The organism is Rhodoferax sp., assembly GCF_028714215.1.
Lineage (GTDB): Bacteria > Pseudomonadota > Gammaproteobacteria > Burkholderiales > Burkholderiaceae_C > Rhodoferax.
On sequence record NZ_JAQTMS010000028.1, the window covers coordinates 1 to 57,671 of the forward strand.

The following is a 57,671-nucleotide window of genomic DNA, read 5'->3' on the forward strand; positions in this document are numbered from 1 at the left end:
GTCATGCGACAGCTTTCTGACCAGCGCTGGTGGGCCTCTTTTTCGACCTTGGTGTAACGCTGCAGGCGCAGCATCAGGTCGTCAAAATCAACCAGATGGCCATCGAAGTCGGGTCCGTCGACGCAGGCGAACTTGACCTGATCACCGACCTTGACGCGGCAACCCCCGCACATCCCGGTGCCGTCGACCATGATCGGGTTGACGCTGACCATGGTCTTGATCTTGGCCGCACGGGTGGCATCGGCACAGGCTTTCATCATCACCGGCGGACCGATGGCAACGACCTCATCGATGTCGGCGTGTTTGTCCATGGCGACCTTGATGCCGTCGGTGATCATGCCTTTCATGCCGGCCGAGCCATCGTTGGTGCACAAGATGAGTTCGTCGCAACAGGCTCGGAACTTGTCTTCCCAGAACACCAGATCCTTGTTTCGAAAGCCGAGCACGCCAATCACGTAGGCACCACCCTCCTTGAGGCCGCGGGCCTGCGGAAAGATCGGTGCCACGCCCAGACCGCCGCCCACGCACACCACCTTCTTGGCGTGGCTGATCGGACTGGGTATGCCCATCGGGCCGACCATGCCGTAGAGCGAAGTGCCAACCTTGCACTCCTGCTGCATTTGTCTGGTTGTTTTGCCGACCGCCTGGATCACCAGCGTGATGGTGCCTTTCTTGGCGTCGAAGTCGGCAATGGTGAGGGGGATGCGCTCGCCTGTTTCATTGAGCATGACGATTACGAATTGCCCCGGTTTGGCGGCTTTCGCCATCATCGGGTGGCGTACTTCGAGCAAGTAGGTGACGTCAGAGAAATCTTCGCGTGTCACGATCTCAAAATTGGACATTGCATTCGCCTTCATATCGAGCCAGCATGCGCCGACTAAGCCATTGGGATATTCTGGTATCTATCTGCACTCGCCACGACCCACCGACTTTGTTGCCACCGACAGGACGGCGCCAGTATCTTCGCTATGGACAAGATATGTTTTGATCCACATCAAACGGGGTACAGTGAAGGAATAGCGTTAACCCGATGCCCGCTGGCTGGTGTGAGCATGGCCGCAAAACCAAGGATGATCATGACCGACGAACTTACTGTTGCTGCTGCGCAAGAAGCTGGCGCCTTGCGCAGGAGCCCGCGCATGCCGGTGCTATTTCTGGGGCACGGCAGCCCCATGAACGCGATAGAAGACAACGCCTACCGCCGTAGCTGGCAGGCGCTGGGCGGAGAATTTGGTGGCAAGTGGCCGACGCCGCAACTCATCCTGTGTGTTTCCGCCCACTGGCTTACCCAGGGCTGGTGGCTGACCGGCATGGCCCAGCCGAAAACGATTCATGATTTTGGCGGCTTCCCGAAAGCGCTGTTCGAGCAGCAATATCCGGCGCCGGGATTTCCCGCGGCGGCACGGGAGATAAGTGAGCTGGTGCGGCAACCCGGCAGCGCCCGGCCCTTGTCACTGGACTTGCAGGACTGGGGCCTTGACCATGGTGCCTGGGCGGTCTTGAAGCCGATGTTCCCGCAAGCGACGATTCCGGTGCTGCAACTCAGCATGGATTACAGCCGTCCGCCCAGCGAGCACTATGCCTTGGGCCAGCAACTCAAGGTCTTGCGCGAGCGTGGCGTGTTGATCGTGGGCAGTGGCAACGTGGTGCACAACCTGCGCACCCTGCAGATGGGCACACCGTCGCATCAGGCCTATGACTGGGCGCTTGAATTCGACCAGAGCATTGCCCGCTATTTGCAGCAGGGTGACTTTGCTGCGTTACAAGATTTTCAAAAGCTTGGGGCTGTGGCACAACAGGCGCATCCCAGCCATGAGCATCTTTTGCCCCTGCTGTACTGTGCCGGTGCCGTGGCTGCCGATGAAGTGCCGCAGTTTTTCAACGCCAGTTTTCAGGCCGCATCGATCTCCATGCGCTCAGTGCTGTGGCCCTGATTACTTTGCGCTGCCGGCCTTCAGAACGCCCCGCACCAGGTTGCGGCTGTGGGCGCCAAAATTGCCCATCAATTCGGCCGTGATGCTGTCCAGTTTGGCCCGCTTGGCGCCGTCCTGCTTGCCGAGTTCGGCCACCAGATTGATGCTTGATTCCTTCACGCCAAAATCGAAGGCCGGGTCTGACACATAGCCTGGCGGCAAGGTGTCCACCAGGATCTCGGTGAGCCGGGTGCCAAGGTCATGCGACTGGCGGCTCACCACGTCGCGGGCATACAAGTCCGACCAGGCCGGGTAGCTGCTGTCCTTGTCGCTGTTGCGCAGCGTCTTCTCGATGCCGGTCTCGGCTTTGGCCTGCGACGCGTTGTAGAGCATTTGGTTCTCGTACCTTTCAAGTGCCAGGTGGCGGTTCGACAGCAGCACAATCATCTGGTCTTTCATTTTGGGGAAGCCGGCCATTGCCAGCAGGTTGATGCCAATCAGCTTGAGCGATGCGTTGCCCGGCGACAGGCTGGCATGGTAAGGCTGCGTCAAGTCCTCAACGTAGTGCAGTGCCAGGCCGGTAAAGCGCCAGCCCCAATAGGCATGGCCGGTGCGGAAGGCCAGCGCCGCCAGGCTGCTGTACTGGTGTATGCGCAGCAGCGGAAAAGTCTTTTTGACGAAGGGCGCCGCCAGGTAAATGATGCGGTCCTCGTGGTAGAAGCCCATGTGAAAAGGCGCCTGGGTCGAGAAGTAGAGCGCCGGGTTGCCAAACGGCAGCGTCTCGAAGCCGTAGATCTTGCCCCACTCCGAGGGGCTGTCCGACCACAGGTTGATGTCCAGACCGTAGTCCGGTTCGTCCGTCGCCGAAGCCAGCACCGCCAGCGGCGCCGCGCTGTCGCCAGCCTTCAGGGCGACAAAGCGGTAGTTTGAATTGGCTTGCTCGGGCAGTGTGTCGACGGCTGTGTGCGCCAGCAGTTTGGCCGGGTCGGGCGCGGCGCTCCACGGATCGGGCTGAAAGTAGAGGGCGAACTTGCTATTGGGCGCGACCCGCAGCGCCATCAAAAATGCCAGCCGCCTAGCCTCGTCGGTCTGCCCCGGATCGGCCTTGAAGGCCAGCTTGGCGGGACGCGGCGGGTAAACCTCCAGATTGCTCTTGGCCCAGGTTTCCTGAATCGCCAGCAAGGCCTCGATTGAATTCTCCTGCGCCTTCAGAAAGGCTTCCAGGGGCTCCACCGGCACCGGTGCCGCATTGGCTACCGCGGGCATCTTCTCGAACGCGCGGTAGGCGGCATAGGTGTGGTTGCTCCATGCCAGAGCATGGCCCGCTGTCAGCCCGAGGGCGCCGACCAAGACCCAAGCGAATCGTTTCAACATCTGATGGTTTCCTGAAAACGTGTACTCATCATAGCGAAATGCCCACTTCGCCTGGACCGCAACACAATGCCCTCCGGGTCGTCCAATGACGCCAGGCAGGCAGGCAGTCGCCGCAACCGCTGCTTGCTGCTGCGGCTCAACCAGAGTAGAGTCGCGCCGACAAGAACCAGATGACGATCCCGCTGCGTCGGGCAAGCTCCGGGTAACGATTCGATACTGGCGAGGAAATCCCCCAAGTGTGAACCCAAGCTCACCGGTGCGCCGTGCCAGCGGGCCTATCGATGACACAATGGCAATCAGTGATGAAACGCTTTCTCCTGCCGGCGGCTGTGGTATTGGCGACCGTAACCGCGCTGCTTGTTCTCGCGCCGCGATGGAACGTGAATCCTGGCTGGTCGACGGATCGGCGCGTGGTCACGGTGGGACTTTACGAGAACGCTCCCAAGGTCTATAGCGCCGAAAATGGTAGGCCGGCCGGCCTGTTTGTCGAATTGCTGAATGAGATGGCGCACGTCGAAGGCTGGCAGTTGCGCTATGTGCGCTGTGCCTGGTCGAGTTGCCTTGAGCAGTTGGCGCAGGGGCAACTCGACCTGATGCCCGATGTGGCCTTCTCCACCGAGCGAGCCCAGCGCTACGACTTCCACACGGTCTCGGTCGCCAGCAGTTGGTCGCAGGTCTACAGCAACCCGCGAGTCAAGGTGATGTCCCTGTCCGATCTGGGCGAGAAGCGGGTTGCGGTCCTGCAAGGAGGCATCCAGCAAGCGTTCTTCGCCGACTTGATGGCCGGCAGCTTCTACCGTTATCAGCCCGTGCCGGTGCCGTCGCTGGAGCAGGGCTACGCCGCCGTGGTGGCCGGCGAGGCCGATGCGGTGGTGACCAACAGTTTCTTCGCCGCACGCAACGGTGGCAAATACAAGTTGCACGAGACGCCCATTGTTTTTCAGCCCAGCAATCTGTATTTCGCCACAGCCAAAGGCCGCAACGCCGACCTGTTGGAGCGGATCGACGCGCACCTGACAGCCTGGCGACGCGATGCAAATTCCGTTTATTTTGACGCCTTGCATCGCGCCATGGCGGCGCCCCCGGAACTGCTGGTGCCGCGCTGGGTGCAGTGGTCACTGGTGGTTTTGGCTGCCGGCCTGCTGCTGCTGATAGCGGCCAGCCTGTTGCTGCGCCGACAGGTTGAGCTGCGCACCCGAGCCTTGTCGGCAACCACGCGCGAACTGGAGGCGGAGCGCGCCAACCTGGAACAACAGGTCGCGGCGCGCACGGCGGAGCTGCGCTTGGCCAAGGATGAAGCGGAACGCCTGACGCAGGTCAAAAGCGAATTTCTGGCCAACATGAGCCACGAGATCCGTACACCGATGAATGCCGTGCTGGGCATGCTCTACCTGGCCTTGAAGGACGACATGCCGGCGGCCTTGCGCAACCGGCTCGGCAAGGCCCAGGCAGCGGCGCATTCGCTGCTGGGCATCATCAACGACATTCTTGATTTTTCAAAGATAGAGGCTGGCAAGCTGGCTCTGGAGCAGGTCGAATTTGGCCTCGATGCAGTGCTGGAGCAACTGGCTGACGCAGTGGGTTTCCAATCGGAGCACAAAGGCATCGAATTCCTTATTCGCTACGACCCGGCGATCCCGCCGCAGTTGATCGGTGACCCCTTGCGCCTGGGGCAAATCCTGCTCAACTTGTGCGGCAACGCGGTGAAGTTCACCGAGCATGGTCAGATCGAACTGGCGCTTCGATCTCTCCACGCCAGCGAAACGGAGGTCACCCTTCAGGTCAGCGTGCGCGATTCCGGCATCGGCATGACGCCGGAGGTGCAACAAAAGCTGTTTCAGAAATTCACCCAAGCCGACCAGACCACCACCCGGCGTTTTGGCGGTACCGGGCTGGGACTGGCGATCAGCAAGAATCTGGCCCAAATGATGGGCGGGCGCATCTGGGTCGAGGACTCGCAGCCCGGCCAAGGCACCACCATGTGCTTCACGCTGCGCCTGCAGATTGCCGGCAAGGCAAGGGCTCGCCAGCGCGAGTTGGTCGAACAGGCCGGCCCACTGCTCAAGGGTATCCGTGTGCTGGTGGTGGACGACAACCAGGTGTCGCTGGAAATTCTGGCTGAGATGCTGCGTTTCTTCCAGCTCGACGTCGGCACCGCAGCGAACGGACCGGCTGCGCTGGCGGCGCTGCAATCTGCAGTTGTCCACCCGTATGACCTGGTGCTGATGGACTGGCGCATGCCCGGCATGAACGGCGACGAGGTCACCCAGCGCATCCACGGCGATGCCGCCATCCCGCGCCAGCCCAAGGTGATCATGATCACCGCCTACGGTCGGGAAGACGTGATGCGGCTGGCCCAGCAGGCGGGGGTGGATGGGTTTCTCATCAAGCCGGTGTCGCCCTCGGCCCTGCTTGACAGCATTCTCTCGGTGCTGGGGCGCGGGCGTATTTTTGGCACGAAAGATCCACACAGCGCCGGCAAGCCCCAGCTGGCCACCAGCGGCCAACTGGCCGGCGCGCGTCTGCTGCTGGTCGAGGACAACGACATCAATCGTGAATTTGCCACCGAATTGCTGCGCAGCGAAGGGATTGAGATCGACGAGGCGAAGAATGGCCAGGAGGCGGTTGAGATGGTGCAGCAACAGGACTACGACGGCGTGCTGATGGACATCCAGATGCCGGTGATGGATGGTCTGGAGGCGGCGCGGCGGATTCGGGCACTGGCACAAACCCCTGGCGGCGAGCGTTTTGCCGCTTTGCCCATCATTGCCATGACCGCGCTGGCGATGGCGCAAGATGCCGAGAAAAGCCGCGCCGCCGGCATGAGCGATCATGTGACCAAGCCGATCGCGCCGGACCGGCTCATGAGCACGCTGACCAAGTGGCTGCAACTGCCTGCCGGACGTCTCAAGCGGCTTGCCGGCGCGGCCGCGTCGGGTACGCCGCAGACCGGCGATCTTCCACCCGACCTGCTGGCGCTGACCAGCCTGGACGCGCTGGAGGGCGTGCGCCGCATCGGTGGCAAGGCCGAAGCCTATCGCAAGCAACTGCGGCGTTTTCGCGAGCACTACCCGGATGCCATTGGCCAATTGCGGCGGCTGACGGCGCAGCAGGGAGTGGCGCGGGCCGAAGAATACTGCCATGCATTGAAAGGCGTGACCGGCAACATCGGCGCGCACGCTCTCTATGAAAAAGTCGCTGCCATCGACGACCAGCTCAAGCAGGGCCGGCTGCCCGACGCCGCCGAGCTGGACCAGGCACGGGCGCTGTTGCAGCAGGTGATGCAGGAAATCGATACGCTGGCCAGCGGCGCGGTGCCAGCTCCGGTGCCTGCGGCCGGTCTGCTCAGCGCGCAAGCCAGGGGTGAACTGCTGACGCGGCTGGGACAGGCGCTGGAGAACGATCTGGGGGCGGCCGAGTCGCTGCTGGGGCAACTGCGTGCCGGGGTGGCCGGCAGCCCGCTTGAAAAAGACATCAATGCCCTGGCCGAACTGGTTGACGTGTTCGACATCGATGCGGCGCAGGCGCAATTGAAGAGACTGCAAAGTCCGGAACCGGGAGCCAGGCCATGAACCAGCACGCCAGTGAGAAGACGGATGTCCGTCCACGCATTCTGATCGTCGACGATGTGCACGAAAACCTGCACGCGCTGATGAACATCCTGCGCGATCAGTATGCGATCTCCGCCGCCACCAGCGGCGAAAAAGCGCTGGAACTGGCGCGTCGCCCGCCTCAGCCCGACTTGATTTTGCTTGACATCAAAATGCCCGGCATGGATGGCTACTCGGTTCTCTCGGCTTTGAAGATCGATCCGGTCACCGCTGAAATTCCGGTGATTTTCGTTACCGCGCTGGCCGAGGCCGCCGACGAGGCGCGCGGCTTCGCGCTGGGCGTCGCCGACTACGTCACCAAGCCGGTGAATCCCGATCTGATCAAGGCGCGCGTGCGCAGCCAGCTCGAGTTGAAGCGCTACCGCCAGCATCCTGTGATGTTCGATATCGCCGGGCATGCCGATCCGACGCATCCACCGTCGCTGCTGGTGGTTGACGACGTTCCGGAAAATATCCATGAACTGCTGGACGCGCTGAAAGACCGGTACCGCATCATGGTCGCCAACAGTGGCGCCAAGGCGCTTGAGATCGTGCGGGGCGCCACGCCGCCCGATCTGATTCTGCTTGATATCGTGATGCCCGAGATGGACGGCTACGAGGTTTGCCGTCGCATCAAGGCGCTGCCAGCGGGCAATCGCATCCCCATCATCTTTGTCAGTGTGGTGGATGGGGCGCAGGAAAAAGTCAGGGGCTTTGACCTCGGTGCGGCCGACTACATCACCAAACCTTTTGATATCAACGAAGTGCATGCGCGCATCCGCACCCACCTGGAGCTTTCGCGACTGCATCGCTTTCTTGAAGACCTGGTGGCGCAGCGTACCGCCATGCTGCAGATCAGCGAGGAGAAATTCCGTATCCTGGCCCATAGAGACCCGCTTACCGGCCTGCCTAACCGCGTGTTTTTTGCCGAATTGCTGGCCCACACCATCCTGCACGCCGAACGCAGCAATACCCAGTTCGCCCTGCTGGATCTGGACATCGACAATTTCGCCACCATCAACGAAAGCCTCGGCCACGGCATAGGCGACCAGTTGCTGATCGAGGTCGGCCGGCGGCTGCAAAGCCTGTTGCCGGAAAGCGATGCCATCGCCCGCATCGCCGGCGACGAGTTCAACATCATCCTTGACCACAGCGAAGGCATGCCCTGGGTCGACCTGACGGTGCAACGCATGATGGATGCTTTGGCCGAGCCCTTCGTTCTGGCCGGCAAAAGCATCTACGTCGGCGCCAGCATCGGCATTGCGCTCTTTCCCGCGGACGGCAATACGGCCGAAGTGCTGCAAAGCAGCACCGATGCTGCCTTGCATCAGGCCAAGGCCGAGGGGCGGGGCATGCTGCGTTTCTTTTCGCCCGAGATGACGAGCCGGGCCAGAGCCAGGCTGGCGCTCGATGCCGAGCTGCGCCGCGCCCTGGAGCAGCAGGAGTTGCGGCTTTTTTACCAGCCCCAGGTAGACCTGGTCAGCGGTGAAATCGTCGGTCTGGAAGCGCTGGTGCGCTGGCAGCATCCGGAGCGTGGCCTGATTGCGCCCTGCGAGTTCATACCGCTGGCCGAGGAGAGCGGTTTGGTGGTCAAGCTGGGCGACTGGGTGCTGCGCGAAGGCTGTCGCCAGATCAAACTGTGGATTGACCTCGGGCGGGCTCCGCGCCAGACCGCGGTCAATGTCTCGGCGGTTCAGTTGAGCCGGGGGCATCTGGTCGAATCGGTCAAGGAGGCCTTGCGCGCCAGCGGCATCCCGCCCGAAAGTCTGGAACTTGAAATCACCGAGAGTTTTTTGATGTTGAACCGCGATCAGGCGATCCAGTCGCTGGCGGAACTCAGAGGCCTGGGGGTCCGCCTGTCGATCGATGACTTCGGCACCGGCTATTCCTCGCTGGCCTATTTGCAGCAACTCGAGGTGCACAAGCTGAAGGTCGACATCTCCTTTGTGCATGACATCACCCGCAATGCCGGCAACGCCTCCATCGTCAAGGCCATCATCGCGCTGGGGCACAGTCTGGGACTCGAAGTCATAGCCGAAGGCGTGGAAGATCCTGGTCAGGCCGACTACCTGCGTTCGCTGCAATGTGACGTGATGCAGGGCTACCTCGTCAGCCGGCCCCTGCCGGCCGAGGAAATGACCCGCTTCCTGTTGGCGTTTCGGCCGCAGCAGATGGCCGTCGAAGACAAAGCCAGGCCGGGCCGATGGACGCTGGAGCTGGCGCCCAGTGATTCGTCGATGGCGATGCAGATCAACCTTTTGTCGGATACCCCGTGATCTCCTGAATATCCCGGTACAAGGGTTGCAGCCGCTGGTACATGCGGCAGTAAACGCGGCGGTAGAGTTGCTCGTAGGTATGGGCGTGTTCCGGCTCGGGCACAAAGACCTGGCCGATGCGCGTCATCTGCGCCACAGCGGTGGCGAAGTCGGGTTGCAACTTCAGTGCCACGGCAGCCAGAATGGCGGCGCCCAGGCCGCTGGTCTCGTACAAATGGGGTCGCTCGCTGGGCAGGTTGAAAACGTTGGCGGTGATCTGCAGGGCGGCATCGCTTTGCGAACCACCACCCGACACACGCACCCGCGTGATGCGTTGACCGCCCCGTTTTTCGATCCGTTCCTTGCCCTCGCGCAAAGCGTAGGCCAGGCCTTCCAGAATGGCGCGGTACAGATGGGCACGGGTGTGCACGTCGCCAAAACCGATCACGGCGCCTTTGGCCTCGGGGCCCGGCACCTTGATGCCGGGGTTCCAGAACGGTTGCAGCAGCAAGCCTTGCGCGCCTGGTGGCACGGTGTTGACCAGGGCATCAAACAGGCTCTCCGGTGTGACGCCGCGTTGCCAGGCGGTCTGCTGCTCGTGCAAGCCAAACTGTTCCTTGAACCAGCTCACCATCCAGAAACCCCGTGTGATCTGGATCTCGGTGTTGTAGTGGCCCGGCAGGGCGGCCTGATAAGGCGGAATGAAAGGTGTCGCTTCCAGGTAGCGTGGCGTGGTGGTGTTGATGGTGGCGGCCGTGCCATAGGACAGGCAGGCGATGTCGGGCGTCAGGCACCCGGCGCCAATCACTTCGCAGGCCTTGTCGGCGGCCCCTGCAATCACTGGCAGCCCTTGCGGAATACCGCTGTCCGCGGCGGCCTGGGCGCTGACCTGGCCGATCAAGGTGCCGGCCGGCACCAGCTCGGGCAGCATGGCGGCGGTGATGGGCAAGGCTTGCCATTTCCAGTCGTGCCTGGCGGCCCAGCAACCCTTTTTGTAATCGAACGGGAGATAGCCCACCTGGGCTGCCACCGAATCGACAAAACGGCCGGTAAAGCGGTAGTTCAGGTAGCCCGAGAGCAGCAGGAATTTGTCGGTTCTGGCCCATAGCTCCGGTTGGTGCTGGGCAATCCAGTTGGCCTCGGCTTCGTGCTGAAAGAAGCGCACGGTCTGGCGCATGCCGATGGCGCGAAAGGCGGCATCCCACCACCACGCCAGCGGCGGAATTTTGTCGGCGCGACGCTGGTCCAGCCAGATCATGGCGGGTCGCAGGGGCCCGCCTTGCCGGTCCAGCGCGATGGTGGTACCGCGTTGCGTGGTAATGACCATCCCGGCAATGGCACTCTTGGGTACCGCCGTTGTGGCCCACAAGCGTTGACAGGCCTGACACAGGTATTGCCAGAACAGCTGGGGGTCGTTCTCCATCCAACCCGGCTCGGGTGACTGGTAGCTGTCAATCGCTACCTGCGCCTTGTCGACCAGATTGCCGTTCAAGTCGAAGAGCAGGGCGCGCACGCTCTGGGTCCCGTTGTCGATGGCCAGCAGGTAGGTTTTGCTCATGGTGTTTGATAGTGTGCCGCAATCAGCGCGCGGTAGCGCCGAACTTCTGCTTCCCACTGGGCGGCGTCCCAGTCCAGGTACGGCTCGCAATCGGTGCGGATGCGCGCCAGGTGGTCGAGTCCGCCACGCGGCAGCAAAATGCCCAGCCGGGTGCGGCGCAGCAATAAATCATCCAGATGCAGCACCGCCTCGTAACGCACCGCCAGCACCAGTTCCAGCCACAAGGTGTCGGTGCCAGGGATGGTTTGCAGTTGAGCGTCCGTCGCGCCGGCACAAAGCTCGCCAGCCCGATAACCATAGCGTGCTGCCAGTCGATGCCGTTGTGCCGGGCTCCAGCGTGGGTTGAGTTCACCGACCGGGCTGAAGAGGGCGCCGTTGTCGCGCACAAAAGGCTTGCCGACATGCTTTGCTGCCAGCGCCAGCGCGTCTTGCGCCATCAACCGAAAGGTGGTGAGTTTGCCACCGGCCAAGGTGACCAGACCCGATTCGTCCAGCACCACATGATCGCGCGCAGCCTTGGAGGCGGAGCCGGTGCCGTCGTCGACCACCGGCCGCACACCGGCGTAGCAGGCGCTGATGTCTAATACCTTGAGCAAGATTGCGGGGAACTGGTCGTTCACCGCTTCCAGCAGGTAAGCCACTTCCGCCGGGGTGATGCTGGCTTCCAGGTCCAGCTCCTGCTGGTGATCCAGATCGGTGGTGCCTATCAGCGTGGCGCCTTCCCAAGGGTAGAGGAACACCGGTCGGCCGTCGCGCGGGTGCATCAGGCTGACCGCCTGTGCCACCGGCAAGCGCCAGAACGGCACCACCAGGTGGCTGCCACGCAGCGGGCGCAGCATCGGTTTGCCGCCTACAGCGCCACGCAGCCGGTCGGCCCAGGCGCCACTGGCGTTGACCACGGCCTTGGCGCGCAAGCGGTACTGTCGACCGTTTGTCACATCCTGCACGCTAAGGCCTGAGACACGGCCGGCGTCCAGCTGCAGCTCAAGTGCGGTCAGGTAATTCAAAACCGTGGCGCCGTCGCGCCGCGCTTCCGACAACACGCGCCAGACCAGCCGCGCGTCGTCGGTCTTGGCGTCCTGGAACAGCAGGGCGCCGCGCAGGCCGGGCGGTGCCAGGCCCGGCACCAGCGTCCGGGTGGTGGCGAGGTCGGCCCAGCGCTGGCTGCGCTGCCGGGCCATCAGGTCGTAAATCACCAATCCGAGTTGAAACAGCCAGCGGCCCGGCTTGCGGCCCGCGCAATTGGCAAACAGGAAGCTTTGCGGTGCTATCAACTCCGGCGCCTCGCGCAGCAAACGTTCCCGTTCGCGTACCGAGTGCCAGGTGGTCTTGACATCGCCTTCCTTCAGGTAGCGCAGGCCACCGTGCACCAGCTTGGAAGAGCGGCTGGAGGTGCCCCAGGCAAAGTCACGCTGCTCGATCAACAGCACGGTCCAACCCTGGCGCGCCGCTTGCTGTGCTACCCCGGCGCCGCTGATGCCACCCCCAATCACCACCAGGTCCCAGCTTCGGGCCTCAAGCTGCGCCAGCGCCCCGGCGCGATTGGTGGCGGGGTCTAGCTGGCCCACGGTCCACCGTCTTGCAGCAGCTTGCCGGGATTCATGATTTTCTGTGGGTCGAAGTGGCGGCACAAGCCGGCCAGCGTGGCCATGCCCAGCGGCCCTTTTTCGTCTTTCAGATGGGTCGCGTGGTCACGCCCGACGCCATGCTGGTGGCTCACTGTGCCGCCATGCGCGGCGATAGTGGCTGCCACCGCCGCCTTGAGGCACTGCCAGCGCTCCAGGTTGGGCGCAAAACCGCCGGCCGCGGTGGCCCAGACAAACTGCGAATAAATGCTGCTGCCCTGCGGGTAGACGTGCGACAGGTGCGTGAAGGCGTGAACCGGCTCGTCGTAGCACGCAAACACATCGCGCGCGGTCTGCTCCATCGCCAGCATCAACGGCTTCACCTGCGGCCAGTCGACGGCCGTCTCGATGGTGTCGGCGCAGTAGCCTTGGTCCCACAGCGTATTGCGCAGGTAAGGGCCTTTGAAGCGGTTGGCGGCCCATTTGCTGCCCATGGCGGGCCCGATATAGACGCCGCCGTGGCGCGCCAGCAGGCGCCGCGCCTCGCGCAAGGTTTGGCGAGCTGTGCGCTGGTCGGCCGTGACGCCCAGCATCAGCATGCACTGGCCATCGCCGCAGCCGCGCCAGCTCAAGTAGCGCTGCAACCAGCCGATCAAGCGCGCGTGGCCAGCCAGCGTCAGGTTGGTTTCGGTCTCGATGCCATTGGACAGGCGCAGCATGCTCAAGGGCAGTTTGCGCTGCACCAGTTCGCGCACGGCCGCTTCGGCGGCGTCCCAGTGCGGGAAGAAGAGGGCGTGAAAACTCTCGTGTTCGGGCAGCGGCGAGACCCGCAGCGTGGCCTCGGTCAGAATGCCAAAGCGGCCTTCCGAACCCAATACCAGCTCGCGCAAATCGGGTCCGGCACTGGCCGCGGGAAGCGTTGGAATGGTGAGGGTTCCGACCGGCGTCTCCAGCCGGCCGCCGGCAAACAACTGCTCAATGCGGCCATAGCGCAATGACTGCTGGCCGCTGGAGCGTGTCACCACCCAGCCGCCGACCGTCGAGTATTCAAACGATTGCGGAAAATGCCCCAAGGTGTAACCTTGTGCGCGCAACTGCGCCTCGACCAGCGGCCCCGCCGTGCCGGCGCCAAAGGTCGCCAACTGGCTGGTCGTGTCCAGGTGCAGCAAGCGGTTCATGCGGCTCAGGTTGATGGACAGGATCGGGCGCTGGCTGATCGGGCAGTCCAGATGCCCGGCCACGCTGGTGCCGCCGGCAAAGGGAATCACGATCCAGTTGTGCGTCTGCGCCAGGTCCAACAATTCGCGTACCTGCTCGGTGGATTCGACAAAGGCGACGCCATCGGGGACCGGGGGCAGGGCGCCAAAGCGCTTGCGAATCCAGTCGCCAAAACTCTCGCCCAGGGCCATGGCAAAGCGCGTCGAGGGGTCGGTCTGGATCAGTGGGTGGGGCGGCAGGCGTGACGCCGCAATGCGTGCCACGATCGCATCGCGCGTGGCGTCAAGCCCCGGCCGTCCAGGCCCGAGACGCGCTGCCAGCATGGCCAGCGCACCCTCGGTGAGCGTCATAGCGGTGGCATCATCGCCCCATCCATTCCATCGTCGCATCAGCTACTCCCTCGCATTAGGCTGAATGGTCAGCCAGGGCCAGCGTGCCTGGTAGTCCCGACATTTGGGCTCGAACAGGGCGCCGTGGTCCAGCGTCGGGTTCGGGCGCAGGACGCCATGGTACAGGTCGTTCAGCCCATGCGGGGCGTAGACCTCGAACCCGTCGCCGGCCGGATCGCTCCTGGCGCGTATGCCGACGCTGGTGCAGGCGACCAGAAATCGGTCTATGCCCTCGCGGGAACTCCCAAGCGCCGTGTAGGGCCGGCCGAAATAGTCCTGGTACCAGGTGTGCACACGGGCCTGGTTCTTGATTTCCAGAGGCACGCCAAGATCGGCGAAGAGCAGGGCGGCGCGCTGGTTCACGCGTTCTTCGGCGGCGGCAGACAAATCGCTGTCGTCAAAGTAAAAGATATCGTAGTCCCGGATGCCCGCTTCGGCGGCATGGCCCGAGCGCAAGTTCCAGACGGTTTGAAACAGACAGCCCGCCACCAGCCAGGTGTCGGGCAGCTTCAGACCGCCCAAGCGTTGCAGGATGGCGCGGTTGAAGCGGTTCTGAAGAACGTCGGCGATAAAGCCGTCAGTCCCGGCCGGCATCTGCAACGGCTGTTGACGCAGAGCGGGCCGGCGCGCAGGACTATTGGTGCGAAGAACCCGTCAAAGGACCTTGGCAATGGCCGCGCACACGTGAGCTATGTTCTTGCTGTTCAGCGCCGCCACGCACATGCGCCCGGTGTCGGTGCCGTAGACGCCGAACTCGTTGCGCAGGCGCACCATCTGGTCTTTGCTCAGGCCGGAGTAGCTGAACATGCCGATCTGGCGCGTGATGAAACTCATGTCCTGCTTGACACCGGCGGCCTTCAGGCCGTCCACCAGCTTCTGGCGCATCGCCTTGATGCGAGTGCGCATCTCGCCCAGTTCCTGCTCCCACAAGGCGCGCAACTGCGGGTCGCTCAGCACCGCTGCCACGATGGCGCCGCCGTGGGTCGGCGGATTGCTGTAGTTGGTGCGGATCACGATCTTGAGTTGGCTGAGCACGCGGCCCGCCTCTTCCTTGTTCTCGCACAGTACGCTCAAGGCGCCGACGCGCTCGCCGTACAGGCTGAAACTCTTGCTGAATGAGGTGGAGACAAAAAATGTCAAACCGGCAGCCACAAATTTCTGCACCACCGCGCCGTCCTCGGCCAGGCCATTGGCAAAGCCCTGATACGCCATGTCCAGGAAAGCGACCAATTTATGGGCTTTGACGACCGCCACCACCTGGTCCCACTGCGCCGGCGTGATGTCGTAACCGGTCGGGTTGTGGCAGCAGGCGTGCAGCACCACCACGGTGCCGGGCGCGGCGGCATTCAGGTCGGCCAGCATGCCTTCGAAGTTGAGGTCGCGCGTCTGCGCGTCGTAGTAGCGGTAGGACTCGACCTTGAAACCGGCATTGGTAAACAGGGCGCGGTGATTCTCCCAGCTTGGGTCGCTGATCAGCACCTTGGCGTTCGGGTTGAGATGCTTGAGAAAATCGGCGCCGACCTTGAGGCCGCCGGTACCGCCCAGCGCTTGTATGGTCGCCACCCGGCCCGTTTTGACGGCTTCGCTGTCGGCACCAAAGACCAGGGCTTTGACGGCGCCGTCATACGCCACAATGCCATCGATTGGCAGGTAGCCACGCGCCTTGGGGGCCTCCATCATGGCTTTTTCCGCAGCCTGCACGCACTTGAGCAGTGGCAGCTTGCCCATGTCGTCGTAATAGACACCGACGCCCAGATTGACTTTGGCCGGGTTGGTGTCGGCGGCAAATTGCTCGTTCAAACCCAAAATCGGGTCGCGTGGGGCCATTTCGACAGCGGAGAAGAGAGACATGGAACAGATTCCTTCAGGGTTGAGATCAGAGGGGCCGCCTCTGTGGAAGAGTTCGGCGCAGGGGTTCGACGACAGTCCCGATTTTAGGCAATCCCGAACCAGGGGCCTTGTTCCCAGTCAAACTATGAAGGTTTTCACCGATCATGAAACCTGGGCGGTGTTGCTCCTTCCAGCAGGGTAAGCCTGCTGGCCAACCGGGTGCCGGCCATGACAGCGGCGCAAGTGCCTATTGAAACCGATACGATGCAAGGTTCGCCCGATTATTCAATATCAATTCCAATGTCCCTTCCCACCCCGACAGCGCCAGCAGATCCCGAGCCGGAACGCCACGGCACTTTTGTCCATTTTCCGGATTCGCCATTCGAGCTCTACCAGCCCTACCCGCCGGCCGGCGATCAGCCCGAGGCCATCGACAAGCTGGTTGAGGGCGTCAGGGACGGCGAGGTATTCCAGACCTTGCTGGGCGTCACCGGCTCCGGCAAGACCTTCACCATGGCCAATGTGATCGCCCGGCTGGGCCGCCCGGCCATCGTGTTTGCGCCCAACAAGACGCTGGCGGCGCAGCTTTACAGCGAGTTCCGCGAGTTCTTTCCGAAGAACGCGGTGGAGTATTTCGTCAGCTACTACGATTACTACCAGCCCGAGGCCTACGTGCCGCAGCGCGACCTTTTCATCGAGAAGGATTCGGCCATCAACGAGCACATCGAGCAGATGCGGCTCAGTTGCACCAAGAGCGTGCTGGAGCGCCGCGATGTGGTGATCGTGGCCTCGGTCTCGGCCATTTACGGTATCGGCCAGCCCGAGGCCTATCACAAGATGGTGATGACCTTGCGCGCCGGCGACAAGCTGGGCCAGCGCGACCTGATCGCCCAGTTGGTGCGCATGCAGTACCAGCGCAACGACATCGATTTTTCGCGCGGCAAGTTCCGGGTCCGCGGCGACACGATAGACGTCTTTCCGGCCGAGCACAGCGAGATGGCGCTTCGCATTGAGCTGTTTGACGAGGAGATCGAGTCGTTGCAGCTGTTTGATCCGCTGACCGGACGCATCCGGCAGAAGATCCCGCGCTTCACCGTGTACCCCAGCAGCCACTACGTGACTCCGCGCGAGCAGGTGCTGGCGGCGGTGGAGAGCATCAAGGCGGAGCTGTCCGAGCGGGTCAAGGAATTTGTCAGCCAGGGCAAGCTGGTGGAAGCGCAGCGCATCGAGCAGCGCACCCGCTTCGATCTGGAGATGCTGAGCGAAGTGGGGCACTGCAAGGGCATCGAGAACTACAGCCGCCACCTCAGCGGCGCCGCTCCCGGTGAGCCGCCCGCCACCCTGACCGATTACCTGCCCAAGGACGCGCTGATGTTTCTGGACGAAAGCCATGTGCTGATCGGCCAGTTCGGCGGCATGTACAACGGGGACCGTTCGCGCAAGACCACCCTGGTGGAATATGGCTTTCGCCTGCCCAGCGCGCTGGACAACCGGCCGCTCAAGTTCGAGGAGTTCGAGGCCCGGATGCGCCAGGCGGTGCTGGTCTCGGCAACGCCCGGGCAGTGGGAAAAAGACCATTCCGGTCAAGTGGTGGAGCAACTGGTGCGCCCGACCGGCCTGGTGGACCCCGAAGTGGAGGTGCGCCCCGCCAGCAGTCAGGTCGACGACGTGCTGCAGGAAATCCGCATCCGGGTGGAGAAGAACGAGCGGGTGCTGATTACCACGCTGACCAAGCGCATGGCCGAGCAGTTGACCGACTATTTGAGCGACAACGGCGTCAAGGTGCGCTACCTGCACAGCGACGTCGATACCGTGGAGCGGGTGGAAATCCTGCGCGATCTGCGGCTGGGCACCTTCGACGTGCTGGTGGGAATCAACCTGTTGCGCGAAGGCCTGGACATCCCGGAGGTCTCGCTGGTGGCGATTCTGGACGCCGACAAGGAGGGCTTTTTGCGCTCCGAGCGTTCGCTGATCCAGACCATTGGTCGGGCCGCGCGCAACCTGGAAGGCCGGGCGATTCTGTACGCCGACAAGGTGACGGACTCGATGCAGCGGGCGATCGGCGAAACCCAGCGGCGGCGCGTCAAGCAGGTGGCGTACAACCTGGCGCATGGCATCACGCCGCGCTCCATCGTCAAGCAGGTCAGGGACTTGATTGACGGGGTTTACAGCGAAAAAGCCGGCAAGGAAGCGGAAAAGCTGGAACGCGACGCCTTGCAGCGGGCGCAGGTGGAGGAGATGAGCGAAAAAGACATTTCGCGGGAAATCAAGCGGCTGGAAAAACTCATGCTGGAGCACGCGCGCAACCTGGAGTTTGAAAAAGCGGCGCGGGTGCGCGACCAACTGGGCATTCTGAAAGAGCAGGCTTTCGGTGCGGCTGGAAGCGATAACGTGCTTACTTGAGCAAATTGCTGGGTTTATTGCTATACTTGACTCCGTTAGTCAACCAAATTTTGGATAAAACCTTGAGGGCAGGCCTGTAGCGCTGTCCCCAACTGATTAGGAGTAGGCGATGCGACTCACCACCAAAGGCCGTTTTGCGGTCACCGCGATGATTGATCTGGGTTTGCGTCAGAGCAGCGGCCCGGTGACCTTGGCTGCCATCAGCCAGCGCCAGCAGATTTCGCTGTCCTATCTGGAGCAGTTGTTCGGCAAGCTGCGCCGCCATGGGCTGGTCGAATCGACCCGTGGCCCTGGTGGCGGCTATACCCTGGCGCGCAATCCGGCCGAGATCACGATCGCCGAGATCATCACCTCGGTGGACGAACCGATAGACGCCACCCATTGCGGCGGCAAGGAAAATTGCCTGGGCGAAGGCGATCGCTGCATGACGCACGACCTGTGGGCCGCCCTGAACCTGCGCATGGTCGAATTTCTGGACTCCGTGACTTTGCAGAAGTTGGTCGACGATCAACTGGCCAAGGGCTTGCGGGTGGAGGATAAGCCGACGCTCAAGCGCGCCATCTTCAACATGCCGACGGTCAGGCCCAGCCACGTGAACGCGCCGAATTCCGTTTTTGCCCTGGGCAATGCGTTTTCCGAGCCCTGAACCGAGCCGATGGATAATCAACTTCCAACTATGCAGTAGCAGCCAAGCCGTCATGGACACCACTCCCCATTTCCCGATTTACATGGATTACAGCGCCACCAACCCCTGCGATGAGCGGGTCGTGGAGGCCATGATTCCCTGGTTGCGCCAGCATTTTGGCAATCCGGCATCGCGCAGCCATGCCTGGGGCTGGGAGGCGGAAGCGGCGGTTGAAAAAGCCCGTGAACAGGTGGCGGCCCTGATCGGCGCCGACGTGCGCGAGATTGTCTGGACCTCCGGCGCGACCGAATCCGACAACCTGGCGCTCAAGGGTGCCGCGGGCTTTTATAAGACCCGGGGCAAGCACATCATCACGGTCAAGACCGAGCACAAAGCGGTGCTCGATACCTGCCGCGAACTCGAACGCCAGGGCTTTGAGGTGACTTATCTGGATGTGCAACCGGATGGTTTGCTTGATCTGGAAGTCTTCAAGGCCGCAATCCGCCCGGATACCATTTTGGCCAGCGTCATGTTCGTCAACAACGAAATCGGCGTGATTCAGGACATTGCCGCGATCGGGACCATTTGCCGCCAGAAAGGCGTTATTTTCCATGTCGATGCGGCGCAGGCGACCGGCCGGGTGGATATCGACTTGAGCCAGTTGCCGGTCGACTTGATGAGTCTGACTTCGCACAAGACCTATGGTCCCAAGGGCATAGGCGCCTTGTTTGTGCGGCGCAAGCCGCGCGTGCGCATCGAGGCGCAAATGCACGGTGGCGGTCATGAGCGCGGCATGCGTTCCGGCACCCTGCCAACGCACCAGATCGTCGGCATGGGCGAGGCCTACCGGATTGCCAAGGCGGAAATGGCGCAGGAGAACCTGCGCATCCGGGCGCTGCACGACCGCATGCTGGCGGGCTTGCAGGGCATCGAGCAGGTGTTCATCAACGGCCACCTGGAGCAACGCGTGCCGCATAACCTGAACATGAGCTTCAACTATGTGGAGGGCGAGTCCCTGATCATGGGCATCAAGGGGCTGGCGGTGTCGAGCGGCTCGGCCTGCACCTCGGCTTCCCTGGAGCCCAGCTATGTGCTGCGCGCCCTGGGGCGCAGTGACGAGTTGGCGCACAGCAGCTTGCGCATGACGATAGGCCGCTGGACCACGGAGGCGGAAATTGATTACGCCGTTGACACCATCAAGGTCAACGTCGCCAGACTGCGCGAGTTGAGCCCGCTATGGGATATGTACAAGGAAGGCATTGATATTTCGACGATCCAGTGGGCCGCGCATTAACTGAACTGTCGGCGCGGGCCTGACCCGCAATCCATGGATGCCGGGCCAGGCCCGGCATGACCGACGGGATCAAGTCCGGCAAGCTAAACAGAAGGAAACGATATGGCATATTCTGAAAAAGTTGTAGACCACTACGAGCACCCGCGCAACGTGGGTTCATTCGACAAGGGTGATGAGTCTGTCGGCACCGGCATGGTGGGCGCGCCGGCCTGCGGCGACGTCATGAAGTTGCAGATCAAGGTCAATTCCGAGACCGGGGTGATCGAGGACGCGCGCTTCAAGACCTACGGTTGTGGCTCGGCCATTGCGTCCTCGTCCCTGGTGACCGAGTGGGTCAAGGGCAAGACCCTGGAGCAGGCGGCGGCGCTGAAGAACAGCGAAATCGCCGAAGAGCTGGCCTTGCCACCGGTCAAAATTCATTGTTCCATCCTGGCCGAAGACGCGATCAAGGCCGCGGTGAACGACTATCGGCAAAAACATTTGTAAAACCTTGTGGGACAGACCACGCTTCAAGCCCTGTCCTCAACCCCCTCTATACGATCATGGCTGTTACCCTGACTGAAGCTGCTGCCCGGCACGTCACCCGTTACCTCAGCAAACGGGGCAAAGGAGTGGGCGTGCGCTTGGGCGTGAAGACCACCGGCTGCTCCGGCCTGGCTTACAAACTGGAGTATGTGGACGCGATCGAGCCGGAAGACATGGTCTTTGAAGGCCATGGCGTCAAGGTGCTGGTCGAGCCCAAGAGTTTTGCCTACCTCGATGGCACCGAACTCGATTTTGTGCGTGAAGGTCTGAACGAAGGCTTCAAGTTCAATAACCCGCGAGAACGTGATCGCTGCGGCTGCGGCGAGTCGTTTCGGGTGTGAATCTGCAATCGAACGATTTCGAACTGTTTGGTCTTGCACCCCAATTTGCGCAAGACCGCTCGGCCATTGATGCGCGTTGGAAAGACCTGCAACGCGAAGCCCATCCCGACAAATTCGCCACCCGGGGCGCGGCGGCGCAGCGCGTGGCAATGCAGTGGTCGGTGCGCATCAACGAGGCTTACCAGCGGCTCAAGGACGGCTTGAAACGTGCCGCCTATCTGTGCGAGCTGCATGGCGAGCCGGTCAACGCCGAGAACAACACGGCCATGGCGACAGACTTCTTGCTACAGCAAATGCAGTGGCGAGAGGCGTTGGAAGAGGCGCGTGGCGCCGCCGAACTGGAGCAGTTGTCAGTACAGGTTGCGTCAGCCAGGCGTGAAGCACTGGAAAAATGCGAGCGCCTGCTGGATCAGCAGCAAGACTACCGAGGCGCGGTGCAAGAGGTACGCGCGCTGATGTTCATAGAACGCTTCGCCAGCGACGTTGAAGCCGGTCTGGATCGGCTGGATGCCGCGGACAGGGGACAATAGTCCCCGGATTTCGAAAAAACAAACATGGCACTGCTGCAAATTTCAGAACCCGGTCAGTCCCCCAATCCGCACCAGCGGCGGATTGCGGTGGGCATCGACCTGGGTACCACCCACTCGCTGGTGGCCTCCGTTCGCCACGGTGTGGCCGAATGCCTGCCGGACCAGCAGGGCCGCGTCATTTTGCCGTCGGTGGTCCGCTACCTCGCCGGCGGCGGTCGTCAAATCGGTTTTGAGGCCCGGACGGCACAATCGCAGGACCCGGAGAACACCATCGCCTCGGTCAAACGTTTCATGGGGCGCAGCCTCGCGGATGTGGCGGGTTCCGGCAAGCTGCCCTACCATTTTGTGGCGCACCCCGGCATGCTCGGTCTGCAAACGGTGCAGGGTGAAAAATCGCCGGTCGAAGTGAGCGCCGATATTCTGGCCACTTTGCGTTACCGGGCAGAGGACACTTTTGGCGAGGATCTGTTTGGTGCCGTCATCACGGTGCCGGCTTATTTTGACGATGCCCAGCGCCAGGCGACCAAGGATGCCGCACAGCTGGCGGGCCTGAAAGTGCTTCGGCTCATCAACGAGCCGACGGCGGCGGCCATTGCCTACGGACTGGACAACGCCAGCGAAGGCGTTTATGCGATCTACGATCTGGGCGGCGGCACCTTCGACATCTCGATTTTGCGGCTCACCAAAGGAGTCTTTGAAGTCCTTGCCACCGGCGGCGACTCGGCCCTGGGCGGCGACGATTACGACCGTGCGCTGGCCGATTGGGTGATGGCGCAAGCCGGCGTGCAGGCCAGGACGCCGCAGGACAAGGCGATTGCCATCATCGCGGCACGCGCCTGCAAGGAGGAGTTGTCGGCGGCGCATTGCGCCGCCTGTCATGCCTGCATCGGCGGCGAGAACGTGAAATTTGAGGTGGTGAACGAACAGTTCGAAAAACTCACGGCGCAACTGACGCAGCGCACCATGAGCGCGGTGCGCAAAGCCTTGCGCGATGCCCACCTGGAGAAGGACGATGTCAAAGGCGTGGTGATGGTGGGCGGCTCCACCCGGATGCCGCAAATCCGGCAGGCGGTCGCCAACTTCTTTGGCCGTGCGCCGCTCACCGACTTGAATCCCGACGAGGTCGTGGCGCTGGGCGCGGCGATCCAGGCCAACCAACTGGCCGGCAACAACGCCGGCGGCGATTTGCTGCTGCTGGACGTGATTCCGCTGTCGCTGGGCATAGAGACCATGGGCGGTCTGGTGGAGCGCATCGTGCCGCGCAACGAAACCATCCCGACCGCCAAGGCGCAGGACTTCACGACTTACAAGGATGGCCAAACGGCCCTGGCCTTGCATGTGGTGCAGGGCGAGCGCGATCTGGTGGCGGATTGCCGCAGTCTGGCGCGCTTCGAGCTGCGCGGCATTCCGCCGATGGCGGCGGGGGCGGCGCGCATCCGCGTCACCTTCACGGTGGACGCGGACGGCCTCCTGAACGTCAGTGCCAGGGAGCAGATCAGCGGCGTGCAAGCGCAGATCGACGTCAAGCCCTCTTACGGTCTGGCTGACGATCAGATTGCCAGGATGCTGCAGGACAGTTTCGCGACGGCCGAGGCCGACATGAAAACCCGGGCCCTGGTGGAAGCGCGGGTCGACGCCGATCGCATGCTGCTGGCGACGCGCAGTGCGCTGGCGCTGGATGGCGATTTGCTGTCGCTGGCCGAGCGTGCCGCCATCGATGGCTTGATGGCGGCGCTGGGCAGCGCGCAAGCGCTGACGGATACGGCGTCGATTGAAGCTGCCACGCAGGCGCTGGCCAAAGGGACCGAGGCGTTTGCCGCGCTGCGCATGAACCGGGGCATTCAAAAAGCCTTGGCCGGCAAAAACATCGAGACGGTCTGAGCCCGAGCCACTGGAACACACATGCCCACCATCAAAATACTGCCGCACCCGGAATACTGCCCGCAGGGCGCCGAAATATCGGCACCGGCCGGCACCTCGATTTGCGAAGCCCTGCTGGACAACCACATCAGCATCGAACACGCCTGCGACATGAGTTGTGCCTGTACCACCTGCCACGTCATCGTGCGCGAGGGCTTTGCTTCCCTGAACCAGGTCGATGAAAACGAGGAAGATTTACTGGACCGGGCCTGGGGCCTGGAGCCGCATTCGCGTTTGAGCTGCCAGGCCTATCTGGCGCAAGAAAATGTGGTGGTCGAGATACCCAAATACTCCATCAACCACGCCAAAGAGAATCACTGATCCATGCGTCAAATTTTTCTGGATACCGAGACCACCGGCTTGTATGCCGACAACGGGGACCGTATTGTCGAAATTGGTTGTGTCGAGTTATTGAACCGCAAACTGACCGGCAACAACAAGCATTTTTATCTCAATCCCGGGCGCGATAGCCACGAGGAAGCACTCAAGGTGCATGGACTCAGCAGCGAATTCTTAAGCGACAAGCCGGCTTTCGAGGTGGTGGCGGACGATCTGCTGGAGTACCTGCGGGGCGCTGAAATCATCATCCATAACGCGCCGTTCGACGTCGGTTTCCTGAACCGGGAACTGGCGCTGCTGGGTCGCCCCCTGTTCCAGGAATTCGTGCTCAGCGTGACCGACACGCTGGTCATGGCCAAGGAAATGTTTCCCGGCAAGCGCAATTCGCTCGATGCGCTGTGCGCGCGCCTGGGGGTTGACAATTCCGGGCGCACCCTGCACGGGGCACTGCTGGATGCCGAATTGCTGGCCGAGGTCTACATCAACCTGACGCGCGGCCAGGAAACGCTGCAGATCGATGTCGGGTCGGTCCAAAGCGCAGGTCCCAGTGTTGTGTCGGTTGACCTGCGGTCCTACGAGTTGCCGGTGCTGTGCGCCAACGAGCAGGAGATCGCCGCCCATGACGAGGTCCTCCAGCAACTCGATAAAGCCAGCGGTGGCAAAACGGTATGGCGTTTATCGGCCTGAAAATAAGGCATAATCCAACGCTTTCCTGAAACGAATTCAGGGCGGTTAGCTCAGGGGTAGAGCACTGCATTCACACTGCAGGGGTCGCAAGTTCGAAACTTGCACTGCCCACCATCAATTGGTGACTAAGAAAAGCCCGCAAGTCTTGGCGACTGCGGGCTTTTTTGACGAGGGTGAGTCATGGATCAGGTCGACTGCGTTGTCATCGGCGCCGGTGTCGTCGGGCTGGCGGTGGCGCGCGCGCTGGCGCTTCATGGGCGCGAAGTCATGGTGCTGGAAGCGGCCGCTGCCATCGGCACCGGGACCAGTTCGCGCAACAGCGAAGTGATTCACGCCGGCATCTATTACGCCCCAGGCTCTCTCAAGGCACGTCTGTGCGTGGCGGGCAAGCGCATGCTGTACGACTACTGCGTCGAGCGCGGCATTGGCCACCGGCGTTGCGGCAAGCTGCTGGTGGCAACGGCGCCGGAGCAGTTACCGCAGTTGCAAGGCATCGTGGCACGGGCCGTCGCCAATGGCGTCCATGATCTGGAACGGCTGAGCGCCGCGCAAGCCCGCGCCATGGAGCCGGCCCTGTCCTGCGAGGCGGCACTCTACTCACCCAGCACCGGCATTGTCGACAGCCACGCCCTGATGCTGGCCTTGCAAGGTGATGTCGAGAACGCCGCCGGCATGGTGGTCGTCAATGCACCGGTGCAACAAGCCAGGTGCACCCCATCTGCCATTGAGGTGACGACCCAGGACGGCACCCGCCTGCTGGCCAAAACAGTGGTCAACGCGGCTGGCTTGCAGGCACCTGCGCTGGCATCCCGCTTCCAGGGACTCGACCCGCGCCATGTGCCGCGGGCCTATTTTGCCAAGGGCAACTACTTCACCCTGGCCGGGCGTGCGCCGTTTTCGCGCCTGATCTATCCGGTGCCGCAAGCGGCCGGTCTGGGCGTGCACCTGACGCTGGACCTGGGCGGTCAGGCCAAGTTCGGGCCGGATGTGGAGTGGGTGGCTTCGGCCGACGATCTGACAGTGGACGCGGCGCGCGGTGACGCGTTTTACGCCGAGGTGCGCAAGTACTGGCCTGCGCTTCAGGATGGCGCCTTGCTGGCGGGCTATGCCGGCATCCGCCCCAAGATTCACGCACCCGACGAGGCGGCCTGTGACTTCATGATCCAGGGACCGACCGAGCACGGCGTGCCGGGTCTGGTCAACCTGTTTGGCATCGAATCGCCGGGCCTGACCAGCGCGCTGGCGATTGGCGAAATGGTGGCCGAATTGCTTGAGCGCAGATAGACCTCGGGCGCACCACGAACGCAGCTATTTCCGATACGCCTTGATCGCCAGCGCTGCATGCTTGACGAGTTGCGGCCCCTGGTAAATCAGCCCCGTGTAGATCTGCACCAGATCGGCACCGGCCCTGATTTTGCTGACGGCATCTTCGGCGCTCATGATGCCGCCCACGCCGATGATGGGGAAGTCCGGTCCCAGCGCGCTGCGCAGTTGCGTGATGACGCGGTTACTCAGGGCCAGCAGCGGGGCGCCTGACAGTCCGCCGCTCTCCTGGGCGTGTGCTTGTCCCCGCACCGCGTCGCGGCTGAGGGTGGTGTTGGTGGCGATCACGCCGTCCATGCCGTGGCGTTTCAGCGCGTCGGCAATCGCACCGACTTGGGGCCGATCCAGGTCCGGCGCGATTTTGAGGAACAAGGGTCTGCGCTTGCCATGCTGCCGGGTCAGTATTTCGCGGCGTTGGGCCAGGGCACCCAATAGGCCGTCAAGCGCTGCGTCACCTTGCAGCGAGCGCAAGTTTCGGGTGTTGGGGCTGGAGATGTTGATGCTGACATAGTCGGCGTAAGGGTAGACGCCGTCCAGGCCGGTCAGATAGTCGTCGGTGGCGCGTTCTATCGGCGTGGCGGCGTTCTTGCCGATGTTGAGTCCCAACAGCATGGGTGCTGCTGTCGGGGCCGCTCCCGATTTGAGCGCAGCGGCGCCCTGGCGCTGCCGGTACAGGGCCGAGCGTTTGACGTTGGCTATGAAAGCGTCCAGCCCTTCATTGTTGAAGCCGAACCGGTTGATCAGGGCGTGCGCCTGGGGCAGGCGAAACAGGCGCGGCTTCGGGTTACCGTCTTGCGCCAAGGGGGTGACGGTGCCGACTTCGACAAAACCGAAACCGATGGCGCCGAAGCCGTCGATGCAGCGTGCGTTCTTGTCCAGCCCGGCGGCCAGCCCGACCCGGTTCGGAAAGCTCAAACCGGCCAACTCAATGGGGTCGCTGACCCGCTGCGCGCCATACGCCCATTGCAGCGGGGTGCCTTGCGTGCCGGCCAGGGCATGGATCGTCAACTCGTGCGCCGTCTCCGGATCCAGGCTAAATAAAAACCGGCGGGCGAGGGTGTAGGGGACCAGAGACATTGGATAATTCCTGCAAAGTATTTTTCTAACCCAGCCGATTTTCCCAGATGACCTCTACCCAGCCCCCCGCAAGCGCCGCGATGTCGCAAGACGAACTCAAAACCCTGGTCGGGCAAGCTGCCCTGAGCTTCATCGTGCCGGGTGAGATTGTCGGTGTCGGCTCCGGCTCCACCGTCAACAAGTTCATTGCCGCACTGGCTTCCATGAAAGATCAAATCAGGGGTGCGGTGTCGAGTTCGCTGGCCAGTACCGAGCGTCTGCGGGCCTTGGGCATTCAAGTCTTCGACTCGAACGAGGTTGATCGCTTGTCGGTCTACATCGATGGCGCGGACGAGATCGACCACCAGGGCCATATGATCAAGGGCGGCGGTGCGGCACTGACGCGCGAGAAGATCGTGGCCGCCCTGTCAAGCAAATTTGTCTGCATCGTGGACGAATCGAAACTGGTTCAGACGCTGGGCAAGTTTCCGCTGCCGGTGGAAATCATCCCCATGGCCCGGCGGCGCATAACGCAGCAGTTCGAGGCGCTCGGTGGACGGGTCCAGGTGCGCCTGAAAGGCGGTCAGCCCCTGGTCACCGACAACGGCCAGATCATCCTGGATGTGAGCGGCTTGCAGATTGCCGATCCGCGCGCTTTCGAATTGGAGATCAGTCAGTGGCCAGGGGTCGTGACGGTGGGCGTCTTTGCCTTCCAGAAGGCCCAGGTCTGCCTGTTGGGCACCGCCAGCGGCGTCAAGACCATGACTTTCTGAAGCCTTGCGAGACAGACCAAGGCTACAGGAGCGAAGCGAGTGAGCTTGCTCTGTCCCCAACACGAAACGGGATGTCGGAGCCCACCTTGCGGGACAGATCTTTAGCTCTGTCCCCAACCGTTCAGAATCTGATACCGGCTGGATTGGCCGGGGTGGTGGCCGGAGGCTGGTTGGTTTCCACCGGCGCCGGCTGCGCCGGTGCTTCATCCGGCTTGGCGGCCGGGGCCGCTTTTTGCAGCACCACCAGCGGTGTGGCTGGGGGCGCGCGGTAACCGGCGGGCAACAGCGACGTCTTCGGGTATCCCGCAGCGTCCAGAAACTGGGTCCACTCGGAATCGGAAAAACCCTTGATCTGCTGGCTGCCGATGGTCAACAAGGGCAGCGAACTGGCACCGCTGATGCGCTGTAGCGCTTCGGAATCCTCGGTCGTTGTCACAGTTCTTTCTGAAAACGGAATACCGCGCCGGCTCAGCAGTTCGCGGCCCAGGGCACAGGGTGAACAGCCGTCCGATGTGTACAGCGTCACCGGGAATTTGCCGGCGACCTGGCGCAACTCCAGAGGCAACACGGCCGCCGCCGGGCTCATCGGTCGGCCCCCGGCCCCCAAGACCGTGGCATTGTCGGCCACCGTCGGCGGCTTGTCCGAGAAGGTGACGCGTCCATCCGCGCCCACGATACGGTAGATGGTCTGGGCTGGCGCTGGGCCAGTCAGCAGCAGCGTGGCAATAGCCACGGCCGCAGCCAGGGCGGCCTTGACGGCGAGGCTGGCTGACCTGCCGGGATGGCTTGCGATTTTCAAATTGAACCTCTTCACTTTTGTCCGGCCATGCCTTGATGTCGCAACAAGGCATCCAGCGTGGGCTCCCGCCCACGAAAAGCCTTGAACGACTCCATGGCCGGGCGACTGCCACCCGCTTCCAGAATGGCGTGCCGGTATTTTCTACCGGTTTGCACATTCGGTAAACCTTCTTTACCCATTGTTTCCTCAAAGGCGGCATAGGCATCGGCACTCAGCACTTCAGCCCATTTGTAGCTGTAATAACCGGCCGCATAACCACCGGCAAAAATATGGCTGAAGGTGTGCGCGCTGCGGCTCCACGTCGGTGCTGGCAGCACCGCCACTTCGGAGCGAACCTGGGTCAACAGAGGCATCAGGTCCAACGCCGGATCGTGGACCGTATGCAGCAGCATGTCGAACAGCGAAAACTCGATTTGGCGCAGGGTTTGCAGGCCACTCTGGAAGTTCTTGGCGGCCAGCATTTTGTCGAACAACGCGCGCGGCAGCGGCTCTCCGGTGTCCACATGCGCCGTCATGTGGCGCAGCACGTCCCATTCCCAGCAGAAGTTCTCCATGAACTGGCTAGGCAACTCCACCGCGTCCCACTCGACGCCGTTGATGCCCGACACGTCGCGCTCGCTCACTTGCGTCAGCAGGATGTGCAGGCCGTGGCCAAATTCGTGAAACAAGGTGATGACATCGTCATGCGTCAGCAAGGCCGGCTTGCCGTCCACGCCTTCGGCAAAGTTGCACACCAGATGCGCCACCGGCGTCTGCAATTGCTGCGTATCCGGGCGCAGCCAGCGGGTGCGTACGTCGTCCGCCCAGGCGCCACCGCGTTTGCCGGTGCGGGCCGATGGATCGAGGTAGAACTGTCCCACCAGAACGCCGGCGCGCTCTATCCGGTAGAACTCGACACCAGGGTTCCAGGCCGGGGCACTGTCTTGCCGGATGCTGACGTCGAACAAGGTTTCGACGATCTTGAACAAGCCGGCCAACACCTTGGGCGCCGTGAAATACTGTTTCACTTCCTGCTCGCTGAAGGCGTAACGGGCCTCCTTCAGTTTTTCGCTCACATAAGGCCAGTCCCAGGGCTGCGGGTCGGGCAGTTCCAGATGCTGCGCGGCATAGGCGCGCAGATCAGCCAGGTCCTGCTCGGCGAAGGGCCGCGCCCGGCTCGCCAGATCACGCAGAAAGGTGATCACATGCTGCGGCGACTGGGCCATTTTGGGTACCAACGAGAGCTCGCCAAAGTTGCGGTAACCCAGTAACGTGGCTTCTTCCAGACGCAAGGACAGCAGTTCGCTCATCAAGGCCGAGTTGTCGAACTTCGTGTTCTCGGCGTCGGCCTGATCGGAGGCGCGCGTGACGTAGGCGCGGTACAACTTCTGGCGCAGGGTGCTGCTGTCGGCAAACTGCATCACCGGCAGGTAGCAGGGCATTTTGAGCGTCAGCTTGTAGCCTTCCTTGCCTTCCGCCTGGGCCAGGGCCAGGGCGGTTTGCTGGACGTCGTGCGGCACACCAGTCAACTCCGAGGCAGCGGCGTAGTAGGCGAAAGCGTCGGTCGCATCGAGTGCGTTCTCACTGAACTTCTGGCTCAAATCGGCCTGGCGTTCCTGAATGGCGGCAAAGCGCTCGCGCTGGGCGCCCACCAGTTCGGCGCCGCCCAGCACAAAATTGCGGATGGCATTTTTGTGCGCCTGGCGTTGTTCCAGGTTCAGAGTCGACGGATCGATGGCCTTGTATTTGGCATACAGCCGCTCGTCAGCGCCCAGGCGGGTGGAAAACTCGGTCACCCTGGGCAAGGCTTCGTTGTACGCGGCACGCAACTCGGGCGTGTCGGCGACGCTGTTCAAGTGGCTCACCGCGTTCCAGGCACGCCCCAACTTTTCGGTGGCGACGTCCAGTACGCCGGCAATAGCGCTCCAGCGCGCTGGAAATTCGACGGCGGTGACGGTCTCCAGCGCGGCGCTGGCGTCCAGTAACAACTGGTCAACGGCGCTGGCCACGTGTTCGGGCTTGATTTGGTCAAAAAGTGGCAGATCGTCGAAGCAGAGCAGGGGATTGGTCATGGATCAGAATTTGTGGGGCAGAGCCGGTTCTAGCAAGGTCTTTAGGTGGTGGTGCGTTCGGCGGCTTCAAGGGTGTTGACCAGCAGCATGGTGATGGTCATGGGGCCGACACCACCGGGCACCGGGGTAATGAAGCTGGCCACCTCTTTCACGCCGGCAAAGTCCACATCGCCACACAGTTTCCCTTCATCGTTGCGGTTCATGCCGACGTCGATCACGATGGCACCGGGCTTGACCATGTCGGCCGTCACCACATTGCGCTTGCCCACGGCGGCCACGATGACGTCGGCCTGGCGCGTGTGGTGGCCCATGTCTTGGGTGGCGCTGTGGCAGATGGTGACCGTCGCATTGGCTTGCAGCAGCAACAGCGCCATCGGCTTGCCGACCGTGTTGCTGCGGCCTATCACCACCGCGTGCTTGCCGCGCAAATCGGTGCCGGTGCTCTCTATCATCTTCATGCAGCCATAAGGCGTGCAGGGCCGAAAACCGGGTGCCCCGGTCATCAATTCGCCAGCGCTCAGGGTGGCGTAGCCGTCGACGTCCTTGGTGACGGAAATGGCCTCGATCACCTTGTGCGGGTTGATGTGCTTGGGCAGGGGCATCTGGACCAGAATGCCGTGCACCGTGGGATCGGCATTGAGCGCCGCGATGCGCGCCAGCAGAGCCGCTTCGGACAGACTGGCATCGTATTTTTCAAATACCGAGCGCACGCCGGTATCGGCACAGCCCTTGACCTTGTTGCGCACATAAACGGCGCTGGCGGGGTCCTCGCCGACCAGGATAACGGCCAGTCCGGGTGTCACGCCGCGCGCCTTGAGTGCCAGGACGCGGCGGCCGACGTCGGCGCGAAGTTGCGCCGAGAGGGCGATGCCATCGATGATCCGGCCGTATTTTTGAGTTGTCATGATTGCTGTTCCATAAGTAAAAACGCCCGCTGGTCTGGTCGGGCGGGCGTCGGTGGCGTTAAACCTGAGACATTGCGGGACAGACCAAGAATTACGTCGAAATTTTGCGCTGTCCTCAATTGATTGGATGGTTCAAGCTTTCGCGGTTTGTCCCAAGGCAATTTTAAGAAGATCGGCCACGGTGTTGGCGTTGAGCTTTTCCATGATGTTGGCGCGGTGCGCCTCCACCGTTTTGATGCTGATGCCAAGGTCGTCGGCAATCTGTTTGTTCAGGCGCCCGGCCACGATGCGCTCCAGCACCTGCGCTTCGCGCAGTGTCAGGCGTGCCATCAGGGCGCCCCGGTTGGCGGCACTCTGGTGCTCGGCGAAAGTGTCCTTGGCCTGGTCCAGCATGCGCTCCACCAGCGCCACCAGTTGATCTTCCTTGAACGGCTTCTGGATAAAGTCCATGGCGCCCTTCTTCATCGTGTCAACCGCCATCGGCACGTCGCCATGGCCGGTGATGAAGACAATGGGTAGCGGTGAGCGGGCCTCGATCAGGCGGTTCTGCAACTCCAGGCCGGTCATGCCGCCCATCCGGATGTCGACAATCAGGCAAGCGACCTCACGCGCGTCGTAACGGCTTAAAAATGACTCTGCGGACTCAAAGCAGCGAACCCGGTATTCCTTGCCCTCCAGCAGCCATTGAAGCGAATCGCGTACCGCCTCATCGTCATCGACCACGTAAATCGTGCCCTTTTTCGGTATCAAACTCATGCTTTATCCCGGCTTTACCCTGGCGTCCTTGGTTGTTTGAGCGGTGCCGACGGTCGGCAGGGATTCCGTCACCGGAATCCAGAACGAGAAACAGCACCCCGTTACCTGGGCGCCATTGTAGATGTTCTCGGCTTTCATCCGACCCAGGTGCGATTCTACGATTGAGCGGCACAGACTCAGGCCGATACCCATGCCGTCAGCCTTGGTGGAATAAAAGGATTCATAGAGCCGCGCCATCACTTCCGGCGCCAGTCCCTGGCCGGAATCGATGACCATGAACTCGACCGCCGGCTTGTCGTTGACCTGGGTCGGCACCACCCGCAACCTGACGCTGCGTTGCGCCGTCGGTCGTTGCGCCGAGTCGATCGAATCGGCCGCATTTTTCAGCAGGTTGACCAGCACCTGTTCGATCAGAATCGGGTCCACCAGCAAGGCCGGTATGCGGGGCGCCACATAGTGGGTCAGCCGTACATTGCGGCGGCGCATTTCTATTTCGGCCAGTTCAAGCGCTTCGTCCACCATGGCGGCGACCTCCGACAGCGAGCGATTGGGCTCGCTGCGTTTGACGAAGGAGCGAATGCGCTGAATGATCTGACCGGCGCGCTGCGCCTGTTTGGCGGTTTTTTCCAGCGCGCTGAGTAAATCCTCTTCGCTGATTTGCTGACCCTTGATGCGCGACACCATGCCGTTGCAGTAGTTGTTGATGGCCGTCAGCGGCTGGTTGAGTTCATGCGCGACGCTGGAGGCCATTTCGCCCATGGTGATCAGGCGGCTGGCGGTCTGGGCGCGTTCGGTTTGGGCGGCCGCCTGGGCTTCGGCGATGCGGCGGGCCGTGATGTCGGTGGCGATCACCATTTGCGCCAGGCGGCCGTCGACCCAGCTCAGATAACGGGTGCGTACCTCCAGCCATTTGCCCAGGGCATCCAGATAGACCTCGGAACTCTCGGCTTCGGTATCGGGCAGCGAGTCGGTGGGCAGGCCGGCGAAGGCGTCCACGTTGTCCAGCGATTCGTCGCTGGGCGGGGTCACCGGCACGCCGGCTTCGGCCACCAGTTGCAGATGCCCGCCGGCTTGCGTGCCGAACCACAGGCGGTACAGCTTGTTGGCAAACAGCAGCTCGTCGCTGCCCAGCGGGGCCACCGAGATTGATGCATCGAGTGCTTCGAGTACCGTGGTAAAGCGCTCGTGCGAGGCTGATAACTGGTCCCGAATCCGGTTCGGTTCGGTGATGTCGGTCATCGACGTCATCCAGCCGGTTTGCACGCCATGCGCATCGATCAAGGGCGAGACGTAGAGCCGGGCGTCGAACAGCGTGCCGTTCTTGCGCTTGACGCGGAACTGGATGCCGCTGGCCAGGACTTTGCCGGCCAGTTCTTCTTCCAGCCGGGCGTTCAGCGAATCAAGATCGGCTTCAGGCCAATACGGGAAGGGCGCCGTGCGGCCCACCAGATCGGACTCGTTCCAGCCCGTCATCTGGCAAAAAGCCGCATTCACGTAGGTGATGCGACCTTGCAGATCAAGCGCCCGCATGCCGGTCAACATGGAATTTTCCATGGCTCGGCGGAACACGGTTTCCGACACCAGGGCTTGCTGCGCTTGCATGCGCCGGCGCGTATGGCGCCAGTTGGCGATCAGCATCCAGGCCGTCATGGCGCTCAGTGCCGTTACCAGCCAGAACAGCCCACTGCCGATCACGCCCAAGGAGGTCCGATAGGCCTGGCCGCGTATCACCAGGCCGTTGCCGACCGGCGATACCGGCACCTCATAGACGTTGGCCGGGTTGTCCCACGGCAGCAAGCGGGCCGCCGGGTTGCGCGCCGGGATGCTCATGCCCGCCAGCAAACCGCCCTTGGCGTCATGGAACGAGACTGCATAGCGGGCCGACACCTCAGCCGGCACACCGTAGCGGAACAAGCCGTCGACCGAATATTCGGCCAGCAAAACGCCGGCAAAGCGGGCGCCTTCGCTCAAGGGGATGTGCAGTTGCAGCGTGGCCGAATTGTCCGGTGCGGCGGAGCGCTGCGCGTAGATCGGCTGTTGCAGGTCGCGCGCCAGACTGTAGGCGCTTTCGGTTTCGCCCATATGGAGCGTGCTGCCCACGGTCTTGAGCTGGTTGTTGGACAGGCTGGCGGTGCCGACGCTGGCTTTGATGCGCTTGCGCTCGTCGATCCAGCTCAGGCTTTGCAACTCGGGGTAGCGATTGATCAGGGTCTCGGCCCGGCCCTGGAAATCATCGGCATCGAGCTCGCGATTGGATACCTCGCGAGCCACCCGCATCAACTGCTCCTGGCGTTCCAGCAAGCGCAGACGCAGGCGCTGCTGCGTGTATTCGACGTCGCGCCGGACCGCTTCCTGTTCCCGGTCGATTTCTTCCAGCCGCAAATAGCCGAACGCGGCCACGATGGCCGCCAGAAACAGCAACACCGCGGCCAGCGGCGCCAGCATCGCAAAACGATCCTGCCGTTGCGGCGTCAAGCGGCGCCACCAGCCCTGCAGGCGCGCCAAGGGCGGCAGGTTCATGGGATTGGGCAGGGCGGTTGGACGCGGCAATGGCATGGCCTGAAGTGTAGGGGAGGTACTGCCTGGATGCGTGGACAGCAGACTCGTGGTGCTGAATGTATATCGCATTACAAAATTCAATCGCACGACACGGAATATTTTGGCAAATATGAGAGAATTGCCAAACTGCACTAAATTACGCAAAACCCAGGAGACGAGTATGTCAGCAGTTCCCGAATTCTTTCCCGGCGCCGGCGCGCCTGACGCGGATGTCCAGGAGACCCGTGAGTGGACGGACGCCCTGTCCGCCGTGATCCAGAGCGAGGGGCCGCAGCGCGCCCACTTTCTGCTGGAGCAACTGCTGGAGCACGCGCGCCAGAGCAGCATCGACATGCCGTTTTCGGCCAATACGGCCTACGTCAACACGATTGCCCCGGACCAGGAAGAGCGCTGCCCCGGCAATATCGAAATAGAGGAGCGCTTGCGCGCCTACATGCGCTGGAATGCGATGGCCATGGTGGTCAAGGCCAATCGCCATCATCCGGTCGACGGCGGCGATCTGGGCGGCCACATCGGCTCGTTCGCGTCGCTGGCCCACATGTTTGGCGCCGGTTTCAACCATTTTTGGCACGCCGAGAGCGAAAACCACGGTGGCGACTGCCTCTACATTCAAGGCCATGTGGCACCCGGCGTCTATGCCCGCGCCTATATGGAAGGGCGCCTGACGGAGGAGCAACTGCTCAACTTCCGCCAGGAAGTGGGCGGCAAAGGTCTGTCCAGCTACCCGCACCCCAAGCTGATGCCCGAGTTCTGGCAGTTTCCGACCGTCTCGATGGGCCTGGGGCCGCTGATGGCCATTTACCAGGCGCGCTTCCTGAAGTACCTGCATGCGCGCGGCATTGCCGACACAGCGAACCGCAAGGTCTGGGTCTTTTGCGGCGACGGCGAGATGGACGAGGTCGAAAGCCGCGGCGCCATCGGGCTGGCGGCGCGCGAGAAACTCGACAACCTGATCTTTGTCATCAACTGCAACTTGCAGCGCCTTGACGGCCCGGTGCGCGGCAACGGCAAGATCATCCAGGAACTCGAAGGCGAGTTCCGCGGCGCCGGCTGGAACGTCATCAAGCTGATGTGGGGCAGCGACTGGGACCCCTTGCTGGCGCGCGACAAGGACGGTGCCTTGCGCAAGCTGATGATGGACACGCTGGATGGCGACTACCAGTCCTTCAAGGCCAACGACGGCGCCTACGTACGCCAGCACTTCTTCGGCCGCGACCCGAAGACGCTGGAGATGGTGGCGCACATGAGCGACGACGAGATCTGGGCCTTGCGCCGCGGCGGCCACGACCCGAAGAAGGTCTATGCCGCCTACCACGCCGCCGTCAAGCATGTGGGTCAGCCGACCGTGCTGCTGATCAAGACCGTCAAGGGCTTCGGCATGGGCAAGAGCGGCGAGGGCAAGAACAATGTGCACCAGACCAAGAAGCTGACCGACGAAGACATCAAGATCTTCCGCGACCGCTTCAACATCCCGGTGCCCGACAGCCAGATTGCTGACATCCCGTTTTACAAACCGGCCGACGACACGCCCGAGATGCGTTATCTGCACGAGCGGCGCCAGGCGCTGGGCGGCTACCTGCCGCACCGCCGGACCAAGGCCGACGAGCAATTTACCGTGCCGGCGTTGGAGATCTTCAAGTCGGTGATGGATGCCACGGCGCCCGGCCGCGAGATCTCCACCACGCAGGCTTACGTACGCTTCCTGACCACCTTGCTGCGCGACCAGGCGCTGGGTCCGCGGGTGGTGCCCATCCTGGTTGACGAGGCGCGCACCTTCGGCATGGAAGGGCTGTTCCGGCAGATCGGCATTTACAACCCGGACGGTCAGAAATACACGCCGGTCGACAAAGACCAGGTGATGTACTACCGGGAAGACAAGCAGGGCCAGATTCTGCAAGAGGGCATCAACGAAGCCGGTGGTATGAGCAGCTGGATTGCCGCGGCCACCAGCTACAGCACCAACAACCGCATCATGCTGCCGTTCTACGTCTACTACTCGATGTTCGGCTTCCAGCGCATCGGCGACCTGGCCTGGGCCGCCGGCGACATGCAGGCGCGCGGCTTTCTGCTGGGCGGCACTTCCGGGCGCACCACGCTCAATGGCGAGGGCCTGCAACACGAGGACGGCCACAGCCATATCCTGGCCGGCACCATTCCGAACTGCGTCAGCTACGACCCGACGTTCGCGCACGAGGTCGGCGTCATCCTGCACCATGGCTTGAAGCGCATGGTCGAAAAGCAGGACAACGTGTTTTACTACCTCACGCTGCTGAACGAAAACTACCCCATGCCGGGCTTGATTGCCGGCACCGAAGCGCAGATCATCAAAGGCATGTACCTGTGCAAGGAAGGCGTCAACGCGCTGTTGACGGGTTCCGCCGCGCCGCGTGTGCAGTTGCTGGGCTCCGGCACCATCCTGCGCGAATCGATTGCGGCGCAGGACTTGCTGGCGAAAGACTGGGGAGTCGTGGCCGACGTCTGGAGCTGCCCCAGTTTCAACGAACTGGCGCGTGACGGGCAGGACTGCGAGCGCCACAACCTGCTGCACCCGGAGGCGGCCCCGCGTCTGCCGTTTGTTGCCCAACAGCTGGAAAAACATGCCGGCCCGGTGGTCGCGGCGACCGACTACATCAAGGCTTATGCGGAGCAGATTCGCGCCTTCATTCCGAAAGGGCGCAGCTACAAGGCGCTGGGTACCGATGGTTTCGGCCGCAGCGATTTCAGGTCCAAATTGCGCGAGCATTTCGAGATCAATCGGCACTACATCGTGGTGGCTGCCCTCAAGGCCTTGAGCGAGGACGGCAAGCTGCCGCAGGCCAAAGTGTCGGAAGCGATTCGCCGCTACGGCATTCAGACCAACAAGGTCAATCCACTGAACGCCTGAAAGAACGTCTTCGTCGTGACCGTCATGCCGGGCTCGATCCGGCATCCATGGATTGCGGGGCAGGCCCGCAATGACAGTCTGGCGATCTGCAAATAATGAGGAGATAAGCATGTCTTTTATAGAAATCAAAGTGCCTGACATCGGCGACTTCAAGGATGTCACCGTGATCGAAATCATGGTCAAGCCGGGCGACAGCATCCGGCTGGAACAGTCGCTGGTCACGGTGGAATCCGACAAGGCGGCGATGGAGATTCCGTCCAGCCACGCCGGTGTTTTGAAAGAACTCAAGATCAAGCTGGGCGACAAGGTCAATGTTGGCGACCTGCTGGCGATCGTGGAGGGGGACGCTGCGGCCAGCGCTGTGCCGGCGACTCCCGCGGTGCCGGCCGCCGCACCCGTTGCCGTGGCGGCGCCGGAAGTCGTGGCGACTGCCCCTGCGCCGGCGGCCGCTGTTGCCCCGGCAAGCGCGCTGGCAGCTCCGGCGCTGCCGGCGCACAACCCCAGCGCGCCACAGGGTCAACTGCCGCATGCCTCGCCCTCGGTGCGCAAGTTTGCCCGCGAATTGGGTGTGCCCTTGAACGAGGTCAAGGGCACCGGTCTGAAAGGCCGCATCACCGACGCCGACGTTCAATCCTTCACCCGCTCCGTCATGAGCGGTGCCGTGCAGACGGCGGCGATCGCGGCACAGGGCAAGAGCGCTGCCGCCAGTGATGGCGCCGGTCTGGGGCTGATCCCCTGGCCCGTCGTGGACTTCGCTAAGTTCGGCCCGATAGAGCGCAAGGACCGGCCGCGCATCAAGAAGATCAGCGCCGCCAACCTGCACCGCAACTGGGTCATGATTCCGCACGTCACCAACCATGACGACGCCGACATCACCGATCTGGAAGCCTTCCGCGTCGCCACCAACAAGGAAAACGAAAAGAGCGGCATCAAGGTCACCATGCTGGCCTTTTTGATCAAGGCCTGCGTCGCGGCGCTGAAGAAGTTTCCCGAGTTCAACGCCAGCATCGACGGCGACCAATTGGTGCTCAAGCAGTATTTCCACATCGGCTTTGCCGCCGATACGCCCAACGGTTTGATGGTGCCGGTGATCAAGGACGCCGACAAGAAAGGCATCTTCCAGATCTCGCAGGAGATGAGCGAACTGGCCAAGAAGGCGCGTGATGGCAAGTTGAGTCCGGCCGAGATGTCGGGTGCTGGCTTTACCATCTCCAGCCTGGGTGGCATTGGTGGGCGCTATTTCACGCCCATCATCAACGCGCCCGAGGTGGCGATTCTGGGGGTTTGCAAGTCGACCATGACGCCGGTGTGGGACGGCAAGGCATTCCAGCCGCGGCTGATGTTGCCGCTGAGCTTGAGCTGGGACCATCGCGTCATCGACGGCGCCGGCGCGGCCCGCTTCAACGTTTATCTGAGCCAGATCCTGGGCGATTTCCGTCGCGTCTTGCTCTGAGCCGTGGCAGTCCCAAGGACACTGTCTGTCATGCCGGACTCGAACCGGCATCCATGTATCTTGCGTGAACAGGAATAGCAAAATGTCATTCATAGAAATCAAGGTCCCCGACATCGGTGATTTCGCCGAAGTCACCGTCATCGAACTCATGGTCAAGGTCGGCGACACGGTCAAGCCGGAGCAGAGCCTGATCACCGTGGAGAGCGACAAGGCATCCATGGAAATCCCTTCCAGCCATGGCGGCGTGGTGAAAGAGCTCAAGGTCAAGCTGGGCGACAAGGTGAAAGAAGGTTCTTTGGTCTTGCTGCTTGAAAGCAGCGAGACGAGTTCCTCGTCCGCGCAAGTCGGCTCACCGCCACCCCAACCCTCCGCCTCGCCGGCGGAGAGCTCGAAAGCCCCCGTCGCCGCCGCGGTGTCGACTGCCAGCACGCCGGCCCCTGCCGCCACCACTTTTGCCGGCGCCGCCGATCTGGACTGCGACCTGCTGGTGCTGGGTGCCGGCCCCGGTGGTTACTCCGCGGCCTTCCGTGCCGCTGACCTGGGCCTCAAAGTCGTGCTGGTGGAGCGCTATGCGCAACTCGGTGGGGTCTGCCTGAACGTCGGTTGTATCCCCAGCAAGGCTTTGCTGCATGTTGCGTCGGTGATGGACGAAGTCAGCCACATGGCAGCACTGGGCGTCGATTTCGGGGCGCCCGTGGTCAACGTCGACAAGCTGCGCGGTCACAAGGAAAAAGTCGTCTCCAAGCTCACCGGCGGCTTGGCTGCGATGGCCAAGATGCGCAAGGTGATGGTGCTGCGCGGCTACGGCGCTTTTGTCGGCGCCAACCATGTGCAGGTCGAAGAGACCAGCGGTACGGCACAAGAGAAAACCGGCAAGACGCAAACCATTGCTTTCAAAAACTGCATCATTGCTGCCGGCAGCCAGGCAGTGCGCCTGCCCTTCATGCCGGAAGATCCGCGCGTGGTGGACAGCACCGGCGCGCTGGCCCTGAAGGAAGTTCCCAAGCGCATGTTGATCCTGGGCGGCGGCATCATCGGTCTGGAAATGGGCACCGTCTACAGCACGCTGGGTGCGCGGCTGGACGTGGTCGAAATGCTGGATGGCTTGATGCAGGGTGCCGACCGCGACCTGGTCAAGGTCTGGCAGAAGATGAACGCGCCACGCTTCGACAACATCATGCTCAAAACCAAAACGGTGGGCGCCAAGGCTACGCCCGAAGGCATTGAGGTCACGTTTGCGTCAGCGGAGGAAGGTGGCAAGGCGCCCGCGCCGCAGACCTACGACCTGGTGTTGCAAGCGGTGGGCCGCACGCCCAACGGCAAGAAGATTGCCGCCGACAAGGCGGGCGTCAGCGTGACGGAGCGCGGCTTTATCCCGGTGAACATCCAGATGCGGACCAATGTGCCGCACATCTTCGCCATCGGCGACATCGTCGGCCAGCCGATGCTGGCGCACAAGGCGGTGCACGAGGCGCATGTGGCAGCCGAAGTGATCGCCGGTGAACTGCAAGGCAACAAGGAACTGGCCAGCGCCGCCTTCAACGCCCGCGTCATCCCCAGCGTCGCCTACACCGACCCCGAGGTGGCCTGGGTCGGCCTGACCGAAGACCAGGCCAAGGCGCAAGGCATCAAAGTGAAAAAGGGCTTGTTCCCCTGGGCTGCCTCCGGCCGTGCCATCGCCAACGGCCGCGACGAAGGCTTTACCAAGCTGCTGTTTGACGACAGCGAGGAAGCCCATGGCCACGGCAAGATACTGGGCGGCGGCATTGTCGGCACCCACGCCGGTGACATGATCGGCGAGATTGCGCTGGCGATCGAAATGGGTGCCGATGCGGTGGACATCGGCAAGACCATTCACCCGCACCCGACCTTGGGCGAGAGCATCGGCATGGCGGCGGAAGTGGCGCACGGCAGTTGCACCGATTTGCCACCGGCGCGCAGGTAGACCCTCCAGCCAAGCTTGCCTGCAAAGCCTGAACTTTCATCGGTTCTGGCCGCAAAGCTTGCCGGCCCACAGTCCCGGAGCGGCGAATGTGGACAAGAACACCCTGCACATCGGCACAGTGGCCTTTATTCTTCGGTTTGGCTCCAGCCTGTTGGCGCCGACAGGTCTCCATTGAAAGACTTCAGCAATGCCTTGAATTCGTGAGACTCCAGCAAAATGTGGCGACCTGCCTCAACCAGGAGATGCACGTCAGCTCGCACAATTGACAGTGCGGTAGGAATTTGGAGAAGTGCTGTGCGTTGAAGCAATTCAGGGGCGTCGCGCAGGTTGACGTTGACGACGTAGATTTGCGCGTCAGGCGTGAAGGTGTCAATGTCCTGCGCCGCCGAGTGCTTGAGCTCGCTACGCCACACCTGCGCGGTATCGGTCAGCAAGCCGAGCGTTTCCTGTGTGACGCGGGCGCCGGCGCCAAACAGCAGTGCATCAAAAACTTGTAAGGTGCCAGGAACCTTGTCGCTGGCGTCGATGCGCTCGGACGGGTCACGCTCGGCATTGACGGCAATGATCACCAGCTTTTGAATGGCATTTTTGGATGTGCGACGCGCGGCGTTTCGGATACCGCCGGCGGCCAACGATTGCTCCAGCAAGGTGCGCAGTCCCAGGTTGTCAGCCAGGCCACCATCTACCAAGTGGATGTACGGCCGCGTCTTTGCGTCCAGGTAGGAGCGCTGGCTGTCCCGCAGCAAGCGCACGCGGTAATCGTTAGGCGCTGCACTGTTGAGGCTGTTTGGCGGGCGTGGGCAAACGGCGTTGTAGTTTTTGAGTGTCGTTGGGCTGAGTGCAATGGGCACGGCCGACGATGAGGCCACGGCGAACGACAGCGGCACACTGGCCAGATCCGAGCAGATCAGCTCGAACTGCTCCTGACTGAATACAAAACTGGAGCCCAGTGACAGGTCCGTCGCCGAGATCAACAGGCCGGGGCGGGCTGCCAGATCGCCGAAGGTTTTGCCGTTGAAAAGTTCATCGAGCCGACGCGCCAGCAATTGCGTGCGGCCAAACCAGGGCGAGGACAGTTCGTACAGGGCAGCCGGGCGCAGCACGTTGCCGATCAAGGTGTCCTGGAAGTTTTGGTACAGAAAATCCTTTTCAAAGGCGGGGAAAGTCTGCTGGCCAAAAGCAGCGTAGTAGGCCGCGATGATGCTCCCGCCCGATACCCCGCTAATCACGTCCAGCTCGTCAAGCAGCGCTATGTCGCGGCCATTCCAATGTACCTGGGTTTGCCTCAGCGCATCCAGCACGCCGTAGCCAAACGCGGCTGCGCGCGCGCCGCCGCCCGAGATGGTGATGGCGAACAGCATGGAGCTGTCTTGCTTAACTGGAAGTCCCACGTCCGGGGACATGTTGCTCGCGGTGGGTAGCGCCACATCGGGCGGCAAAGGCAGGTTTTGCCATGGACGCACACTGGAGCAGGCAGTTAGCAGGAGCGCGAGCAACAGGGCGAAGCCGTGGCGCAGCAGTTGCTGTGTCAACATAACACTTCCACCAGTTGGGCCCTCTCGTTCACTACCGCGCCGTGTCGTCGATCGATTCCCAGTCATCATCTTCCGGCGTTGGCCTTGTTGCGAGTAGTCAGGGTTGTAATCAAGCCATCAATGCCTTTGCCATTGATTTCCTGAGCAAACTGGCTGCGATAGGTTTCCACCAGCCACACGCCCATGACGTTCAGGTTGTAAATCTTCCAGCCACCCCCCTCGCCAGAGGTTTTTTCCAGCCGGTAGTCCAACTGAACGGGGTCGCCCCGACCTTTGACCTCGGTGCGAACCACGGTCTCTTTGTCGTCCGGTGCCACACGCAGGGGCTTGACGGCAATGGTCTGGTCACTGACCTGTGTCAACGCGCCAGCATAGGTGCGCAGCAGCAAAATTTTGAACTCCTCCTGCAAACGTTTTTGCTGTTCCGGCGTCGCCTGCCGCCAAGCTGGACCCACGGCAGAGGCCGTCATGCGCTGAAAATTGACGTTGGGCATGATCTTGGCATCTACCAGCGCAGCGATCCGGGATGCGTCCCCGGCATGGATGGCTTTGTCAGTCTTGATGCTGTCGAGTACCTCGGTGAACAGACGTCTGATCAAGGCGTCGGCGGCTTCATCCGCTGCGCGCGCCGGCAGGGCCAGCAGGCTGGACGCGGCCACCAGCAGCGTGGCTAACAGGCGTGCCCATGGGCGACGGTTCATGGTTTGACTCCCTTCTTTTGCAGCGTTGATTTTTCTACCTCATCCCGGTCGGATGCACCACCCCCCAGCGCCTTGTACAAGGTGACCTGGTTCTGCAAATACGCGAGCTTGGTTTGCGCCACGCCCTGCTGGATGGCAAACAGCGAGCGTTGCGCGTCCAGTATGTCCAGGTAGCTGGCAACGCCATTGCGGTAACGCAGGTCGGCCAGACGGAAGCGGTCGGCTTCTGCGTCAAGCTGCACTTGCTGGGCTTGCACCTGCCCGTACAGCGTGGCGCGCCCGGCCAGGGCGTCGGCCACTTCGCGGAAGGCGCTCTGGATCGCTTTTTCGTACTGCGCCACGGCGATGTCGCGGCCCGCGTTGCTGGAGTCCAGATTGGCCTGATTGCGGCCGGCGTCAAAGATCGGCAGCAGCGCCTGCGGCGCCAGCGTCCAGCCCCAGGTGCCGTTCTTGAACAGGCCGGCGAGTTCGTTGCTGGCGCTACCGGCGCTGGCGGTCAGCGAGATGCGCGGGAAGAACGCCGCACGCGCAGCCCCGATGCTGGCATTGGCCGCGATCAACTGCTGCTCCGCCTGGCGGATGTCCGGGCGGCGCGTCAGCAGGTCCGACGGCAGGCCGGCTGGCACTTCGCGAAACACGGGGGCAGTGGCTCCGCCCGTTGGGGTGGCGAGCAGGGCGTCAGGCAGTGGCTGCCCCACCAGCAGGGTGAGCGCATTCACGTCGAGCGCGCGCAGGCGCTGCTGTTGGGCCAGGGTGGCGCGCGCCTGCGCCGTCAGCGATTCGGCCTGACGGAAGTCCAGCGCCGAAGCGGCGCCGTTGTCCAGGCGTAGCTTGGTCAGGCGCAGCGAGTCGTCGCGCGTGACCAGTGTGCGCTGCGTCAGGGCCAGCAATTCGTCGTTGGTCCGCAGGCTCAGCCAGGTGTTGGCCACGGCGGCGATCAGACTGGTCTGCGCCGCCTTGCGCGCCTCATCCGAAGCCAGGTACTGTGCCAGCGCCGATTCCTTCAGGCTGGCGACGCGACCAAAAAAGTCGATCTCCCACGACGCCATCGAGAGGCCTGCGGTATAGACGCTGCTGATGCCGCCGTTGCCATCGGTCGCGGGCTGGCGCAGGCCGGTGGCCGCCAGGTTCAGAGTGGGGAACTGGTCGGCACGGCGGATCTGGTAGGTCGCGCGCACCTGCTCCATATTGAGCACGGCCACGCGCAGGTCGCGGTTGTTCGCCAGCGCCAGGCGGATCAGCTCGCGCAGCGGCGCGTCGCCGACGAAGTCCTGCCACGCCAGATCGGCGGCGGGCCTGTCGGCCTGGTTTGTCGTAGCGGTCGAGGCATCGGGCCACTGGGTGGCCATGGGCGCGGCCGGACGCTCGTAGGTCGGGATCATCGAGCAGCCCGCCAGCAGGGTGGCTGCGGCAGCAGCGGCCAAGGCACGGCCCAGCGGCGCGGGCCGGGCGACTGAGGGGTGAAGTTTCTTCATGAGCAGTGTTTGATAAAGGTGGTTATTCATGCTCTGCCTCGTGATGGAGCTTGACCACTTTGGAATCGTGTTCGTGCTGGCGTTGGCTGCCCTTGAAGAAGCTGCGTACCAGCACGAAGAAGGCGGGCACGAAAATCACTGCCAGCACGGTGCCGGCGAGCATGCCGCCGATCACGCCGGTGCCAATGGCGCGCTGACTGGCCGAGCTGGCGCCGGTTGAGATAAAAAGCGGCAGCACGCCGAGGGTGAACGCCATCGAGGTCATGACGATGGGGCGAAAGCGCAGGTGGGCGGCCGCGAGCGCTGACTCCATCAGGCTTTTGCCTTCAGCCTGCAAGTCTTTGGCGAATTCGATGATCAGAATCGCATTCTTGGAAGACAGGCCGATGATGGTGATCAGGCCGATCTGGAAGTACACGTCGTTGGACATGCCGCGCAACAGGGTGGCCAGCACCACGCCGAGCACGCCGAGCGGAACCACCAGCAGCACCGAGAACGGGATCGACCAGCTCTCATACAACGCAGCCAGACTCAGGAACACCGCCAGCAGCGCGAAGCCATACAGGACCACGGCTTGCTTGCCCGCGAGCATTTCTTCGCGTGACTGGCCGGTCCATTCGAAGCCGAAGCCTTCGGGCAGCCTGGACGCCAGCTTTTCCATTTCGGTCATGGCGTCACCGGTGCTGAAGCCGGGTGCGGCATCGCCTGAAATTTTCATGGCCGGATAACCGTTGTAGCGAACGGTTTGCGTCGGGCCGGTGATCCAGCGTGTGCTGGCGAAGGCCGAGAGCGGCACGATTTGGTTGTTACTGTTGAGGACCGGTAAATCCAGAACCTTTTCCGGCTGCATGCGGGCCGAGGCATCGGCCTGGACGACCACGCGCTGTAGCTGACCTTCGTTCGGGAAGTCGTTGACATAGCTTGATCCGACGGCCGTGGATAGCGCGCTACTGATGCTGTCGAAGCCTACACCCAGGGCGCTGGCCTTGTTGCGGTCAATGTCAATTTGCATCTGAGGGGCGTCTTCCATGCCGTCGGGGCGCACACCGGCGAGCACTTTGCTCTGGCTGGCCATGCCCAGCAACTGGTTGCGTACGTTCAGCAGCGCGGCGTGTCCCTTGCTGCCGCGGTCCTGCAGTCGGAACGTGAAGCCGGTCGCATTGCCCAACTCGGGAATGGGCGGCGGGCTCAGTGCGAAGATAAAGGCGTCACGGATGCCCATCAGCGCCCCAAATGCACGCTTTGCCACCATCTGAGCCGAATGTTCGTCACCACTGCGTTCGGCCCAGTCCTTGAGCATCACAAACGCCAGGCCCGCGTTTTGTCCCTGCCCGGAGAACGAGAAGCCGGCCACGGTGACGATGTTGGTGATCTCGGGTTGTTTGAGCATGTAGCCTTCGACCTGCTGCAGCACCGAGCGGGTGCGTTCCAGCGATGCACCAGGTGGCAACTGGACGTTGGTGAGGATGTAGCCCTGGTCTTCATTGGGCAGGAACGAGGTCGGCAAACGCGTGTAAATCAGCCCGACGACGCCAATCAGCATGGCATAGACGATCATCATCCGGCCAGTACGTTTGAGTAACTTGGACAATCCGCTTTCATAGCTTTTCGCGGTGGCTTTGAACTGGCGGTTGAACCAGCCAAAGAAGCCACTCTTTTCCAGGTGGTGTCCGGCTTGCACGGGTTTGAGCAGTGTGGCGCACAGGGCGGGGGTCAGTGACAGCGCCAGGAAGGCCGAAAAGGCGATCGAGGTGGCCATCGTGGCTGAAAACTGACGGTAGATGTTGCCGGTGGAACCCGCGAAAAAGACCAGCGGGACAAACACCGAGATCAGCACCACGGTGATGCCAATGATGGCGCCCGATATCTGACCCATGGCCTTGCGTGTGGCCTGTAGCGGGGACAGGCCTTCTTCGCTCATGATCCGTTCAACGTTCTCCACCACCACGATCGCATCATCGACCACGATGCCGATAACGAGCACCATGCCGAACATGGTCAGCACATTGATCGAGAAGCCCATGGCCAGCAACGCGCCGAAGGTTCCCAGCAGCGCCACCGGCACCACGATGGTCGGAATGAGGGTGTAGCGGATGTTTTGCAGGAACAGGAACATCACCAGGAACACCAGCACCATCGCTTCCAGCAGGGATTCCACCACTTTTCCGATCGAGACCGAGATAAAGGTCGAGCTGTCATAGGGGATGGTGTAACTCACACCCTGCGGGAAGTACGGCTGCAAGTCGGCCAGCTTGGCTTTTACCGCTTTGGCCGTGGCCAATGCGTTGGCCGTGGGCGTAAGTTGCACGCCCATGCCGACAGCCGGTTGGCCGTTCAGTCGTGCGCTGGTGTTGTAGCTCTGGGCGCCTAGTTCGATACGGGCGACATCCTTTAGTCGTACCGATGAACCGTCGGTATTGGCGCGCAACTGGATATTGCCGAACTGCTCCACCGAGGTCAGCTGGCCCGGTACGACGATGGTCGCATTCATCGTCTGGCCCGGTGCGCTGGGCAGGTCGCCCAGATTGCCCGCCGATACCTGCGCGTTCTGCGCGCGGATGGCTGCATTCACTTGGTCAAGCGACAGGTTAAAGCCTTTGAGTTTGGTTGGGTCAATCCAGATGCGCATGGCGCGCTCGGAGCCGAACTGTGTGACGGTGCCAACGCCTGCGAGCCGTTGGAGCTCAGGCACTATGTTGCGGGCCGCATAGTCATTGAGCGTGTCGATGTTCACGTCCGGGTTGTTGGACGAGAGCATCGCAAACAACAGAAAATTGGAGCGCGATTTCTCGACGCGCACACCCTGTTGCGTCACGACTGAAGGCAAGCGCGGCGTGGCCCGGGCCAGGCGGTTTTGCACATCCACCTGCGCCATGTCCGGGTTGGTTCCAGGCTCGAAGCTCAGTGTGATCGAGCCGGTGCCGTTGGCCTGGCTGGTGGTTTCCATATAGGCCAGACCCGTGGCGCCGTTCATTTCGCGTTCAATGATGGCCAGCACGCTGTCTTCCAGCGTTTGTGCGGTGGCACCAGGGTAGGCGGCGGATACCTGGATGGTCGGCGGTGCCACTGCCGGGTACTGCGCAATCGGTAGCTGTGTGATGGACACGCAGCCCAGGACAGTGATGAAAATGGCGATCACCCACGCAAAGATGGGGCGTTCGATAAAAAATTTGGCCATGACTCGGGTTCCTTAGCGGGCAGCGCTGGATGCTGCGCTGGCCGGGGCTGCCGGTGCAGCCGTGCTGGCGGCGCTTGTGGGCTTGCCGCCCTGCGCTTGCCATGGCACGGGCTTGACGATGATGGGGTCCCCCGGTTTGCCGCGTGGCAGCTTCTGGAAGCCATCGACCATCACCTGTTCGCCAGCCTTGAGACCTTCGAGTACAACCCATTTGTTGTCCTGGGCGGAACCCAGTTTGATTGGACGCGGCGTTAGTTGGTTGTCGGCTCCGACGACCATGACGGTGTCGCCCTGCGCTCCCCGTGTGACGGCTTGTTGCGGCAGCAAAATGGCGCCATTGACTTGCGCCTGTTCCAGCTTGACGCGCACGTACAGGCCCGGCAGGAGTGCTTTCTCGGGGTTGGGAACTTCAGCGCGCAAGGTCACTTGACCGCTGGTGGCATCCACCGTCAAGTCGGTAAACAGCAGGCGGCCTGTGTGTTTGTAAGTACTTCCGTCTTCCAGGATGACAGTGATGCTGGCGGCACCTTTGCCCGCCTGCTTGTATTGGCCATTGGTCAAACCGGCCTTGAGCTTGAGTACTTCGGAGGCCGACTGCGTGAAGTTCACATACATCGGGTCGATTTGCTGGATTACCGCGAGCGGTGTCGCTTCGCCCTGGCCCACCAGCGCACCTTCGGTCACCAGTGAGCGGCCGATAGTGCCCGAGATCGGGGCGGTGACGGCGGCGTAGTTCAGGCTGATGCGGGCCGTCTGCACAGCGGCTTTGCCGATAGCGACGTCGGCTTCGGCCTGTTTGCGCGCCGCCTGCGCGTTCACATACTCCTGCTGGCTGATGGCTTTGGCTTCGACCAGGGGTTTGTAGCGCTCGGCTTGCGCACTGGCCTGCGTCAGGTTGGCCTCGGCCTTGGCCAGGCTGCCCTGGGCACTGGCCAAAGCGGCCTGGTAGGGGCTGGCATCAATTTCGAACAAAGCCTGACCGGCTTTCACGTCGCTGCCCTCAACAAACAGCCGTCTTTGCAGAATGCCGGCAGCCCGTGCCCGCACCTGTGCCACGCGCGATGCCTCCAGTCGGCCGGGTAGCTCGGTGATCAAACCCATGTCGCCCGGGGTGACGGTGACCACGCCCACCTCGGCGGGCGGCATGCCGCCCGCAGGGCCTGCCGGTGCGTTACTGCTTTGGCCGCAGCCCGCCAGCAGGGCCGCAAGACTGAGAGAGGTCAAGGCAAGGTGGCCGCGCAACGGCCACCGGCGGGGGATGGGGGCGGCGATGGAAAGCCGGGCGTGTGGTAAGGACATGGTGTACTTCCTGAAAGAAGGGGAATTTTGGTTTTTTTGCCGCAGGGTGCTAAAAAACCAGCAGCTTTCTCATAGTATACATACAATCATGGATGTATGTGTCTTATGCCTTACATTTCATTTTTACAACGTTATTTGGAAGAGGTTCGCCATGGCTCGCTGTACCAAGGAAGAAGCCCTCGCCACCCGCAATCGCTTGCTGGATGCGGCAGAGCATGTGTTTGCCGAAAAAGGCGTGTCCCGCACCTCCTTGCATGACATTGCGGAAGCCGCTGGCGTGAGCCGGGGCGCGATTTACTGGCATTTCAAAAACAAGGCGGATTTGTTCAACGCCATGATGGAGCGCACCACTTGGCCTTTGGAGGATTCCCTGCACCAAATTGGGCACGATCCCGCGTTGGACCCGCTGCATGAGTTGCAGCGTGCGATTCTGGATGCCATGCGAAAAATTGCCTCGGATGAACGCATCCGTCGTGTTTTTGAGGTGGCCACGCTCAAGGTGGAGTACGTCGATGAATTGCTGGCCGTCAAGGCGCGCCATCTTCAATGCTATGTTGACGCGGTATTTCAGATGGAGCGTAGCCTGCGGGAGGCCGCTGCGCGCCGTGGGGCGCCCTTGCGGGCGTCGCCGTCGATGGCGGCGCAGGGTTTGCACGCGCTGGTGGTGGGACTTATCAATAGCTGGTTGCTGGCGCCGGAGGCTTTTGAGCTGGTCGGCGTTGCTGAAATGGCGCTGGGCGCGTATCTGGAGGGTTTGGGGCTGGCACCGGAGCCTGAGCAACAGGTAGCCCCGGCCCAGTAGATCCATACATCGGTGGCCACGGTGTCTTTCACCTGGCTGGTGTCGGAACATGCGTGCCTGAAACTTCCTCGGATGGCGGCGAAGGTGTTTCACACGGTATCTTCGCTTCTTTGCGCAAGCAATTGAATTGGTATATATTTGGTATCTACCAATTGCACTTCAGGCCCGATATGAAACCCAACATCGACTCACCGGCACGCGCCAAATTGTTTTTTCATGGGCGCAGCCAAGCGGTGCGCCTGCCCAAGGAATTTCGCTTTGAAGGAACCGAGGTCTATGTGCGCCGCGTGGGTGCCGACGTGGTGCTGAGCAGCCAGCCCAAGGCGTCCATGCAGAATCTGCTGGATGCGTTGGATGAGTTTGAGTCGGGGTTCGTCATGGAACGTTCGCAGCCCGTGCGCCAGGATGATCGTGAAGCGCTATTTTCCGCTGTCAAGCGCTGATTCACGTCATGAGCGCCACGTCATCGAGCCTTCCCATCCGCTATTTGCTTGACACCAATATTTGCATTTACGTGATCAATGCCCGACCGCCTGCCGTGCTGGCACGCTTTGTGGCGCACGAAGTCGATGGCTTGGGCATTTCAGCCATCACCGCCAGCGAGTTGTACTGGGGCGTGTGCAAGAGCGGTTCGGTGCGCAACCGTACAACATTGGAGAAATTTCTTTCCCCTTTGGCTGTCCTCGATTACGACCTGGGTGCGGCGCAAAAGTACGGCGAGTTGCGGGCTTACCTGGAGCAGCAGGGCACGCCCATTGGTCCGTTTGACCAGCAGATCGCCGCCCACGCGCTGGCGCTTGACATCACGCTGGTGACCAACAACCGGCGCGAATTTGCAAGAGTCCCGGGTCTGCGCCTGGAAAACTGGGTTTGAAGCGCCTGCTGCCAATGGTGATGCTCAGTTTTTCCGGGTTGAGGTATTTGGGCGGGGCGGCCAGGGCCGACTCAGTTGTGACGACGAGGTGTCACAGTTTGCTCCAGGGCATCACATCCACGCCTTCGCGCGTGAAGCGGGTCTCGCCGCCGTACACCAGACCGGGGTAGATGGCTGAAAAGTTGCCGCGCTGGCTGGCGTAGGCCTGCCATTTCTTGAGCTTGCCAAAAGCATCGGACGCAACGGTAATGCCGGATTTGATCTCGACCGCGGCAATCTCGGTGCCGCGTTCCAGAATCAAATCGACTTCGGTGCCGATGTTGTCACGCCAGAAGTACAGTGGATCATGCTGGCCGGTGTTGCAGCGGCTTTTCAGAAATTCATTCACCACCATGGTTTCGAACAGCGCGCCACGCAAGGGGTGGGTTTGCATCTGGGTAGTGTTCTGAATGCCAATGAGCGCCGCGGCCAGGCCCACATCGGTCATGTAAAGCTTGGGGCTCTTGGTCAAGCGCTTGCCAAAGTTGGCAAAGTGCGGACGCACGTAGTGAATCAGATAGCATGTTTCCAGAATCGACAGCCAGTTCTTGGCGGTTTTATCCGATACGCCGGCGTCGCTGGCGAGCGACTGCATGTTCAGCAGTTGGCCGGTGCGCGCGGCCGTCAGCTTCAGGAAGCGCTGGAAGGCTCCGAGGTCCTGAATCGCTGCCAGCTGGCGCGCATCGCGTTCGGCGTAGGTCACCAAATAAGCCTGCAACCACTCGTAAGCTTCCAGTGGGCGCGCGTACAGGGCCGGGTAGAAACCCTTGACCAATTGGCTGGCGTAGTCAACATCGAGCAAGCCGGCGTCTCTCAGTTCGGCAATCGATAAGGGCAGCAATTCAACCAGCGCGGTGCGACCGGCCAGGCTCTGTGTCACGCTGGCCAGCAGCGACAGGTTATGGGAGCCTGTCAGGACAAACTGTCCCATGACGCCCGACGTATCCACCACTCCCTGCATCTGAGAGAACAGTTCGGGTGCATTTTGTGCTTCGTCGATGACCGCGCCGTTGGGAAACTGAAGCAGGAACTCTGCCGGCTGGGTGCGTGCAAACTCGCGCTGGGCCGGTGCCTCCAGCGATACATAGGGTTTGTCGGCAAGCAATGCGCGCACCAAAGTGGTCTTGCCGGACTGGCGCGGTCCAGTAACCGTGACGACGGGAAAGCCCTTCAACAGCCGCAGCAGCCGGGGCGCAGCATGACGTGAGATCACTTGTTTTTACAAATCCGAGTTGCGACTCCGAAAGTGTAAATCATTTTGTGAAAATGATGCATGGGTTCTGCCGGCACCGCTTTCGACGCCCGCGTCCGGCCGTGCCAAGGCGAACGGCCGCGATGAGGGTTTTGCCAGCTACTGCTTGGGCAGTTTGGCCGGGTCGCCGCCCACGGCGATGCTCAATTTTTCCGGGTTGAGGTGTTTGCGCGCGGCGGCCAGGGCCGACTCCGCTGTGACGGCGCTCAGGGCCCGATCGCTGGCGCTGACCCAGTTGCCGTAGCTGCGGTCCAGGAACATCAGGTCGGCCCAACCGCGCGTCAGTCCGTTGTCCTGGGCGCGGTTCTGCAGGCGCAGCTTGAGCAGGCCTTCGACGGCGTCGGCCACTTCCTTGGCCGTGAAGCCGTCCTTCAGTGCGCGGGCCACTTCCTCGCGCATGCCGGCTTCCACCTTGGCCACATTCTGCGGCGCGGCGATAGCATAGACACCCCAGTCGCCGGCGTTGTCCAGGGCGTGGGCGGTCAGCCAGGAGCCAACGCTGTAGGACAAGCCGTCCTTCTGCCGCAGCCGGTCGCCCAGGCGCGAGCTGATCTGGCCGCCACCGATGATGTGATTGGCCACCTGCAGGGCCGGGAAGTCCGGCGCGTCATCCTTGATGTCGATGTTGCCGCGGGCCAGAAAAATTGCGTTCTCCTTGTCCGGCGTTGGCGCGACCAGCTTGGCGGGTGCAACGTCGGCATAAGACCTGAGAATAGGGTTGTACGGTTGCTGGCTCTTCCAGGGTTCGAGTTCGGCCTGCAACACCTTCAGGGTGGCGTCGGCGTCGAAGTCGCCGACGATGGCCACCTGACCGTGGGAAGCGCCGTAGAACGCCTTATGCAGGGCGCGCACCTCGTCGAGCTTGACGGCCTGGACATCGGCGATGGTTTCGTCAATGCTGCTGCTATAGCGCCAGTCGCCCTTGGGGTAGCGGTTGAAGTGTTTGCCCAGCAACTCGCCGGCACGCGCATTGGGTTCGTTCTTCTGCGATTCGGCGCCGGTGATGAATTGCTTGCGCAGTTGCTCGAACTCGGACTCGGGAAAGTTGGCATCGCGCATGGCGTGGGCCGCCAGGCGCAGGGCGCCTTCCAGATTGGCGCGGGTGGTCTGGAAGTCGAAGAAGCCGCCGGTCATTTTCAGCTTGTCCCGGGCGTCGGAGAGCTGCTCGCGGCTCATCTTGTCGGTGCCGCGGCCGATCAAGCCCGACATCATGTCGCCGATGGCCTTCTTGCCGAACAGCGTTTTCTCGTCGCCCCAGTTGAGGCGGATGGACACGCTGACGGTCTCGCCGCGATTCTTCTTGGGTAGCATTGCCACCTTCAGGCCGCCGGCCTGCGCGAAGCGGGTGCGCGCCTGGATGTTGATGGGTGTCGGCTCGAAAACTTCGCCGGCCGCGGCGGCTTGCTTGGGCTTGAATTCCTTCAGCACCTCGGAGAGTGCAGGTGCCGCCGGGATGTCGGCGCGCTGGGGCGCGTCTTCCGGCTGGAAGATGCCCACCGTGCGATTGTCACGGCGGAAATAGGTTTTGGCGGCCGCGCCTATCGCTTCGGCGCTCAATTTGGCGACACGCTCCCGACCGACGAAGAACAGGCGCCAGTCGCCCAAGGCAATGTATTCCGACAGCATGACCCCGATCTGCTCGTGGTTGTTGAAGGCATGCTCCCACTGCTTTTGCACCTGCAGTTTCACGCGCTCCAGCTCCTGCGCCGTGGGTGGGGTGCCGCCCAGACCCTCGACCTCTCGGATGATGGCATCGCGCACCGGTTCCACCGGCTCGCCCTTCTTCACCACGGCGCCGAACAGCGCCAGGGAAGGGGCGTGCAGGTTGAACTGGAAGCCGAAAACCTGGGCCGCCTTGCCGGTCTCCACCAAAGACTTGTGCAGCCGCCCGGTTGGCGTCCCGGCCAGGATCGGGCTGGCCACTGCCAGGGCCGTGGCATCCGGGTGCAGGGCGGCTGGCACCTTGTAGGCCACCATCACCAGTTGCTCGTCCGCCTTGCGTCGGACCATGAAATTGCGTTCGCCGTCCTGGGTCGGCTCCACCGTCCAGAACGGCGGCAGCACGCGGCTCGGTTTCGGGATCTTGCCGAACGACTGGGCCACATAAGCCAGCGCCTTGTCGCTATCGAACTTGCCGGCCAGCAGCAGCACCGCGTTGTCCGGCTGGTAGTAGGTGCGGTAGAAGGCTTGCAGGTTCTCGATCTTCACGTTCTCGATATCGCTGCGGTTGCCTATGGTGTCGCGGCCGTAGGCGTGCCAGTCGTAGGCAATGCTCTGCAGGCGCTTGAGCATGACCCGAAACGGGCTGTTCTCGCCCATTTCGAATTCGTTGCGCACCACCGTCATTTCGCTGTCCAGGTCTTTGCGCGCGATGAACGAGTTGACCATGCTGTCGGCCTCCAGCGCGATCGCCCAGCGCAGGTTGTCGTCGCTGGCCGGCACCAGCTCGAAGTAGTTGGTGCGGTCCAGCCAGGTGGTGCCGTTCCAGCGGGCGCCGCGCTGCTTGAATTCGTCGGGGATGTTGGGGTGGCTGGGCGTGCCCTTGAACACCAGGTGTTCCAGCAGATGCGCCATGCCGGTCTCGCCGTAGTTCTCGTGACGCGAGCCGACCAGGTAGGTGATGTTCACAGTCAGGGTCGGCTTCGCGGCGTCCGGGAACAGAAGCACGCGCAGGCCATTGTCCAGGCGGTACTCGGAGATGCCTTCGACGGCGGTGACGTACTGTACGCCGGGCGGCAACGGGGCCATGTCGGCCAGCACCGGCGGCGCGAGAAACAGCGTGACAAGAATCAGCAAGCCGCCGGCGAGGCGGCGCAAGGTTGGATGCAGCATGAAAATCGACTCCCCTTTTTTTTGTTGGTTGATGCGCGGTCGCGATGCTAGCACGCGGGATGCGATACTTGAAGCGAGGCGGTTCAATTTCCGGTCCGCCCTGATTTTGGGGTAACCATGTCCGAAGTTATTTTGCTGGGCGACGAGGCGGTTGCGCGTGGTGCGATTGATGCTGGCATCAGTGCCGCCTACGCCTATCCCGGCACGCCGTCGACCGAGATTTTGCAGACCATCCAGGACCACGCCAAGGAGCTGGGCTTGCCGGTGCGTGGCCTCTGGTCGACCAACGAGAAGGTGGCACTGGAGCAGGGCGTAGGCGTTTCCTACGCCGGTCGGCGCGCCATCGTCTCGATGAAGCACGTCGGGCTGAACGTGGCGGCCGATCCGTTCATGAACGTGGCAGTGTCCGGAGCGCACGGCGGCCTGGTGCTGGCGGTGGTGGACGACCCGTCCATGCACAGCTCGCAGAACGAGCAGGATTCGCGCTACTTTGCCGACTTTGCCATGGTGCCCTGCCTGGAGCCCGGCGACCAGCAGCAGTGCTACGACTTCACGCGCGAGGCTTTTGACTTGTCCGAGAAGTTGCAGGTGCCGGTGATGCTGCGGCTGGTAACCCGTTTGGCGCACAGCCGCGCCAGGGTCACGCTGGCGGCGCCGCGGGCGCAGAACGAGGCGCGCTACGTGGACGACCCGAGCCGCTTCACGCTGCTGCCGGTCAACGCGCGGCGTGCCTACGCCAAGCTGGTCGACAAGCAGGCCGCCCTGCAAGAATATTCGGAGTCCCATCCGGCCAACCCGTTGACGCTGCGTGGCGATGGCCGGCCCGGCATCCTGGTCAGCGGCCTGGCCTGGAACTATTTGCAGGAGGCGATGGGCGGCGCGCTGGACGGCTACAACCTGCTGCGCATCGGTGTCTACCCGCTGCCGGTGAAGAAGATACGCCAGTTGCTGGACTCCTCCAGCGAACTCTGGATCGTGGAGGAGGGCTACCCCTTCATCGAACGTTACGTCAGCGCCCTGGGGCTGATGCGCGAGCGCCCCATCCGCGGCAAGCTCAGCGGCGACCTGCCGCGCATCGGCGAGCTGGACCCCGACGCCATCAAACGTTGCTTCGGCCTGCCGCTGAGCCCGTCCCTGCAGATTGCGGGGCTGGCCGAGGTGTTGGTGGGGCGGCCGCCGCGCCTGTGCGACAAGTGCCCGCACACCGACGCCTTCATCGCCATCAACGAAGTGGTCGCCGAACTAGGCCCCGGCGTGCGCGTGATGGGCGACATCGGCTGCTACACGCTGGGCTACCTGGAGCCCTACCACGCGATCCACTCCTGCTTGTGCATGGGTGCTTCCATCGGCATGGCGATGGGCGCCGCGCACGCCGGCATGACGCCATCGCTGTGCGTGATCGGCGACGGTACCTTCACGCACGCCGGCATGACGCCGCTGCTGGACGCGGCGCGCGACAACACCAACATCAAGGTCTTCATCCTGGACAACAGCATCATCGCCATGACCGGTGGCCAACCCACCATGGCCACCGACGAGGAGGTGGTAGACCTGGTCGCCGGCCTGGGCGTGCCGCGCCAGCACATCCGCGTCGTCGAGCCGACCACGCACAAAAAAGACCAGACCCTGGCGGTCATCCGCGAGGAACTGGCCTACCAGGGCCTGTCGGTGATCATCGCCCGGCGCGCCTGCGTCACCTACGCCAAGCAGATCAAGGCCTTCAAGCGCGGCTGCCAGGAGGAAGAACAATGAACTACGACCTGGTGCTTTGTGGCGTCGGCGGCCAGGGCGTGCTGTCGATCGCCTGGGTCATCGACCACGCGGTCCACGAAGCCGGCTTGTACCTGAAGCAGTCCGAGGTGCACGGCATGGCGCAGCGCGGCGGCGCCGTGTCGGCCTATGTGCGGATCTCGGACCAGCCGGTCGCCAGCGACCTGATCGCCGACGGTGGCGCCAGCCTGCTGCTGACGGTGGAGCCGATGGAAGCGCTGCGCTACACACGCTTGCTGCGCCCGGATGGCTGGATCGTCACGGACGTCACGCCGCTGGAAAACGTTGACGTCTACCCGCCGCACGAAGCGCTCTACAAAGTGCTGTTCTCGGTACCGCATCTGGTGGCGCTGGATGCCACGCAACTGGCGCAGAAAGCCGGCACCGTGAAGGCGCAGAACATGGTAGTGCTGGGTGCGGCGGCGTCGCAGCTGCCCCTGCCTTTGGCGCTGCTGGAGAAGCAGATCGAGGAACTGTTTGCCGGCAAGGGCGAGCGCATCGTCAAGGCCAACATCAACGCTTTTCGCATCGGTGACGCGGCCAGCCGCTTCGCGGCGGCCCTGGTTGCCGCCGGTGTGGCGTCGACGGTGGTAGCCCGCGTGTTGCCGCGCCTGGTTTTCGAGCCGCAGCCGGTGTCGCAGGCCAGCGTGGATGCCTGGTGCGCGCGACTGCTGGCGGCCGATGGCGCGCAGACCGCGCTGCGGCTGTTCGAGGCCGGTGTCAGCGTACCAGTTGAGGCAGCCCCCTGATTCAGGGCCGGCCGACACCGGGCACGGTGACCGCCACGGTGTGGATGGCGCCGGGCCGCGATTGAAGCGATTGTTCGGCGGGCAGCATGACCTTGGTGGTCAACACAAACAAGGTGCGGCGGTCCGGCCCGCCCAGCATGCAGGCCACCGCCTGGCCGGGTGTGGCGATGCGGTGCGTGACCTCGCCGCCCTCGCGCACGCGCAGCACCTCGCGGCTGGTGGGTGAGGCCAGCCAGATGGCGCCCTCGGCATCCAGGCAAATGCCATCCGGCGCGGCTTTGTCTAAAGTTGCCCAGACACGCCGG

43 protein-coding genes and 1 tRNA gene (1 of these 44 running past the window's edge) are annotated in these 57,671 nt (G+C 62.5%); 23 read left to right on the forward strand and 21 right to left on the reverse strand.

All coding sequences use genetic code 11. The features are described from left to right. Nucleotides 1–842: sulfide/dihydroorotate dehydrogenase-like FAD/NAD-binding protein (locus PHS32_RS13735; RefSeq protein ID WP_301079576.1), on the reverse strand; the 842-nt coding region annotated here is incomplete at its 3' end. A gap of 234 nt (nucleotides 843–1,076) precedes the next feature. Between PHS32_RS13735 and ygiD the strand changes: the two genes are divergently transcribed. Next, on the forward strand, nucleotides 1,077–1,934 hold the full coding sequence (gene ygiD / locus PHS32_RS13740) for a 4,5-DOPA dioxygenase extradiol (protein WP_301079577.1): 858 nt from the start codon (nucleotides 1,077–1,079) through the stop codon (nucleotides 1,932–1,934). Here ygiD and PHS32_RS13745 read toward each other — a convergent pair whose 3' ends face one another. Then, nucleotides 1,935–3,287, reverse strand: a complete 1,353-nt coding sequence (locus tag PHS32_RS13745; RefSeq protein WP_301079578.1) for a hypothetical protein — start codon at nucleotides 3,285–3,287, stop codon at nucleotides 1,935–1,937. It abuts the gene before it with no gap. A gap of 302 nt (nucleotides 3,288–3,589) precedes the next feature. Here PHS32_RS13745 and PHS32_RS13750 point away from each other — a divergent pair, with 302 nt between their 5' ends. Both PHS32_RS13750 and PHS32_RS13755 read left to right on the forward strand, forming a co-directional pair. After that, the gene (locus tag PHS32_RS13750; RefSeq protein ID WP_301079579.1) at nucleotides 3,590–6,859 is read left to right on the forward strand and encodes a response regulator; all 3,270 of its coding nucleotides are present in this window, start codon (nucleotides 3,590–3,592) and stop codon (nucleotides 6,857–6,859) included. Beyond that, nucleotides 6,856–9,153, forward strand: coding sequence for an EAL domain-containing protein (locus tag PHS32_RS13755; protein WP_301079580.1), 2,298 nt, complete (start codon nucleotides 6,856–6,858; stop codon nucleotides 9,151–9,153). Before PHS32_RS13750 ends, PHS32_RS13755 begins: the two co-directional genes overlap by 4 nt. On the opposite strand, the gene PHS32_RS13760 is transcribed toward PHS32_RS13755, so the two are convergent. From PHS32_RS13760 to PHS32_RS13780, 5 genes are read right to left on the reverse strand one after another with little or no spacing between them, the layout of a single operon-like run. Further along, on the reverse strand, nucleotides 9,128–10,690 hold the full coding sequence (locus PHS32_RS13760; protein WP_301079581.1) for an FGGY-family carbohydrate kinase: 1,563 nt from the start codon (nucleotides 10,688–10,690) through the stop codon (nucleotides 9,128–9,130). The two genes, PHS32_RS13755 and PHS32_RS13760, sit on opposite strands and share 26 nt — an antisense overlap. Beyond that, nucleotides 10,687–12,258, reverse strand: coding sequence for a glycerol-3-phosphate dehydrogenase/oxidase (locus PHS32_RS13765; RefSeq protein ID WP_301079582.1), 1,572 nt, complete (start codon nucleotides 12,256–12,258; stop codon nucleotides 10,687–10,689). Before PHS32_RS13765 ends, PHS32_RS13760 begins: the two co-directional genes overlap by 4 nt. Next, nucleotides 12,246–13,823 (reverse strand): FAD-binding oxidoreductase, encoded by a 1,578-nt coding sequence (locus tag PHS32_RS13770; protein ID WP_366143482.1) that lies wholly within the window; start codon nucleotides 13,821–13,823, stop codon nucleotides 12,246–12,248. Before PHS32_RS13770 ends, PHS32_RS13765 begins: the two co-directional genes overlap by 13 nt. 42 nt (nucleotides 13,824–13,865) lie before the next feature. Further along, nucleotides 13,866–14,456: a nucleotidyltransferase family protein gene (locus tag PHS32_RS13775; RefSeq protein WP_301079584.1), complete on the reverse strand. Its 591-nt coding sequence runs from the start codon at nucleotides 14,454–14,456 to the stop codon at nucleotides 13,866–13,868. A 60-nt stretch (nucleotides 14,457–14,516) separates the two neighbouring features. Beyond that, nucleotides 14,517–15,713 carry an amino acid aminotransferase gene (locus PHS32_RS13780; protein WP_301079585.1) on the reverse strand — a complete coding sequence of 399 codons (1,197 nt, stop codon included), beginning with the start codon at nucleotides 15,711–15,713 and terminating at the stop codon, nucleotides 14,517–14,519. A gap of 279 nt (nucleotides 15,714–15,992) precedes the next feature. On the opposite strand from PHS32_RS13780, the gene uvrB reads away from it, so the two are divergent. From uvrB to PHS32_RS13835, 11 genes are all read left to right on the forward strand, one after another. Further along, nucleotides 15,993–18,095, forward strand: a complete 2,103-nt coding sequence (uvrB, locus tag PHS32_RS13785; protein ID WP_301079586.1) for an excinuclease ABC subunit UvrB — start codon at nucleotides 15,993–15,995, stop codon at nucleotides 18,093–18,095. Between the two features lie 109 nt (nucleotides 18,096–18,204). Continuing rightward, nucleotides 18,205–18,741: a Fe-S cluster assembly transcription factor gene (locus PHS32_RS13790; RefSeq protein ID WP_301079587.1), complete on the forward strand. Its 537-nt coding sequence runs from the start codon at nucleotides 18,205–18,207 to the stop codon at nucleotides 18,739–18,741. Nucleotides 18,742–18,793: 52 nt separating this feature from the next. Then, nucleotides 18,794–20,014 carry an IscS subfamily cysteine desulfurase gene (locus tag PHS32_RS13795; protein ID WP_301079588.1) on the forward strand — a complete coding sequence of 407 codons (1,221 nt, stop codon included), beginning with the start codon at nucleotides 18,794–18,796 and terminating at the stop codon, nucleotides 20,012–20,014. A gap of 102 nt (nucleotides 20,015–20,116) precedes the next feature. Next, complete coding sequence (gene iscU / locus PHS32_RS13800; protein WP_301079589.1) at nucleotides 20,117–20,500, forward strand: Fe-S cluster assembly scaffold IscU; 384 nt, start codon at nucleotides 20,117–20,119, stop codon at nucleotides 20,498–20,500. 56 nt (nucleotides 20,501–20,556) lie between these two features. After that, nucleotides 20,557–20,880 carry an iron-sulfur cluster assembly protein IscA gene (gene iscA / locus PHS32_RS13805; protein WP_301079590.1) on the forward strand — a complete coding sequence of 108 codons (324 nt, stop codon included), beginning with the start codon at nucleotides 20,557–20,559 and terminating at the stop codon, nucleotides 20,878–20,880. After that, nucleotides 20,877–21,410 (forward strand): Fe-S protein assembly co-chaperone HscB, encoded by a 534-nt coding sequence (gene hscB / locus PHS32_RS13810; protein WP_301079591.1) that lies wholly within the window; start codon nucleotides 20,877–20,879, stop codon nucleotides 21,408–21,410. The genes iscA and hscB overlap by 4 nt, the downstream gene beginning before the upstream one ends. A gap of 24 nt (nucleotides 21,411–21,434) precedes the next feature. Beyond that, entirely contained in the window at nucleotides 21,435–23,291 is a 1,857-nt protein-coding gene (hscA, locus tag PHS32_RS13815; protein WP_301079592.1) for a Fe-S protein assembly chaperone HscA, read from the forward strand. Nucleotides 23,292–23,312: 21 nt separating this feature from the next. Beyond that, on the forward strand, nucleotides 23,313–23,651 hold the full coding sequence (fdx, locus tag PHS32_RS13820; RefSeq protein WP_301079593.1) for an ISC system 2Fe-2S type ferredoxin: 339 nt from the start codon (nucleotides 23,313–23,315) through the stop codon (nucleotides 23,649–23,651). Between the two features lie 3 nt (nucleotides 23,652–23,654). After that, nucleotides 23,655–24,356, forward strand: a complete 702-nt coding sequence (gene dnaQ / locus PHS32_RS13825; protein WP_301079594.1) for a DNA polymerase III subunit epsilon — start codon at nucleotides 23,655–23,657, stop codon at nucleotides 24,354–24,356. Nucleotides 24,357–24,395: 39 nt separating this feature from the next. Beyond that, nucleotides 24,396–24,470, forward strand: a tRNA-Val gene (locus PHS32_RS13830). 66 nt (nucleotides 24,471–24,536) lie between these two features. Further along, a complete protein-coding gene (locus PHS32_RS13835; RefSeq protein WP_301079595.1) occupies nucleotides 24,537–25,640 on the forward strand; it encodes an NAD(P)/FAD-dependent oxidoreductase in 1,104 nt (367 codons plus the stop codon). A gap of 24 nt (nucleotides 25,641–25,664) precedes the next feature. On the opposite strand, the gene PHS32_RS13840 is transcribed toward PHS32_RS13835, so the two are convergent. Next, on the reverse strand, nucleotides 25,665–26,756 hold the full coding sequence (locus PHS32_RS13840) for a quinone-dependent dihydroorotate dehydrogenase (protein WP_301079596.1): 1,092 nt from the start codon (nucleotides 26,754–26,756) through the stop codon (nucleotides 25,665–25,667). 80 nt (nucleotides 26,757–26,836) lie between these two features. On the opposite strand from PHS32_RS13840, the gene rpiA reads away from it, so the two are divergent. Next, complete coding sequence (gene rpiA, locus PHS32_RS13845) at nucleotides 26,837–27,508, forward strand: ribose-5-phosphate isomerase RpiA (protein ID WP_301079597.1); 672 nt, start codon at nucleotides 26,837–26,839, stop codon at nucleotides 27,506–27,508. Nucleotides 27,509–27,629: 121 nt separating this feature from the next. On the opposite strand, the gene PHS32_RS13850 is transcribed toward rpiA, so the two are convergent. The 5 genes from PHS32_RS13850 to PHS32_RS13870 all read right to left on the reverse strand — a co-directional run bounded on the left by PHS32_RS13850 (nucleotide 27,630) and on the right by PHS32_RS13870 (nucleotide 34,575). After that, nucleotides 27,630–28,253 carry a DUF4124 domain-containing protein gene (locus PHS32_RS13850; protein WP_301079623.1) on the reverse strand — a complete coding sequence of 208 codons (624 nt, stop codon included), beginning with the start codon at nucleotides 28,251–28,253 and terminating at the stop codon, nucleotides 27,630–27,632. 65 nt (nucleotides 28,254–28,318) lie between these two features. Further along, a complete protein-coding gene (locus tag PHS32_RS13855; RefSeq protein WP_301079598.1) occupies nucleotides 28,319–30,358 on the reverse strand; it encodes a M3 family metallopeptidase in 2,040 nt (679 codons plus the stop codon). Between the two features lie 41 nt (nucleotides 30,359–30,399). Then, nucleotides 30,400–31,263: a bifunctional methylenetetrahydrofolate dehydrogenase/methenyltetrahydrofolate cyclohydrolase FolD gene (gene folD / locus PHS32_RS13860; RefSeq protein ID WP_301079599.1), complete on the reverse strand. Its 864-nt coding sequence runs from the start codon at nucleotides 31,261–31,263 to the stop codon at nucleotides 30,400–30,402. 132 nt (nucleotides 31,264–31,395) lie between these two features. Then, nucleotides 31,396–32,019 (reverse strand): response regulator, encoded by a 624-nt coding sequence (locus PHS32_RS13865; protein WP_301079600.1) that lies wholly within the window; start codon nucleotides 32,017–32,019, stop codon nucleotides 31,396–31,398. Nucleotides 32,020–32,022: 3 nt separating this feature from the next. Then, on the reverse strand, nucleotides 32,023–34,575 hold the full coding sequence (locus PHS32_RS13870; RefSeq protein WP_301079601.1) for a PAS domain-containing sensor histidine kinase: 2,553 nt from the start codon (nucleotides 34,573–34,575) through the stop codon (nucleotides 32,023–32,025). Nucleotides 34,576–34,738: 163 nt separating this feature from the next. Between PHS32_RS13870 and aceE the strand changes: the two genes are divergently transcribed. From aceE to lpdA, 3 genes are all read left to right on the forward strand, one after another. After that, on the forward strand, nucleotides 34,739–37,462 hold the full coding sequence (gene aceE, locus PHS32_RS13875) for a pyruvate dehydrogenase (acetyl-transferring), homodimeric type (RefSeq protein WP_301079602.1): 2,724 nt from the start codon (nucleotides 34,739–34,741) through the stop codon (nucleotides 37,460–37,462). 70 nt (nucleotides 37,463–37,532) lie between these two features. Further along, nucleotides 37,533–38,915 (forward strand): dihydrolipoyllysine-residue acetyltransferase, encoded by a 1,383-nt coding sequence (gene aceF / locus PHS32_RS13880; RefSeq protein ID WP_301079603.1) that lies wholly within the window; start codon nucleotides 37,533–37,535, stop codon nucleotides 38,913–38,915. 82 nt (nucleotides 38,916–38,997) lie between these two features. Further along, nucleotides 38,998–40,860 carry a dihydrolipoyl dehydrogenase gene (gene lpdA / locus PHS32_RS13885; RefSeq protein WP_301079604.1) on the forward strand — a complete coding sequence of 621 codons (1,863 nt, stop codon included), beginning with the start codon at nucleotides 38,998–39,000 and terminating at the stop codon, nucleotides 40,858–40,860. A gap of 125 nt (nucleotides 40,861–40,985) precedes the next feature. On the opposite strand, the gene PHS32_RS13890 is transcribed toward lpdA, so the two are convergent. The 5 genes from PHS32_RS13890 to PHS32_RS13910 form a co-directional block, all read right to left on the reverse strand. Further along, nucleotides 40,986–42,395, reverse strand: coding sequence for a patatin-like phospholipase family protein (locus PHS32_RS13890; protein WP_301079605.1), 1,410 nt, complete (start codon nucleotides 42,393–42,395; stop codon nucleotides 40,986–40,988). 65 nt (nucleotides 42,396–42,460) lie between these two features. Further along, nucleotides 42,461–43,096 carry a phospholipid-binding protein MlaC gene (locus PHS32_RS13895; RefSeq protein WP_301079606.1) on the reverse strand — a complete coding sequence of 212 codons (636 nt, stop codon included), beginning with the start codon at nucleotides 43,094–43,096 and terminating at the stop codon, nucleotides 42,461–42,463. Beyond that, nucleotides 43,093–44,571, reverse strand: a complete 1,479-nt coding sequence (locus tag PHS32_RS13900) for an efflux transporter outer membrane subunit (RefSeq protein WP_301079607.1) — start codon at nucleotides 44,569–44,571, stop codon at nucleotides 43,093–43,095. Before PHS32_RS13900 ends, PHS32_RS13895 begins: the two co-directional genes overlap by 4 nt. Nucleotides 44,572–44,593: 22 nt before the next feature. Further along, nucleotides 44,594–47,749, reverse strand: a complete 3,156-nt coding sequence (locus tag PHS32_RS13905; RefSeq protein WP_301079608.1) for an efflux RND transporter permease subunit — start codon at nucleotides 47,747–47,749, stop codon at nucleotides 44,594–44,596. 12 nt (nucleotides 47,750–47,761) lie between these two features. Beyond that, nucleotides 47,762–49,048 carry an efflux RND transporter periplasmic adaptor subunit gene (locus PHS32_RS13910; protein ID WP_301079609.1) on the reverse strand — a complete coding sequence of 429 codons (1,287 nt, stop codon included), beginning with the start codon at nucleotides 49,046–49,048 and terminating at the stop codon, nucleotides 47,762–47,764. 151 nt (nucleotides 49,049–49,199) lie between these two features. On the opposite strand from PHS32_RS13910, the gene PHS32_RS13915 reads away from it, so the two are divergent. The 3 genes from PHS32_RS13915 to PHS32_RS13925 all read left to right on the forward strand — a co-directional run bounded on the left by PHS32_RS13915 (nucleotide 49,200) and on the right by PHS32_RS13925 (nucleotide 50,724). Further along, nucleotides 49,200–49,850 (forward strand): TetR family transcriptional regulator, encoded by a 651-nt coding sequence (locus PHS32_RS13915; RefSeq protein WP_301079610.1) that lies wholly within the window; start codon nucleotides 49,200–49,202, stop codon nucleotides 49,848–49,850. 170 nt (nucleotides 49,851–50,020) lie between these two features. Beyond that, nucleotides 50,021–50,293: a type II toxin-antitoxin system VapB family antitoxin gene (gene vapB / locus PHS32_RS13920; protein ID WP_301079611.1), complete on the forward strand. Its 273-nt coding sequence runs from the start codon at nucleotides 50,021–50,023 to the stop codon at nucleotides 50,291–50,293. A gap of 35 nt (nucleotides 50,294–50,328) precedes the next feature. Continuing rightward, a complete protein-coding gene (locus tag PHS32_RS13925; protein WP_366143484.1) occupies nucleotides 50,329–50,724 on the forward strand; it encodes a type II toxin-antitoxin system VapC family toxin in 396 nt (131 codons plus the stop codon). Between the two features lie 91 nt (nucleotides 50,725–50,815). Here the strand turns inward: PHS32_RS13925 and PHS32_RS13930 are convergent, their stop codons facing one another. Beyond that, the gene (locus PHS32_RS13930) at nucleotides 50,816–51,976 is read right to left on the reverse strand and encodes an ATP-binding protein (protein ID WP_301079613.1); all 1,161 of its coding nucleotides are present in this window, start codon (nucleotides 51,974–51,976) and stop codon (nucleotides 50,816–50,818) included. A gap of 138 nt (nucleotides 51,977–52,114) precedes the next feature. Further along, complete coding sequence (locus PHS32_RS13935) at nucleotides 52,115–54,847, reverse strand: pitrilysin family protein (protein ID WP_301079614.1); 2,733 nt, start codon at nucleotides 54,845–54,847, stop codon at nucleotides 52,115–52,117. Between the two features lie 117 nt (nucleotides 54,848–54,964). Between PHS32_RS13935 and PHS32_RS13940 the strand changes: the two genes are divergently transcribed. After that, nucleotides 54,965–56,599, forward strand: a complete 1,635-nt coding sequence (locus PHS32_RS13940; RefSeq protein WP_301079615.1) for a thiamine pyrophosphate-dependent enzyme — start codon at nucleotides 54,965–54,967, stop codon at nucleotides 56,597–56,599. Then, the gene (locus PHS32_RS13945) at nucleotides 56,596–57,366 is read left to right on the forward strand and encodes an indolepyruvate oxidoreductase subunit beta (RefSeq protein WP_301079616.1); all 771 of its coding nucleotides are present in this window, start codon (nucleotides 56,596–56,598) and stop codon (nucleotides 57,364–57,366) included. Before PHS32_RS13940 ends, PHS32_RS13945 begins: the two co-directional genes overlap by 4 nt. A 1-nt stretch (nucleotide 57,367) precedes the next feature. Here the strand turns inward: PHS32_RS13945 and PHS32_RS13950 are convergent, their stop codons facing one another. After that, nucleotides 57,368–57,671 carry the final stretch of an SMP-30/gluconolactonase/LRE family protein gene (locus tag PHS32_RS13950; RefSeq protein ID WP_301079617.1) on the reverse strand. The gene runs 551 nt beyond the window's last position, so 304 of the gene's 855 nt are visible here — the last part of the coding sequence; its start codon lies off the right edge, out of view; it ends in the stop codon at nucleotides 57,368–57,370.

What these genes read in the sequence shown, in the direction of transcription:
- ygiD (WP_301079577.1), top strand. Translation starts at nt 1,077, where the DNA reads ATGACCGACGAACTTACTGTTGCTGCTGCGCAAGAAGCTGGCGCCTTG.
- PHS32_RS13745 (WP_301079578.1), bottom strand. Translation starts at nt 3,287, where the DNA reads ATGTTGAAACGATTCGCTTGGGTCTTGGTCGGCGCCCTCGGGCTGACA.
- PHS32_RS13750 (WP_301079579.1), top strand. Translation starts at nt 3,590, where the DNA reads ATGAAACGCTTTCTCCTGCCGGCGGCTGTGGTATTGGCGACCGTAACC.
- PHS32_RS13755 (WP_301079580.1), top strand. Translation starts at nt 6,856, where the DNA reads ATGAACCAGCACGCCAGTGAGAAGACGGATGTCCGTCCACGCATTCTG.
- PHS32_RS13760 (WP_301079581.1), bottom strand. Translation starts at nt 10,690, where the DNA reads ATGAGCAAAACCTACCTGCTGGCCATCGACAACGGGACCCAGAGCGTG.
- PHS32_RS13770 (WP_366143482.1), bottom strand. Translation starts at nt 13,823, where the DNA reads ATGACGCTCACCGAGGGTGCGCTGGCCATGCTGGCAGCGCGTCTCGGG.
- PHS32_RS13775 (WP_301079584.1), bottom strand. Translation starts at nt 14,456, where the DNA reads ATGCCGGCCGGGACTGACGGCTTTATCGCCGACGTTCTTCAGAACCGC.
- PHS32_RS13780 (WP_301079585.1), bottom strand. Translation starts at nt 15,713, where the DNA reads ATGTCTCTCTTCTCCGCTGTCGAAATGGCCCCACGCGACCCGATTTTG.
- uvrB (WP_301079586.1), top strand. Translation starts at nt 15,993, where the DNA reads ATGTCCCTTCCCACCCCGACAGCGCCAGCAGATCCCGAGCCGGAACGC.
- PHS32_RS13790 (WP_301079587.1), top strand. Translation starts at nt 18,205, where the DNA reads ATGCGACTCACCACCAAAGGCCGTTTTGCGGTCACCGCGATGATTGAT.
- PHS32_RS13795 (WP_301079588.1), top strand. Translation starts at nt 18,794, where the DNA reads ATGGACACCACTCCCCATTTCCCGATTTACATGGATTACAGCGCCACC.
- iscU (WP_301079589.1), top strand. Translation starts at nt 20,117, where the DNA reads ATGGCATATTCTGAAAAAGTTGTAGACCACTACGAGCACCCGCGCAAC.
- iscA (WP_301079590.1), top strand. Translation starts at nt 20,557, where the DNA reads ATGGCTGTTACCCTGACTGAAGCTGCTGCCCGGCACGTCACCCGTTAC.
- hscA (WP_301079592.1), top strand. Translation starts at nt 21,435, where the DNA reads ATGGCACTGCTGCAAATTTCAGAACCCGGTCAGTCCCCCAATCCGCAC.
- fdx (WP_301079593.1), top strand. Translation starts at nt 23,313, where the DNA reads ATGCCCACCATCAAAATACTGCCGCACCCGGAATACTGCCCGCAGGGC.
- dnaQ (WP_301079594.1), top strand. Translation starts at nt 23,655, where the DNA reads ATGCGTCAAATTTTTCTGGATACCGAGACCACCGGCTTGTATGCCGAC.
- PHS32_RS13835 (WP_301079595.1), top strand. Translation starts at nt 24,537, where the DNA reads ATGGATCAGGTCGACTGCGTTGTCATCGGCGCCGGTGTCGTCGGGCTG.
- PHS32_RS13840 (WP_301079596.1), bottom strand. Translation starts at nt 26,756, where the DNA reads ATGTCTCTGGTCCCCTACACCCTCGCCCGCCGGTTTTTATTTAGCCTG.
- rpiA (WP_301079597.1), top strand. Translation starts at nt 26,837, where the DNA reads ATGTCGCAAGACGAACTCAAAACCCTGGTCGGGCAAGCTGCCCTGAGC.
- PHS32_RS13855 (WP_301079598.1), bottom strand. Translation starts at nt 30,358, where the DNA reads ATGACCAATCCCCTGCTCTGCTTCGACGATCTGCCACTTTTTGACCAA.
- folD (WP_301079599.1), bottom strand. Translation starts at nt 31,263, where the DNA reads ATGACAACTCAAAAATACGGCCGGATCATCGATGGCATCGCCCTCTCG.
- PHS32_RS13865 (WP_301079600.1), bottom strand. Translation starts at nt 32,019, where the DNA reads ATGAGTTTGATACCGAAAAAGGGCACGATTTACGTGGTCGATGACGAT.
- PHS32_RS13870 (WP_301079601.1), bottom strand. Translation starts at nt 34,575, where the DNA reads ATGCCATTGCCGCGTCCAACCGCCCTGCCCAATCCCATGAACCTGCCG.
- aceE (WP_301079602.1), top strand. Translation starts at nt 34,739, where the DNA reads ATGTCAGCAGTTCCCGAATTCTTTCCCGGCGCCGGCGCGCCTGACGCG.
- aceF (WP_301079603.1), top strand. Translation starts at nt 37,533, where the DNA reads ATGACAGTCTGGCGATCTGCAAATAATGAGGAGATAAGCATGTCTTTT.
- lpdA (WP_301079604.1), top strand. Translation starts at nt 38,998, where the DNA reads ATGTCATTCATAGAAATCAAGGTCCCCGACATCGGTGATTTCGCCGAA.
- PHS32_RS13890 (WP_301079605.1), bottom strand. Translation starts at nt 42,395, where the DNA reads ATGTTGACACAGCAACTGCTGCGCCACGGCTTCGCCCTGTTGCTCGCG.
- PHS32_RS13895 (WP_301079606.1), bottom strand. Translation starts at nt 43,096, where the DNA reads ATGAACCGTCGCCCATGGGCACGCCTGTTAGCCACGCTGCTGGTGGCC.
- PHS32_RS13900 (WP_301079607.1), bottom strand. Translation starts at nt 44,571, where the DNA reads ATGAAGAAACTTCACCCCTCAGTCGCCCGGCCCGCGCCGCTGGGCCGT.
- PHS32_RS13905 (WP_301079608.1), bottom strand. Translation starts at nt 47,749, where the DNA reads ATGGCCAAATTTTTTATCGAACGCCCCATCTTTGCGTGGGTGATCGCC.
- PHS32_RS13910 (WP_301079609.1), bottom strand. Translation starts at nt 49,048, where the DNA reads ATGTCCTTACCACACGCCCGGCTTTCCATCGCCGCCCCCATCCCCCGC.
- PHS32_RS13915 (WP_301079610.1), top strand. Translation starts at nt 49,200, where the DNA reads ATGGCTCGCTGTACCAAGGAAGAAGCCCTCGCCACCCGCAATCGCTTG.
- vapB (WP_301079611.1), top strand. Translation starts at nt 50,021, where the DNA reads ATGAAACCCAACATCGACTCACCGGCACGCGCCAAATTGTTTTTTCAT.
- PHS32_RS13935 (WP_301079614.1), bottom strand. Translation starts at nt 54,847, where the DNA reads ATGCTGCATCCAACCTTGCGCCGCCTCGCCGGCGGCTTGCTGATTCTT.
- PHS32_RS13940 (WP_301079615.1), top strand. Translation starts at nt 54,965, where the DNA reads ATGTCCGAAGTTATTTTGCTGGGCGACGAGGCGGTTGCGCGTGGTGCG.
- PHS32_RS13945 (WP_301079616.1), top strand. Translation starts at nt 56,596, where the DNA reads ATGAACTACGACCTGGTGCTTTGTGGCGTCGGCGGCCAGGGCGTGCTG.